This window comes from Roseibacillus ishigakijimensis (assembly GCF_016595415.1).
Classification (GTDB): domain Bacteria; phylum Verrucomicrobiota; class Verrucomicrobiia; order Verrucomicrobiales; family Akkermansiaceae; genus Roseibacillus; species Roseibacillus ishigakijimensis.
Genome location: NZ_JAENIO010000021.1, coordinates 1 through 55,601 on the forward strand (window position 1 = coordinate 1; position 55,601 = coordinate 55,601).

Consider the following 55,601-nt stretch of genomic DNA (forward strand, 5'->3'; position numbering starts at 1 on the left):
GAGTTTTTTGAGAAAGGAAGAACTCTGTGAATCTCTGGGTCTCAGCGGCTCTGCGACGGAAGAAGGGCGGAGGGCGTCTTATTTTTGACGCAGAGGCGCAAAGACAGGGAGGAACGTGGAGTTTTTTGAGAAAGGAAGAACTCTGTGAATCTCTGGGTCCCAGCGGCTCTGCGACGGAAGAAGGTCGGAGGAGTGGTAACGGAGGTGCTCAATTCGGTCGTGACCCGCCGGGACCAAGCCGTTATAGCACTGGGCCAACGAAATGAAGTTATTTGGCACCGACGGCATCCGAGGCACGGCAAACGAATTCCCCATTACTCCCGAGCTCGCTTTGCGGGTGGGCCGGGCCATCGCACGCGCCTTGGAGGCGCAGAAACCCGGCCGACACAAGGTTGTTATCGGCAAGGACACGCGCATTTCCGGCTACATGCTGGAGACGGCGCTGACCTCGGGCTTGGTGAGCGAAGGGGCGCGGGTGTTGTTGACGGGACCTTTGCCGACGCCAGCAGTGGCGCATCTGACCAAATCGATGGCTTGTGATGCCGGGATTATGCTCACTGCTTCTCATAATCCGTTCATGGATAATGGAATCAAGATTTTCGGACCCGATGGTTTCAAGCTCAATGACGAGCTGGAGGAGACCATCGAGTCGCTGGTGGCGGGAGAGAGCCTGCAGCAGCCCATTCCGGGCACGGAGGTGGGGAAGGCGTTCCGCATCGACGACGCTCCGGGGCGCTACATCGAGTTCGCCAAAAGTGCGATTGGCACCACCACCTTGGAAGGGCTCAAGATTGTGGTCGATTGTGCTCATGGGGCGGGCTATTTCGTGGGCCCCTTGATTTTCGATGAACTGGGCGCGGAGGTGATTCCTCTGGGTGTTCATCCCGACGGGCGCAATATCAATGCCAATTGCGGGGCACTGCATCCGGAGCACGCCGCTCAGCGGGTGCGCGAGACGGGAGCGGATCTGGGGGTGTGTCTCGATGGCGACGCCGATCGGCTCGTGCTCATCGATGGCCAGGGCAAGGTGGTCCACGGCGATCGTCTGCTTTGTCTGGCAGCCCTCTCGCTCAAACGCCGGGGACAGTTGGCGGGAAATACCTTGGTCGCCACGGTGATGTCCAATCTCGGGCTCAAGGAGGCTCTCGCGCAGGAGGGCATTGCTTTGGAAACCACTTCGGTGGGTGATCGCAATGTCCTGGAGCGGATGCGCGAGAAAGGGTTCTGCCTCGGTGGCGAGAATTCCGGGCACCTTATCTTTGCCGATCATGCCACCACTGGCGATGGCATCATGGGGGCCTTGCAAGTTCTCGCCGAGATGAAGGCGACGGGCAAGACCCTGGCCGAGCTGGCCGATTGCATGTCGATCTTTCCTCAAAAATTGGTTAATGTCGCGGTCACCGACAAGCCGCCGGTGGCAGAGATTCGTGGCCTGGGAGAGCTCATTGCCGAGGCGGAGGCCGAGATGGCGGACAGCGGGCGCGTGCTGGTGCGCTACTCGGGCACCGAAAAGCTGATGCGGGTGATGGTGGAGGCGCGCGAAAAAGAAGTGGTGGACCAGTGGTGCGAGAAGTTGGTGACTTTGGTGAAAAACGAAATAGGAGCCTGATTAAAAGCGATGAAAGAAACTCTGTGGCCGCTGTGTGATGCGTTGGAGAATCTGCCCGTGGCGGGCAAGACCCTCTCCCAATGGGTGGATGAAGGGGTGGTGAACGAGGCCGAGCTCGCCGGGATTCAGTATCCCTGGCAGTTGCTGGATTGGCATGAGAAATTGCTGCGCCAGCAGTGGGAAAGCCGGAAGAAGGGAGAAGAATTCACTTCGGCCCAGCTGGCGGTGGGGGCCCAGCTCCTTGTCGGCGAGGGCACCAAAGTGTTGCCCGGAGTCTATGTGGAAGGATTGGTCATCATTGGCAAGAACTGTAAGATTGGTCCCAATTGCTACCTGCGGGGCCCGATTTCCATCGGCGATGGTTGTCACATTGGCCAAGCGGTGGAGCTGAAAAACACCATCGTGGGCCACGGGAGTAACGCCGGTCACCTGAGCTATCTGGGCGATAGTGTTCTGGGCAATGAGGTCAATCTGGGAGCGGGAACGATCACCTCCAATCTCCGGCATGATGGCGCGAACCATCGTTCGCTGGTGGCGGGCGAGTTGGTGGAGACCGGACGGCGAAAGTTCGGGGCCATCTTTGGGGACGGCGTTCATACCGGGATTCACACCAGCCTCTACCCCGGCCGCAAATTGGGTCCCGGGGTCGCCACCTTGCCAGGAGAAGTGGTCTCTCGGGATAAATGAAGAAACCTACTCGTTTTCAATGTGTAATTGAGGTGGAAATATTGGTTTTATTCTCTAGCTTGACTTGTTGATTGAAACTTGGGATTTCTTGAAATGATCGATCGGAAAGTCGATCCGAAAACCATGAGAAAAAACCCAAAATCCAAGTGCAGCTCTGCCTTGCCCTCCTGGGAGGCAGAGACTTTTGAACGAAAAGAGTTTCCCAGCGGGCCGGGAGGAGGCCCGTCCCGCAGTCTGGCGTGTTGTTTGGCCGCTCTTCTTTCCATCAGTGGGCCCTTGTCGGCGGAATTGATCTGGTCGTCGAATCTGGATGGCGATGCGGTCGCCAGTTTCGGAGCTGATGGGGTCATTGCTGGCGATCCTGTTCCGGTGGAGGACCTCAACGGGAATGCGAAGGGAGCTCTCCAGTTCGACGGGGTCGATGATTGGATCTCGATCGTGCCGACCCAGACTGTCTTCACCGCTGGTTCCATTTCCATCTGGGTCAAGGCTACGAATTTCACCAACACTGAAGCGGGAGTGGTTGGGATGGGGGAATCCGGCAGCGGAACGGCGGAGTATTTCACCATCCACAAAGGCTGGCGCACGGACTTGGACGATGGCGATGATGGGGTGGGCGCGGCGCGACTGGATGCTGCGAGTGATGCGGGCGCTCCCACCGGGACGTGGCAGCACCTGGTGACCACCTTCACCGCACAGGGTGAGCTTAGGCTTTATGTGAATGGGGTTTTGCAGGCTGATGTGCAGAGTCTGGCGACGGCAGAGGATTCGTATACCTTCAGCAACGACTGGATTGTGGGCGCGGAGCAGAAGGTGGCCAACCGGACCTTTGCCGGCGCGGTCGATGATGTTCGTTTTTATAACCATCAGCTGGAGCAAGCTGATGTTGATGCGCTGTATGCAGACGGTCCTGCTTTCGATTTTTCCCGTGACCTCGACGGAGACGGCATTAGCAATGCCGACGAGACGAGCGGAGCGCTGAATCCTTGGGCGAGCGGTTCTCCGACCGGTCCTCCTGGAGATGCCACCGACCCGGAGAATGCGGATAGTGACTTTGATACCATTCCGGACGGGGAAGAGATTGTGGCCGGGGCGGACGGCTTCATCACTGACCCCAATAACGAGGATACCGATGGTGATGGCCTCTTTGATGACGAGGAGCTTGCGGCTGACTACCTGGCTGCTGGTTACGACCCGACGGTGGACAATGCCGGGGCTGATTTCGACGATGATGGCCTGACTACTAGCGAGGAATTGTTCGAGGGAACGGATCCCCTCCTGGCCGACACTGATGGCGATGGTCTCACCGACGGGGAGGAGGTCAACGGCGTGGCCGGCACCGATCCTTTGCTTGCCGATACCGATGGCGATTTGGTGACGGATAGTGAGGAACTCACTGCGGGGACCTCGCCAACTGATGAAAGTGACTTCCCCCAGGTGCCCAATCTGCAGGTCGATTTTTCACTTGTCAGTAATGAGCCTTCTTCCGTGCACGAGCCACTCTATCAGCCTTATTTTGCCCGCCATGAGGTGAACTCGCAGGATTCCGATCCCGAGTTGGGTTCTCTTGATGGGGTGGATCGCTTGGGGGAAACTTACTCCGCGACCTTTTACGGAAATGAGGTTGAGATTGCGCTCTCGGTGAGTTTCCCGGACCTGGTGGACCCCTTGGTGGCGACTGCCAAGCAGTTGATCGATCGGAGCGCCAATCTGGGGAACTACGCGGGGAGCAAGCCGGATTTGATGAGGGACTACCTCGGGGCCGATACCCGCATTGAGAACGGAGGCAATGGAGGCTTTGCTCCGACTACGTTGCGCTTGGCCTTGGAGGGAATTCCCGCCGGAGATTACCTCTTGCGGACTTATCATCATGATATTCTGGATGAAGCCACTCCTTTCCGGATCGCCGTGACCGATGCTGATTCGACGGGGGAAACACTTCCCGCTATTTTCCGGATGACTTCCGGGCAAGGAACGAATCGGGTGAATCCTCCGGCTGAGAGCGATCCTGCGGAATTGCGCTCGACGGTGGTGCAGCTGATTCGCTCCAATGGCACGGATCCCGTGGTGTTGGACTTCCAGCCTTATCAAGAATCGGGATTCCGCTTTGTGTTTGGAATCAATGGCTTCGAATTGGAAGAAACGGTTGATTCGGACAATGATGGTGTGCCGGATTCGGAAGAGGTGCGCTTCTTTGGCGACATCACGGTCTCGGACTTTTCGCCGGGTGCGGACCAGGATGCCGACGGGGTGTCCGATTTGACCGAGGTTCTCCTGCGTTTGGATCCGAACAGCAATGACACCGATGGCGATGGGCTCACTGATGATTTGGAACCTCTGGTCGCGGAAACCGAGGCGGGGGCTGGTCTGGAAGTGACCTCATTCTCGCATGATGCGGAAGCGGGCTCCATTTCGTTGGATTGGAATCCGGCGGTCGGTGCCAATGTGGTGGGGAGCCTGGACTTGCAAGGCTTTCCGGAGACCCTGGGAACTGATGTCACTCCGCCTTTCGAGCAGGTGCTGGCGGGGAATTTAGCTGGCGCTAGCAAAGCCTTTTTCCGCGTGCAGCGGGGATTGACCGTGCCGGGTCCGAGCCCCTTCGTGGCCGACACTGATGGCGACGGCCTCACTGATGGCGAGGAAGTCAACACTTATGGCTCGAATCCGACCGTGACGGATAGCGACGGCGATGGCTTCTCCGACGGGCACGAGGCCCAAGGGGGCTCTTCCTTGGTCGATGCCGATTCCGGTCCCGATCCTGATGGCGATGGTTTTTCCAATTCGGTGGAAGTGGCCGCCGGCTCGGATCCGGACGATGCCGCGTCCTTCCCGCAGGCCGATGCGGCCATGGCGCTTTGGATTGATTTCAACTCCAATCAAGCCGGTGGGGGAGATGCGAGCCCCGGGGATCTCTTTCCTGAAACTGCTCCCGCGACGCACAACCAGCCGGGCTTCTCCTCCTACATGGCGAATCATGAGACGGACAGCACTCTGGTCACCGGCCAATACACGGCCTTTGGTCCTGAGAATCTGGTGGAGATCACACCCTTCTGGCCGGACACCACAGATGTCCGGGTGAAGCAAATGATTGGGCGCTCCGATGACCAAGCGAATACTTGGCGGGGGGATACCAGGCTGCTCTTGCGGGACTTCCTGGGCATCGACACCCGGGTTGAAAATGGTGGGAACGGTGTCTACGACGGCACCACGGGCACCCCCACCCGCATGGAGCTGGTCATTGAGGGGCTTCCTGCGGGCACTTACCAATGGCAGTCTTTCCACCATGATGTGGAGAATGCATGGACTGATTTTCAGGTCGAAATTTCTGCAGACGGGGGAACGACTTTCGGTTCATTGAGTGAGGTTGTCACCATGACTGATGGCTTGAGTGGAGGAACTCCGGCTGCGCCTCAGACTTATGATGGACCGGGTAATCCCGGTAGCATCGATCCGGCGGATTTGCCTTCGACCTACACGACCACCTTCGTGGCCAGTGGTTCGGACGAGGTGGTGATTCGCTTCGTGCCCTTAAGCACGGACCAAGTGCATCGCGCTATCTTCGGTATCAATGGCTTCAAACTGACCAAACAGCCTTAGGGTGGTCAGTGGAGTCCGTTTGACTCTAGAAACGAGCACGCTCTGTCGATTGGATTCGGCAGAGCGTTTTTTCTGCCTTGAGGTCTTTGGGAAAGAGGGCTCAAAGGGGAAAAAACGGGCCCTCGGCCGAAATGGGGGTGGTGAAAAAGAGAAAGTGGTCGGGATGACAGGATTCGAACCTGCGGCCTCTTCACCCCCAGCGAAGCGCGCTACCAAACTGCGCCACATCCCGACTGGTGGACGGCGGATTTACCCCAGCACCCGCTCCTTTGGCAAGCAGGGAATGCAACTTTTTTGAGAAAAAAGTCGGAGGAATTGCGGCGAGAGGGGCAAGCGATTGACTGTGGGAGGTTTGCGAGAAGGTAGGCAAAGAGGGTCGCTCGTTGGCTTTTTCGGGGCGAAAGGGGTGGGGCGATTTAGGGGCTACTTTTCACAAGTCTTGGCTGACAAGGAGGGCGGGCTCTGGCAGGCTGAGGGCTCTTTCGACAGCCTCTTGCTATGGAAAAAATCAAAACTGCGGTCCTCGGGGCCTCTGGCTACACTGGTATTGAACTCTTGCGCCTGCTGCTCGCTCATCCGGCGGTGGAGCTGACCGCGATCACCTCCCGTAGCAACGCGGGCCAGCCTCTTTCTTCCGTTTTGCCCCGCTTCACTGGGCTCCCCGGCGCGGATTTGCCCTTTATCGAGCCGGATATGGACGCGGTGGTGGCCTCGGGGGCTCAGACGGCGTTTCTCGCTCTTCCCCATGGCAAGGCGGCCGATTACGCCCTTCCTCTTTTGGAGAAAGGACTGCGGGTCATTGATTTGTCGGCGGACTTTCGCTTGAACGAACTTTCCGTTTATGAGGAATTCTATGGTCCTCACCCCGCGCCTCAATTGCTGCCCAAGGCGGTCTATGGGATGCCGGAACTTTATCGCGAGGAGATCAAAGCCGCGCAGTTGGTTGCTTCGCCGGGCTGCTATCCCACCTCCATCATTCTTCCCCTGGTTCCTCTTTTGCGGGCGGGTTTGATTGCCCCGGACTCGATTGTGGTTTCCTCGCTCAGCGGGGTTTCCGGGGCTGGTCGTAAGGCGGCGTTGCCTTTGATTTTTGCCGAAGTGAACGAGTCTCTACGGGCTTACGGGCTCCCCAAGCACCGGCATTTGTCTGAGATTGAGCAAGAGCTTTCCTTGGCTGCGGGCGAAAGGGTGACCATCACTTTCACACCTCATCTCGTTCCGGTGACGCGGGGGATTCACTCCACCATCACGGCGACCTTGCGGGCTGATTTCAGCGAACTCAGCGCGGTCTACGAGTCGGCCTACGGTGAGGAAGCCTTTGTCCGCCTGCTGGGTGAAGGGGGAGCGGCCGATACGGCCCATGTGACCCGGACTAATTTTGTCGACTTTGGCTGGCACCACGATGCCCGCACCAACCGGGTGGTGGTGACTTCGGCGGAAGACAATCTGACCAAAGGAGCCTCTGGCCAAGCCCTGCAGGCATTCAATCTGCTGCATGGCTTGCCCGCTACGGCCGGTCTCCTCAATCTCTAACCCCCCCTTGAATTCAATTATCCCCATGCCTTACGATACAGTGAACGGTGGAGTGTGTGCTCCTACTGGATTTCTCGCCAGTGCGGTTTCCGCTGGCATCAAGAACCCCGATGCCAAGCGGCTCGATTTGACCCTGGTCTACTCTGAACGGCCCTGCACTTCTGCCGGAACCTTTACCATCAACCGGGTGAAAGCGGCACCGGTGAGGGTCTCGCAAGCCCACCTCCGCAACAACGAGATCCGCGCCATTATCGCTAACTCTGGCAACGCCAATGCTTGCACGGGGGTAAAAGGGGTGGAGGACGCCCGGGCGATGGCCAAGAGCGTGGCCAAGCCGCTCCATATCCGGCGTCGCGAGGTCGGGGTCTGCTCGACTGGAGTGATAGGCTTGCCCTTGCCCATGGAGCGCATTTTGCCCCACGGGGAGGACTTGGTGAAAACTCTTTCTGCGAATCGCGGCACGGATGTTGCGAAGGCCATAATGACCTCCGACACCCGCCACAAAGAGCTGGCCGTCACGACCGAAATCGGAGGCAAGACCATCACCATTGGCGCTTGTGTGAAGGGGGCGGGCATGATCTGCCCCTCCATGGCGACGATGTTGTGCTTTGTGACCACCGATGCGGCCATCAGCCGCGATTGCCTGGACCGTTCTCTCCTGGAGGCCGTGGAAGCATCCTTCAATCGCATCACCATCGATGGCGATATGTCGACCAATGATACCGTGCTCGTGCTGGCCAATGGGGCGGCGGGCAACAAGTGCATCGAACGCGAGTCCAAGGCCAGCCGGCAGTTCACTGATGCCCTGGAGTATGTATTGACCAATCTGGCCAAGGAAATTGTGCGCGATGGCGAGCGGGTGACCAAGTTTGTCACGGTGGAAGTCAAGAACGCGCGCACCTATCTGGATGCCAAGAAGGTGGCCGAAGCGGTGGCCAAGTCGCAGTTGGTGAAGGCCTCCTGGAACGGGGAGGACCCGAACTGGGGACGGGTCATTCATGCCGTGGGTTACTCCCGCGCGCCCATTCGCGAGGAGTTGATCGATATTTATTACGAGGATTTGCCGGCCTGCATTGGCGGTCTGGTGGCAGAGACTTCGCTGGATCAGATCCGGGCCATTGCCAAGCGGGACCGCTTCAAGATCACCATTGACCTGAACCTCGGGCAGTCGGAATACACCATCTACACCTCCGATCTCTCTCCGGAATATATCGACTTTAACCGCAACGAATACGCCTACTGGAACCAAGCCCGCAAAGAGGGGCTGGTCGAGTAGGTTCAGGGAGCAAAGGCGACCCCGCTCACGATCTTTTCGAGAAGTCGGGCGAAGGGAGGGCTCGTGGCCGGGGCGGGAGGAGGCCGGGCCCTAGAGTTCCGCGAGCTTGCCGCTGACTTCCGGGTAGACAAACTTCTTGCCCTCGTAGTTGCGCAGGACGACCTCCTCCGGGCTACGGGAGACCACGTAGTTCGGGTTGAGAGGGATCTTGCCACCGCCACCGGGGGCATCGAGAACATATTGGGGCAGGGCGTAGCCGGTGGTGTGGCCACGCAATTTCTCGATGAGGTCCAGACCGGTCTGCACCGAGGTGCGCAGGTGGGACGAGCCCTGGATGAGGTCGCATTGGTAGAGGTAGTAGGGCTTCACGCGGCACATGAGCAACTTGTGGAGGAGGGCGGCGTGCACCGGGAGGCTGTCATTCACGCCCTTGAGGAGCACGGACTGGTTGCCGAGCTGGATGCCAGCCTTACTCAGGCGGGCTAAGCCATCGCGGACCTCACTGGTGAGCTCGCGGGGGTGGTTACAGTGGATGGAGATGAAAAGGGGGTGGTGTTTCTCCAGCATGGCGCAGAGCTCCGGGGTGATGCGTTGGGGGAGGAAGACGGGGATGCGGGAGCCGATGCGCACAAACTGGATGTGCGGAATCTGGCGCAGGCGGGTGAGAATTTTGTCCAGTCGGTTGTCGGAGAGGAGGAGGGGATCTCCGCCGGAGAGGAGCACGTCGCGCACCTGGGGGGTGCGTTCCAGATACTGGAAGGCCGCTTCCCACTGGGTCTCTAGCTTTTGGTCGGAGACGCCCGAGACCACCCGCGAGCGGGTGCAGTAGCGGCAGTAGGAGGCACAGCGGTCGGTGACGAGGAAAAGGACGCGGTCCGGGTAGCGGTGCACCAGCCCAGGCACCGGCATGTGGGAGTCTTCACCGCAGGGGTCCGACATCTCGCTGGGATCGGTGAGAGATTCTTCGATGCGCGGGACGACTTGGCGACGAATGGGATCGTCGGGGTCGCTTTCGTGGACGAGATTGAAAAAGTGCGGAGTGATGGAAGTCGCGAGCTTGGTCCCGGTGAGCAGCATGCCCGCGCGTTCTTCTTCCGCCAAGGTGAGGTGCTTTTCCAACTGTGGCAGGGTCTTGATGGAATTTTTCAACTGCCAGAGGTGGGAGTTCCAGTCGTCGGGCGAAACCTCCGGAAAACGGCCGGGTGCTGGACTGCGGAATTGGATTTCGCGCTGGTAAATCGGGTCGTGGGTCATGTGCGAGTTGGTCTATTCTAGGTCGTCGCGCGGTGATGTCAAAGAACGGAGCAGGAGATGACCCGAAGGGCTTTTGGTTCTCGTCCCGTCCCGGAGTAGATTCTGGCCATGTTTTCGCAAGCCGTGCGTGATATTGCCCGCCCTACCCGGGTGGAAATCCTAGAGGCGCTCAAGAAGTCCGAGGGGTTGCCGATCTCGGATTTGGCCCGCCAATTGGGCAAAAGCTACATGGGGGTCAAGCAGCATTGCGACGAGCTGGAAGGGCAGGGCTATCTGAAATGCTGGCGGGTGCCGCGTTCACAAGTGGGAGTCGGGCGTCCGGAAAAACTCTATCGTCTCACTGCGGCAGCGGAACCTCTATTTCCGCAGGCGGGAGTCGAGCTCACATTGGAGTTTATGAACGCTGTGGGTGAGCAGTTTGGGGATAATGCTCCGGAGAAGCTGCTCTTTCGTTTTTTTCAAAAGCGGGCCGAGGAATGGCATCCACGCATCGCGGTGGGCAAGTCTCTCGTCGAACGCTGCACCCGTTACGTGGATTTGTGGGAGAGCCATGGGGCCTCGGCCCGGATTCATTATCAACCGGGGGAAGGTTTGCGCGTGGAAGAGTTTCACAATCCTCTCAGCGCCCTCTTTGCCGAGTATCCCCGGGCTCGGGCCTACGAGGTGCGCTTGATGGAGGAACTCCTCGCCACCAGGGTCTCCGCTGAAAAGCGGCAACTGGGCAAGGCCGGTGAGCGGGTGATCTATCTCCTCACCAGCTTGTGAGGGCGCTCCCTGCTTGTAATTCAGACTTCCGCTTGCTCTTTTTCTTTGCCACACCCCGCCCATGAATTTCCGCATTCTCCTCTACTATTTCTACACCGAAATCGAGGACGTCGAGGGCTACCGCCAATGGCAATACGACCTCTGCCAAACCTTGGGACTGCGCGGGCGCATCCTGGTGGCTCGCGAGGGCATCAACGGCACGGTCTCCGGTCCGGAGGAGGCGACGAAGGAATATCAACGGGTTATGGACGAGCATCCCTTGACCGCTGGGATGGAATGGAAAGTCGATCCGGCGGAGGACCATGTCTTTCCCCGCCTCTCGGTTAAGGCTCGCTCGGAGGTGGTGACCTTGGGCTTGGGAGAGGAGGATTTTTCGCCCCGCGAGGTCACCGGGGACTATCTCAACCCGGGGGAGTGGAAGAAGATGATGAAGCGGGATGACGTCGTCCTCATCGATGCCCGCAATGATTACGAATGGGAAATGGGCCGCTTCGAAGGGGCCCTTTTGCCCGATGTGCCGAGCTTCCGTGACCTCCCCGGCTGGGTGCGTGAACACCGTGAGGAGTTGGCGGGGAAGAAGATCATGACCTACTGCACGGGGGGGATTCGCTGTGAAAAGTTCAGCGGCTTCCTCAAGCGGGAGGGCTTCGACCAAGTCTATCAACTCCACGGCGGCATTGTCACTTACGGCAAGGATGAAGAAGCGCGTGGAGAAGGCTTCGAGGGCAAATGCTACGTCTTTGATGAGCGCATCGGGGTCGAGGTCAACCGCACTGCGGGGGCCAAGGTGATCGCCCGGTGCCATTGGTGTGGCGAGCCTTGCGATATTCAGATCAACTGCACCTATAGCCGTTGCAACGAGCGCCACTTTTGCTGTCCGGATTGTGAAAGAGAGCACGAGGGCTATTGTGATCCGGTCTGCAAAGAAGCGGTGATCTCCACCCATCTGGCGGTCACGGGAGAGTGATTTTTATCAATCTCTCCTTGCGGAAACGAGGAATGGGTTCAGTTTGCTACCATGCCAGCAACCACAACTGTAAATACTGAAAAGGGAGCAGAGATCGTGACTGCTCTCGAGACTTTGATTGCCGATACCTATGCCTTGATGGCGCAGACTCACTTGGCCCATTGGAATGTGGAAGGACCTGATTTCTTTCAGCTTCACGTCGCCTTCCAAGGACAATATGAAGAACTCTTCACCGCCGTGGACGACATCGCCGAGCATTTGCGCACCCTCGAAGCTTATGCCCCGGGCGGACTCGATATGTTGGCCAAGATGAGCAAAGTGGGCGCGATGGAGCGTCGCCTCCCGGCCAAAGACTATGTGGCAAATCTCGTGGAATATCACGAATTGCTCGTAGCCAATGCCAAAAAGGGCCGTGAGATTTCCGGCGAGGCGGGTGATGCGGAGACCGAAGACCTCTTCATCGAGCGCATCCGGGTTCACGAAAAGACCCTCTGGATGCTGAGGTCCTATCTCAAGTAGGCCTTTTTAATCAAAATTCCACACCCGTCTGGCTTCGGCATCCTGAGCCAGGCGGGTCGCTCCGTCCTTCAACACCAACTGGTGATGAAGGGCGTTTTTTTGTTCCTGCAAGTGGGTGGCGAGGGCTTCGGAGTGGGTGATGACGAGGACCTGGGAGGCCTCGTTGGCCCATTCGATCAACTGTTCCAAGGCGGGAAAGAGGGAAGGATTGAGACTGTTCTCCGGTTCATTGAGCACGAGCAAGCTCGGGGGCTGGGGCGCGAGCAAGGCTGCGGTGAGGGCCAGGAAGCGTAGCGTGCCATCGGAGAGCTCGTGCGCCGCCAGAGGACGCTTGAGGTCGGGATGGGACCAGCGAATGCCCAGCTGGGAAGCGTTTTCGCCATCGATCTCCAGTTTGTGTTCGGGAAAGGCTCGCGCGATGATTTCCTCCAGCCGATAGGGGAAGGAGGACTCGCGGATGGTCTGCAGGGCGGCGGCCAGATTGGAGCCATCGGGATGCAGCACGGGGGACCAATAGCGGGCGCTGGGCTGGCGGAGAGGAGAATGGTCGTCGCTGCGGAACCCTTCGTAGAATCGCCAGGAGAGGATGTCTTCCCGGGCCTGGGCTAGCTCGGGGTAGTTCGCGGAATCGCGGATGTAGGAGAGAAGGGACTCGGTGTGGGAAATCTCGCGGCTCCAGGCCGCCCGGCTGTGGGTGGCGGTCTCGCTGCGCAGCGTCTCCTTTTTCACATCCGGATCGGTGCGGAAAAAGGTGGGATCGCCCGGTGTGGTGGGCACGAGGCCGAACTTGACCTGCCAGTCGAAGGCGGCGGTGCGGGCGTTCAGCGAGATGGTCTTGGGGCCCTGGGGGCCAGGCGTGGGGGCGGCCCAGAAGCAGCTCGGCGTGCCCCCTTCCGCAGCCATCGCTTGTGGGAAGGTTCCCTCCGCGAGTGCGGAGAAGAGGCGCAGGGCCTTGTAGAGATTAGATTTGCCCGCTCCATTGGCCCCCTGCACCACGGTGAGGGGAGCCAGCTTGAGCGAGACGTCGAGCAGCGAACGATAGCCTTGGATGGACAAGCTGTGCAACATCGTCCGCGCCCGGGGGTGAGGTTAGCGAATGCGCTTCAGGAGGTAAGGCAGCACCTCGGCGATGGGGAGGCGGGTCTGCTCCATGGAATCGCGCTCGCGGATGGTGACGGTATCCTTGAGTTCTTCGCCTTCTTCCCCGAGGGTCTCGAAGTCGACGGTGATGCAGAAGGGCGTGCCGATCTCGTCTTGGCGGCGGTAGCGGCGACCCACCGCACCCCCATCGTCGTAGTCCACGTTCATCCACTGGCGGAGTTCCTGCTGAATCTCTTTCGCGATGCGGACCTGCTCCTCGTTTTTCTTGAGAAGGGGGAAGACGGCGGCTTTGACCGGTGCCACCTTGGGCGAGAAGCGCATCACGGTGCGGATGTCGGGCTTGCCGCCTTCTTTGGTGAGGTCTTCTTCGTCAAAGGCTTCGCAAATGAGGGCCAGCACGGTGCGGTCGCAACCGGCGGAGGGCTCCACCACGTGGGGAATGAACTTTTCCTTGGTCTCGGGGTCGAAGTATTCGAGCGGCTTGCCGGAGGCTTCCTTGTGCTTGCCGAGGTCGTAATCGCCCCGGTAGGCCACCCCTTCGAGCTCCTGCACGCCGAAGGGGAACTCATACTCGATGTCGTAGGTCTTCTGCGAGTAGTGGGCGCGCTCGCCATCGGGAATGTCGAGGATGTGGAGCTTCTCGCGGGGAATGCCCACTTCCTCATACCATTGCAGGCGGGCTTCCAGCCACTCGTCGGTCAGGCGCAGGCCGTCCTCGGGACGACAGAAGAACTCGATCTCCATCTGTTCGAACTCGCGGCTGCGGAAGATGAAGTTGCGGGGATTGATCTCGTTGCGGAAGGACTTGCCGATTTGGGCGATGCCGAAGGGCAGCTTCACCCGGCTGGAGTCCATCACGTTTTTATATTGCACGAAGATGGACTGCGCGGTCTCGGGGCGCAGGTAGGCGACCGAGCTGGGGTCATTGTCCTCGGCGGACGCTCCCATATGGGTCTTGAACATCAGTTCAAAGGCCCGGGGCTCGGTGAGGAGGGAGCCGTTTTCAGGATTGTAGTTGGTGACGTCCTTCTCCTCGGTGGTGGTTTCGCCTAGAAGCTCGATCTTCTTGGGGGAAATTTGCTTGTCCTTAAGAAACTGGGAGTAGTATTCGCGAGCAGTCTTGCGCGCCTTGTTCTCGTCCTGATTGGGTTGATTCAAAAGCACCGAGTAGGGGCGCTCTACCGACCAGCCACTTTCCTCGTGCTTGGCTCCGGTGAAGTGATACGCGGTGCCGGATTGGGGCTCGATTTGGTCAGCCCGAAGGCGGGCTTTGGATAAAAGGCAATCGGCCATCGGATCGGCAAAACCGCCTACGTGACCGGAAGCTGTGAGAACGGCTTGGTGGGTCAAAATCGAGCCATCCATACCCACGACATCATCGCGCTCCTGCACGTTGCGACGCCACCAGATCTCTTTGACGTTTTTCTTCAGCTCCGCGCCGAGCGGACCCATGTCCCAGCAACCGTTCAGGCCCCCGTAGAGTTCGCCGGATTGGAAGATGAAGCCCTTGCGTTTGCAAAGGGAAACGATTTTTTCCATACGGACGGGATCAGTTTGGTCTTTGTTTGCCATAAAGTTGCTTGGTTTTGAGGGCGGGAGTGAAGCAGGGCCATCCCGAGAAAGCAAGGACGGGAAAGGGCCGAAGCGCTCTTTCCCGTCTTGCAAAGGACTCAGTGGGGAAGCTGTTTATTCCGCTTCCTCTTCTTCCGGTTTGCGGGCGCCCAGTTTGTCATTGAGATAGAGCAATCCTGAAATGTCGGAACCGACTCGCTCCAAGAGGGCAATCACGTCTTCCACGCTCTTTTCCTCCTCCACTTGCTCATCCAGGAACCACTGGAGGTGGCTCTTGGTAGCGTGGTCGTTGAGATCGGTGGCCAGTTCGTAGAGCTTGTTGATGGAGGTGGTGTTGGCCTGCTCTTGTGCGAGGGACTCTTGAAATGCCTGCAGTGGAGAGTCGAAGCTGTGGCGGGGGCTGGGGATGGCGGCGAGCTTCACCTGTCCACCGCGATCCTGTAAATAATGGAGCAGGCGCATGGCGTGGGATTGCTCTTCCTCATACTGCAGGTGCATCCATTTGGCGAAGCCGTCGAGGCTTTCGGCGTCGAAGAAGGCGGACATGCCGAGGTAGTTGTAGGCGGCAGTGAATTCCTGGTTGATTTGCTCGTTAAGAGCCTGTTGGAGGTCAGCGTGGATCATGACCTCCACTCTTTCTACTCGCGGGGCCAAGTCAAGGACGGGGCGCGGAATCAGAAGGAATGGCTGTGAGGACGTTGTGGGAGGAAGCCTGCTGAAAATACCGCCGGCGGGACTCGAACCCGCACGACCAAAGGTCAATGGATTTTAAATCCACAGCGTCTACCATTCCGCCACGGCGGCATTTTTTGCGTGGGCGGGGGACTTTGGCGGATGAGGAGGGTTTCGTCGAGCCCTCAATCTGCCTGATTGCTATTCCAAGACCTCGGGGCCTTGGTTTTTGGGCGAGTTGACGAGGGTGCTGGCCAGTTTGCGGCTCTGTAGGGTTCCGGCTGGGCTGGGGAGAGTGAGTTTTTGCCCGGATTCTCGTTCTCCCTGCAGCCATTTGCCCCAATCCTTCGGTGGAATGAGGACGGGTTGGCGGTGATGCACCGGGGCGACGTCGGGACCGGCCTCGGTGGTGATGATGACAAAAGCACCCAAGCGACAGCTGTAGAGACCTCCGAAAAAAAGGGGGCCCTCGTCGACGGTAGTCAGAAGGTAAGGCCACCGGGTGGAGTTCTCCGCTCTCCACTCATACCAGCCGGTGGCCGGGATTAGGCAGCGGCCATTGGGGCTGGAGGCCGCGGACCGCCAGAGGGGTGAGGTCCACAGGCTCTCCGCGCGGGCGTTGATTACGAAGCGTTCCTGGCCCCGCACTTTGACTTTCGTCCCCCATGGCCGGAGGGAGCCTTGGGGCTCGGGGCCGAGAATGAGGGGAAGGGCTTGCGAAGGGGGCAGGTTGTAGTGGGATTGGCGGCAGAAATGAGCGAAGTCTTCACTGTCTGGCCCGGCTCCCAAGAGAGGGGCGAGAGCTTTCTCAAAGTCGAGTTTCTGGCTTTCCAGAGTGTAGCGGCCACACATGGTCACTTAACATGGCTGCTCTGGGGTGGAGGGCAAGTTTGAGAAGAAGGCCTGCGAGCATCTTTTTCCCATTTCGCCCCCGCCGGTCTTGTGATAAGACCGTGTCCATGCGAGTGGCTCAGGTTTTGGGGGTGATGACGGCTCTAGGGTTGGTTCAGATGGTTTCCTGCAGTGGAGACAAGAGCGAACCTCCTACTGCGGGGGAGGGGGCCAGTCGGGTTCTCGCCCTGGATGAAGGGTCCGGGCAATCGGCCCTTAGTGAGCGCTTTGCTGATTATAGCAAAGATGTCGTGCTGGATGAGGACGGGAAAATTACCGGGGATTCCAAACGCAGTAGTTTCGAGGGCAAAGAGTTGGCGACAATCGGCGGAGGCTGGGAGGGCAAAGAGTTTGCCGCCAGCCGTTATTCCAAGAAAGAGTGGCAAGGGAGCCGGGCCTTCGAGCACAAGAGCTTTGCCGATGGCCAGCGGAGCCGCTGGGACGACGAGGAGTGGTTTCTCCAGAAGCAGGCTCGGGAGGCGGATGGTTCTTCCTATTCCCAGGGGCAGACTTACGGGACGGAGGCTTATCGCACCGGCTCCGCCCGGGAGGGCGCGGGGCGGCGCTTGGCTCGACCTGGCGATGTGGAGACCGAGGTTCGCCGCCGGGTGCAGGCCGAGCCTTTGATCATCGATCAAGAGGACTATAACCAGATGTCCATGGGCGAGGTGAAGAGCAAGTTGGGCCGGGATTGACGATGAAAGAGTGGGAGCCGGATGCCGGCCAAAGCGGGCTCAAGCAGCGGTTGTGGGAGATCATTTTCGAGGCCGAGACTCCTTCCGGCAAGGCTTTTGATGTTGCTCTTCTCTGGATCATCGCGGCCTCGGTGCTGGTGGTGATGCTGGAGAGTGTGGATTCCCTGCGAGCTGACTACGGGGGCCTTTTCTATACCCTGGAGTGGATTTTCACGGTGCTCTTCACGCTGGAGTATGGCTTGCGGCTGTGGCTCGTGCGCCGACCGCGCCGCTACGCCTTCAGCTTTTTTGGCATCGTCGATTTCCTTTCCTGTCTCCCGACTTATCTCGCTCTTTTTCTGCCCGGGGTGCAGTCACTCCTCGTCATCCGCATTCTACGTTTGCTCCGGATGTTTCGCGTTCTCAAGATGGTGAGCCATGTGCAGGGAGCGAATCTCTTGACTCGGTCCATCTACGCCAGTCGGGCCAAGATCACGGTCTTTCTCACTGCGATGGCCACTTTCGCCGCCATCATGGGAACGCTGGCGTATCTCTTCGAGCATGAAGAGGGGGGGGGATTTGCGAGTATTCCGGATGGCATTTACTGGGCGGTCGTGACGATGACCACGCTGGGGTATGGTGACATCACCCCAGTGACGGTGATGGGGAAGGTGCTCACTGTGATAGTCTCGCTCTCGGGCTTTGCCGTCATTGCGGTGCCTACCGGCATCTTTGTCACCGAAGTGGCGCGAGCGATGGAGAAGGAAGAGGATTTCACCGAGGCTTGCCCGGGATGCGGCACGAGTGGCCATTTGCCCGATGCCAATTTCTGCCGGAAGTGTGGTGAGAAGCTCGATTTCTGAAGCGAGCGAAAGAACCGGAGACACAAAAAAAGACGACCCGCGGGTCGTCTCTTGGAAAATTGCTGGCCAAGGACCGGGTTTAGATAAGGCCAGCCTTCTTCAAAGTCACGTAAGCACCGTTTTTGTTCACGGTGCGGAGGGCTTTGGCGGTCAATTTGACTTTCACGAACTTATCAAGCTCGGGAACCCAAATGCGCTTGGTTTGCAAATTGGGAGTGACCAGACGCTTGTTCACCTGGGTGACGTGACGTCCGATACCGCCCTTTTTCTTTGCCAAACCAGAACGGTGGATGCGGCGGCCCACGCGGACTTTGGAACCTCGGATGCTACAAACTCTAGACATAAAATTTCCCCCGTGTTGCGGGGCGGGGAGAAAAGGGCTTTTCGCGCCTCTGGTCAAGAAGATTCGACCATTTCCTGCCAAAAAAGTGCGGCTCGAGGGAGGCTCCTTCAGGATTTCCAGCTTAGAGCCCCTTTCTTGAGGGCGTAAAGGTAGGCGATGGCCAGCACGCTGAGAAAGGTCATCATGGACCAAAGGACCATGGTGTTGCCCTCCGCAATGAGGTCGCGGAAGATGACCGCCCAGACGTAGCTAAAGACGGCCTCGATATCGAAAATCACAAAAAGCATGGCCACGAGGTAGAACTTGACCGAGAAGCGGGGAGCGCCGTCGCCCACGGGGAGCATGCCGCATTCGTAAGCCTCATTTTTTACTCCCTCGGCTTTTCCCCGCTTGCCCAGAAAGAGACTCATCACCAGAGCGATGGCGGCGAATCCGACAGCGAGAAGAACCTGCAGAAAAACGGGGAAGTAATCGGTAAGCATGGCGTGAAAAACAAAAAACCCGCGTTGGGTAACGCGGGTTTTGTAACGGATTGCGGGCAGAGTGCCAGCACGAAAGTGGTGAACTTAGGCTTGATTGGCGGTGTTGTCGCTATGCGCATCCATCACCTTGTCGAGCCCTTTGTATTCTTTGCCGTCCTTTTCAACGAGGCCGCGAGTGACGAGGTTTTGCAACTTTTCGTAAGCGCGTAAACGCAGCATTTCCTCGCCGCCACTCACCGCGTTGCGAGCTTTCAAGCGGTCGAAGACCTTCTCAAAAAGTTCGTTGAATCCGAAAAATTTCTTTTCTGCTGAGAGGACGGTGACAAGTTCGTCGGTAACGTGGTCAGGAAGTCGACGTGAGAACCGGGTTCGTTTCGTAGTTGCCATAGTGGGGGGGAAGTATAGAACAATTTTGTGGCAAAAGCGACTCAAAAAATGTCCCCAGCCTAATTTTTGTAGAATGAGAGGCAAACCCAGAATCGCGATTTTTGTTTTGCTGACGCGAAAAATCGGGCTTAGCGCTTCTTGTCGCTTGGTCTCGCCCGAGGGCTGAGCCTAAATTTTTTTATGATTTCCGCACTCAAGGGAGAGGTTTGGGATGCCCTGCCCAATCGGCTGACGGTGGGTTGTGCCGGGGTGGGCTATCTGGTGCACATTCCGATTTCGACCTTCGATCGACTGAATCCAGTGATTGGGAAGGAGATTTTCCTGAAAACCCATCTCTACGTGCGGGAAAATGCGCACAATCTCTACGGCTTCGCCAGTGATGAGGAGCGCGATTTGTTTCTTCTCCTTATCGAGCGGGTCAGTGGCATTGGTCCTTCCATTGCAATGGCGATTTTGTCAGGGATGCCGGTGGAGGAATTCCAACGTCATGTAGTGGAGGCGGACGTGGCAGCTCTTTCCCGCATCAAGGGGCTGGGGAAGAAGACTGCGGAACGGATTATCCTCGAGCTCAAAGACAAAGTGGGCGTGGTGGAGAATTGGCATGCGGCGGAGGCCGCGGGTGGCAATGCCGCCCGCGATGCTGAATTGGCTCTCATTGCGCTCGGCTACAAGCAGGCAGAAGCTCGCAAAGCGGTGGCGGCGGTGGCGAAGGCCCGGGCGGGGGCGGGGGTGGACGAATTGATCCGCGAGGCCTTGCGCGGCCTCAGTTAGGGTGCAATGTCTGGCCCTGCCCACGATTCATGCTTTCAGTTTCACAAATTCAAGATGCTTGGCCCGAGCAGGGGCTGTTCTCCGGCAAGAACTGGCTGTTGTCACCGGAACCCCTTCGTTTGCCCGCGCGGGAGATTCGCGACCTGGAGCGCATGGGCCCGATTCTGGCGGCTTTTCAGCAAGCCCAGGACCGGCTCTACCGCCGCAGTGCAAAAGGGCGCGTGGCTCCCTGGCTGGCGGAATTGCTGGATGCGGGGAAGCCGGACTGGTTGGTGGCCTGGCAGCGGAACGGGGCGCAGGCCGAGGTTGTGCCGCAGGTAATTCGGCCCGACCTGATGCTGACCGATGAGGGCTTTGCCATTTCCGAGCTGGATTCCGTGCCCGGTGGGATGGGGGTGACGGCCTGGTTGGCTTCTCTTTATCCGGAGGCCTTGGGAGGTCCGGAGGGCATGAGCAGTGGCTTGCAATCGATTCTCTCCCCCGAGGGACGGCGAATTTTTGTCTCCGAGGAGGCTGCCGATTACCGGCCTGAGATGGAGTGGCTGGCGGAGCGCATGGAGGGAGTCACAGTCCACCGGGCTGAGGATTGGCGAGGGGAGGCTGGCTACCGCTTTTTTGAACTCTTCGATTGGGAGAATATTCCTGCCTTGGCGGGAGGGGAGGGGAGGACTGGTTTGACGCCGCCTTTGAAGCCTCATTTCGAGGAAAAGCTCTGGCTCGCTCTGCTGCACACTCCCGGCTTGCAGGCGCTCTGGCGACAGGAGCTGCGTGGCAAGCATCTCAGCTTGCTGCAAAAGTGGGTTCCTCGGGGCTGGGTTCCCGATCCTACCCCGCTGCCTCCCTTCGCCGCTCTTCCCGGCTTGGAGGTTCCCTCTTGGGATGAGGTGGGGGCCCTTAGCCAGAAGGAGCGGCGCCTGGTGTTGAAAGTCTCGGGTTTCAGTGCGCAAGCCTGGGGCAGCCGTGGGGTCCACATCGGGCACGACGAACCCGGCGAACGCTGGGCGGGATTGGTGAAAAAGGCGGTGGCCGAGCGCGACTCCCAGCCGTGGATGATGCAGGAGTTCAAGGAAGCGAAGCTTATCGAGCATCCCTACTTTGATCCCGAAAGCGGAGCGGTCGAGGTGATGTCCGGCCGGGCCCGGCTGTGTCCCTACTATTTTGTGACGGCGGAAGGAGTGACCCTGGGAGGATGCCTCGCTACCATTGTGCCTGCGGATAAGAAGAAAATCCACGGCATGGAGGACGCTATTCTGGTGCCCGTGGCACCGGAGCAGGAGGCGTAGGGCTGGTTGAACGGAACACTTTCCCGCCGGGCTTGCCAGAAGAGAAAGTTGCCGATCCGGGAGGCGCAAAAAAAGCAGCCCGGTGAGGGGCTGCGGCTGAGGAAAAGGAGTTGAGTGGCGGGTTTAGTCCTCTTTGCGCTTTTTCTTGCCCTCGTCTTCGTCACTGGCTTCTGCCGGGCTGGGAAGAGCGATGACTTTGCGGACGAGCTTGCGCAGGCCACTGGTGGCTTCGTCGTATTCGTTTTCAGCCTGCCGGAGGGCGACTTCCCAGGCAGAGGCGAAGCCGGGGGCTTGTTCGCGCATCAGGCGCACGGCGGTCTCCATGGTGTGGAGCGCGCGCAGTTCACTGCGGCCGGGCTTGTTTTGCAGCGCAGCCAGATTCACCCGCAGGGTCTCGTTCTGCTCCTTGAGCTGGTCCACTTTATCCTGGACCGAAGAGTTGCCTGAGGCATTGATTTTCAGCTGGGTATTGAGGTGGCGCTCGAGATCGCGCATTTCATCGACCACGCGCTTGTTCTCTTTCTTGAGAGTGCGCTTGGCCGCCAGGGAAGACTTCCAGTTGAAGAAAAGGAGAGTGAGGCCGATGGCCAGACCAACGGTCAAGCCTCCTCCGAATGGGCTGGTGACAAAATTCCAAACTGCGTCCATGGGGCCAGTCTACGCCGGGTCGGCCCCTTGCCAAATGCAAAAGTGTGTTCGCGAGAATTACCCGCTGGGGGGTTGAGTCCGTTCTTTTCCCGGGTGTAGACTGCTTTTCGGATGAAGTTGGCGGTCTTGGGAAGCGGAAGCGGCGGTAATGCCACCTTGCTCGATACGGGAGCGGGCGTCTTGCTGGTGGATGCGGGTCTGAGTGCCAAGCAGTTGGTCCTCCGAATGCAACAGCTGGGGGTCGAGCCCGGGGACTTGGCAGGCCTGCTCATCACCCATGAGCACGGCGATCACGTCAAGGGGCTGCAGGTTTTTGCCCGCAAGTTCGACGTCCCCGTCTATGCCACGGCGCTGACTCAAGAAGTTCTCGCTCGCAAGGTGACTTCGGTGCGGCAGTGGAAACTCTTTTCCGCCGGGCAGGGCTTTGAGTGCGCGGGCATTGAGGTGGAGAGTTTCGCCATTCCCCATGACGCCGTCGATCCGGTGGGTTTTCTCTTTTCCGGTCCCAGCCATCGCGCCAGTGTGCTCACCGATCTGGGGCACGTGAGCACGGGCTTGCGGCAACGGCTGGGGGGGGTCAGCGCCATGGTTCTGGAGGCCAACTACTGCGACCGGATGTTGGCCGAGGATGAAAAGCGCCCTTGGTCCTTGAAGCAGCGCATCGCTTCCCGCCACGGGCACTTGTCCAATGAGCAGGCCTGCGAGCTGGCCCGCGAGCTGCAGGGCTGCGGACTGGAGCGTGTCGTGCTGGGCCACCTGAGCAAAGATTGCAACACTGCCGCGGTGGCGGGCCAAGCCTTCGCCGGTCTCGGGCTGCGCGAAGTCCGGGTGGCTTCCCAGGACGAAGTGACAGGCTGGATGCCGGTCTTTGACCCCCCGCCTGTGCCGCTCGCAGTGGAGGAAGGCACGGGGCAAGTGGTGATGGAGTTGTTCTAGCGGGATTGCTCCAGCATGCGAACGAGTGATTTTTCCGCTTCGACTCGCACTTTCTCTGGGATTTCCACTCGTGGCTCAAGATTGTCCAAGCAAGCGTGCAGCTTTTCCAGGGTGTTCATCTTCATGTAGCGGCAGTCCGCACAGGCACAGTGGTCGGTGGGACCGGCGATGAGGTTCTTATCCGGGCATTCCTTGCGCAGACGGTGCAGCATGCCGGACTCGGTGACGACGACGATGTTTTTGCTGGGGGCGGTCTTGCAAAAGTGAATCATTTTCTCCGTGGAGCAGACTTCATCGGCCAGCAATCTCACGGCTTGGGTGCATTCGGGATGGGCCACCACGAGGGCGTCGGGATACTCGTCTTTGATTTGATGAATGGAGTCCCGGGTGAATTCGACGTGGACGTAGCAAGAGCCCTGCCAAAGGTCCATCTTGCGGCCCGTTTGCTCCATCACCCACTGGCCGAGGTTGGCATCGGGGACGAAGAGGATGGGTCGATCGAGAGGGGCCTTCTCCACAATGAGAGGGGCGTTGCCCGAGGTGCAGATGACGTCGCAGAGAGCCTTGACCCCTGCCGAGCAGTTGATGTAGGCGATAACGTAGTAGTTTTTTTCCGCATTCTCTTTGAGAAAGGCGGCGAGCTGGTCTGCGGGGCAGGCTTGCTCCAATGAGCAGCCGGCGTCCTTGTCGGGTAGCACCACCGTTTTCTCGGGGTTGAGAATCTTCGCTGTTTCCGCCATGAAGTGGACGCCACAAAAGGCAATGACATCGGCGTCGGTTTCGCGGGCCTGGTAGGCCAGGCCCAGGGAGTCGCCCACGTAATCGGCGATATCTTGAATCGGCCCTACTTGATAGTTGTGGGCGAGGATGACGGCGTTCTTCTCCTTCTTGAGACGCAGAATGTCTTCGACGAGGTCCAGTGCGACGGGCATGGGAAATGCTAAGCTGCAAGTTGGCAGGAAAACAGGGATTTTTTAGGCCCTCTTTGGCAGCACCCCCAACAGGCTCGCAAGCGATGTGAATAACTTTGTGAAAAGTCTCTCAAAAACCCGAATCATGAGGGTCGCGCCCTTCCAAGTCTTCTTTGGTGGAACATGAAACGGCCGTTGTTATCGGCGTTCCATGCCGTAGGGGAAAAACTTATGAGCAGAGAATTTCAAGATGTGAACAGTCTTAACTGGCCTTTTTTAAGCTGCTTGTGGGTTTTCTGGATCGGGTCGTGAACAGTGATTCACAACTTATTCACATTCGCTTTGGCACGGAATCGGCTCTTTCCGGCTTCCGGGTCCGGTTTTTCCCATTGAGGTCCCGCCATTGTGAATAACTTGGGAAAAACTTGTGAAAGAGCGCGCTCGTGACGGGCCAAAGGTCAGCTCCGGAGGGCTTTGATGCGCTCGAGGATGGGCGGGTGGGAGTGGTGCAGGAAGACCTCCAGGGGATGGGGGGTGAGGTTGGCGAGATTGTTGCGGGAGAGTTTCTTCAGAGCGGTGACCAGAGGCTCGGGGCTGCCTTGCGCGGTCGCGGCGTAGTGATCGGCTTCGAATTCGTGTTTGCGGGAGAGGAGGCTGAGGCCAATATTGATCAGGCGGGACACGGGCTTGAAGAGGATGAAGAAGATGACCAGTCCGACGTGATAGGAAATCTGGTCCACCCGGAAGGCCTCGAAGAGAGTGCGGGTGAAGGGGGAATCAGGGCTGGTCACCAGCCCGAGAAGGAAGAAAATGAGGGCGGTCTGCACCACGGAGAGAAGGATGCGCTGGATGATGTGCTTTTTCTTAAAATGGCCAATCTCGTGCGCGAGCACGCCGACCAATTCCTCGGTGCTTTGGCTCTCGATGAGGGTGTCGTAGAGGGCGATTTTCTTGGTTTTGCCAAAGCCGGTGAAGTAGGCGTTGGATTTGGTCGAGCGCTTGGAGCCGTCAATGACGTAAAGCCCGGCCAGGGGAAAATCGCATTTCTCGGCCATGGCGTTGATCGCGCTCTTCAGTTCGCCATCTTCCATGGGGGTGAATTTGTTGAAAAGGGGGAGAATGAGGCTGGGGGCGAGAAAGGTGAGCAGCAGGGAGAGGGCGGTGACAGCGATCCAGGCGTAAACCCAGGCGTAGTCGAGGGTGAGAAAGAGCCAAAGGATGAGGGCGAGGAGGGGAAGTCCGAGAAGCGCGGTGAGGAGGAGGCTTTTGAGTTGATCGCTGGCAAAGGTAGCGGGGGTGGTCTTGTTGAAACCGAATTTTTCCTCCAGAACGAAGGTGTGGTAGATGTCGAAAGGCAGTGACAAGAGGGTGCTCAGCAGAAAGAGGCTCCCCATGAAGAGGAGACCAGTGGCGATGGCTCCGAAGCCGAAGGAGCGGGCCCAATCATCCAGCGCGCCGAATCCGCCCGCGAACCAGAAGGCGAGGAGGGCGGTGAGGGAAACGACGGAGGAGACGATGCTGAACTTGGCTCCTGCTCGTTCATAGGCCTGCGATTGGGCATACTTTTCCTCATCCCAGACATCGGCGAATTCCCCCGGCAATTCCGGTTTAAGATTCTTGAGGGTGAGCAGCGTGGCGACAAAATCGAGTTTCCAGAGCAGGAAAAGAGCGATGACGATGAGAAGGGCGAGGGTGTCGGGAGTCATGGACGGGAAGAGTCATTCCACAGATTGAGGACGGGCGCAATGCCGGGTAGGCCCGAGTTGAGACCGGTAGCGGGAAAGGAATGCCCCGGGCATGTGGGTAAAAAAAAATCGACCCGCTGCAGGGTCGATTTGAAGGGGCCTATTCCTCAGAAAACCTGAGGAGAGGCCGAAAATAATTGGAGAGGAGAGGGTGCTTAGGAATTCGCTTTGGCCGCTTTGCGCGCCTTGCGAATGATGCTGTTCACCGTCTCAGAGGGCTGGGCGCCGTTGGAGAGCCATTTTTCAGCCTTCTCGAGATCGAGAGTGTAGTTCACTCCCTCTTCCATGGGATTGTAAGTGCCCACTTGCTCAATGGGGCGTCCATCACGACGAGTGCGGCTGTCGACAGCCACGATCTTGTAGTAGGGACGGTCCTTTGTGCCTTTGCGGGTCAGTCTCAGTGCTACCATAAAGTTTGCTTTCGTTTAAGGGGTTCAGGTTGGAGGAAAGGTCCTCAGGCGGCTTTCTGTGCTTTCTGCTCCAGGCCTTGCTTGGCCGCTTCGCAGAAGGTGTTGAAGGCTTCGATGTCGTTGACGGCGAGGTCAGCGAGGACTTTCCGGTCCACCGCGATTTCGGCGGCGTTCAATCCCTCAATGAAGCGGGAATAGGTCAAGCCCTGGGCCCGGGAGCCGGCGTTGATACGCTGAATCCAGAGGCGGCGGAATTGGCCCTTACGTTTCTTACGGTCGCGATACTCATACTGACGGGCCTTGTAGACGGCGTCTTTGGCGTAGCGATACAGTTTGGAGCGGAAGCCGCGAAAACCCTTGGCGCGCAATAATACGCGTTTCCGGCGTTTCCGGGAGGCTGGTCCGTTGGTTGCTCTTGGCATGTTTTAGTCTCTACTTTGAATAAACGGTTTTTGTCGTTCGTCCCCGGCCGTCTCGTTTATTCAGGTTTCCAGCGGAAACAGGCGGCGCGGGGGATTCTGTCTATGGTTACCCGAAGGGCATGTTCTCGCGGATGGCCTTGACGTTGGTTTCGTCGGCCAACACTGCCTTGCCGAGTGAACGCTTCCGCTTACGAGATTTCTTCGTAAGAATGTGGCGCTTACCCTGCTTGCGGCGCAAGATCTTGCCCGTGCCAGTCACTTTGAATCGTTTCGCGACGGCTTTGCGGGTTTTGGCTTTGCCAGATGTTCTTGCCATGGGGCGGCGGAGGCTAGGGAGCTGCAACCAAAAATCAAGCCGATTCTTTTTCAATCGCTTCTTTTTTTCCGTTCGCACTGGGCATAAAAGCCTTTCCGTCACCCGGTTTGATGTTTTTGGGAAAAATTTCTGATAGAAAATACCTTCCGGGGACGATTTTCCTTGTCCTCAGTGAGAACAACGGGTTGAAAATTTCCCGGCAACAGCCGCTTGTTCCCTTTTTACTGAAAAGAACAGGGCTGTTGTTCTCCCCCTAAAATACTTCCTCCTCTCATGCGTTTATCCCAATGCCCTTCCCGTCGGCTTGTTCTGTTCGGGAGATTAACCCCTTTGTCTCGAACTATTCCTCCCCATTCTCTTCTGCCGAATCGGGAACGTGGGTTTTGCTCGGCCCCAACCGACCAGTTGTCATGAGTCGCTCAGCGAATGACGGCCGCAGCCGTCAAAAGAATGTGGTATCGCGTGGCCGCTTTGCCTTGGGGGCTCTTTGCTTCCTCTTGATGCGTCTGTCTCTGGTGACGACCTTGGGTCTGGTGGTGTGGTTGCTGTTTTTTCATCTCAATCCTGACAAGAAGCTGGCCCTCTGGGTGGGGGTGTCGCTGGGGGTGCTGATTTTCAGTGCTCTCAACGTTCTGGCCAATGCCCGTCGTATCACCTGCCCCCTCTGTCGCGCTTCCTTGTTCATGTCTCCCAAGAAGCTGACCAAGCCCCGGGTGCCCACTTGGCTAGGGAGTCGCCGCATTCCCATGGCCGTGTCGTTGCTCTTTTTCCCGAAGGTTCTTCGCTGTTGCTATTGCTCCGAGCGGGTGCGCCTGACCCGGAGCAATAATAAAGACCCGAAGTGACCTCCCGGAAGGGGAGGGGTTCGGGCCTTGGAGGACGTGGTCGTTTTCCTTGCCGCTCACCACTTGGCGACGGCGTCGGAGATGACCTCCAGGGTCTCGTCGATATCGGCGAGGGTGTGGGCCATGGAGATAAAGCCCGTTTCGTAGGGGCTGGGGGCGAGATAAACGCCCTCTTCCAAGCAGTTCCAGAAGAGCTTCTTGAAGAGAGTGAAATCCTGCTTTTGCACGGTCTCGACGTTGATGATTTCTTCGTCGAGAAAGTAGAGGCAGAACATGGAGCCGACTTGATTGACGCGATGAGGAATGCCTTTTTCGCTGAGAATTTGGCGAAGACCGGAGGCGAAGCGGCCGCCGAGCTCGGCCAAGCGCTGGTAGCCATTGTTGTCCGCCAGCTCGCGCAGTTGGGTGAGGCCCGCAACCATGGCAAGCGGATTGCCGGAAAGGGTGCCCGCCTGGTAGACTGCACCAACGGGGGCAAGGTGGTCCATGATGTCGGCGCGACCCCCGAATGCTCCCACCGGCAGGCCGCCGCCGATGACTTTGCCCATCGCGACGAGGTCGGCGGTGTAGTCCTCCAGCTCCTGCACTCCGCCTTTCGCGAGGCGGAAGCCGGTCATGACCTCGTCAAAGATGAGAAGGGCCCCGTGTTTCGCGGTGATGTCACGGAGAAGGGTCAGATAGCCGGGGCGGGGAAAGACCAGCCCGGCGTTGGCGGGGTAGGACTCGGTGATGATGGCGGCAATTTGGTCTCCGTGCTGGGCAAAGGCCGCTTCGAGGGCCGCCGGGTCATTGTATGGCAGAACGATGGTCTCACCCGCGAAAGATGCTGGCACTCCCGCCGAGTCAGGCTCTCCCAGGGTCAGGGCGCCGGAGCCCGCAGCCACCAGCAGGGAATCGGCATGGCCATGGTAGTGGCCTTCGAACTTGATGATTTTATCGCGCCCGGTGTAACCGCGGGCCAGGCGGATGGCCGACATGGTGGCTTCCGTGCCCGAGTTCGTCATGCGCACTTTTTCCACTGATGGCACCCAATCGATGATCTTTTGGGCCATCTCCACTTCATAGAGATTGGGAATGCCGTAGGAGACGCCGTCTTTGGAGGCTTCATGGATGGCATTGGTCACCGGGATGGGGGCGTGGCCGAGAATGTTCGGGCCCCAGGAGCCCACGTAGTCGATGTAGTGCTTGCCATCGATATCTTCGATGCGGGCACCTTTGCCGCGCCGCACGAAGAAGGGATCGCCATCGACGTTCTTGAAGGCTCTCACCGGGGAGTTGACTCCTCCGGGAATCAAGGTTTGGGCGCGGGCGAATACTTTTTGAGAAAGAGGTCCGACTGACATTGACGGGACTGTGCGCGATTGCTGCGGGAAGGTCCACCCGGGATTTTTGCGATCTTGGTCACGAATGGCGCTTTCCAGCTGGCACTCTCTTTCTTATACCGTGTCTCCGTGATTGGGGTGATGGATTCGGGAGTGGGCGGCCTGTCCGTGGTGCGGGAATTGCGTTCGTTGATGCCGGGCGAAGATCTCGTCTATGTGGGGGACTCCGCTTTTTGCCCGTATGGGAACAAGAGCACGGAGGTCTTGCGCGAACGGGTGGGGGCCATTGTAGAGTTTCTTCATCAATCCGGGGCGGAGGTGATCGTGCTCGCTTGTAACTCCGCCACCATCCAGGCCATCCGTTGGTGCCGCGAGCGGTGGCCCCGCTTGTCCTTTGTGGGAATGGAGCCGGGGGTCAAGCCCGCGGTGGCTCTGAGTGCGGCGGGCATCATCGGGGTGCTGGCCACCGAGGCCAGTCTGACCGGGCAAATGTTTGCTGATTTGGTGGCCCGCTGTGGTGGGGGGCGCGAAGTGCTGACCCAGGCCTGCCCACGCTTTGTGGAGCTGGTGGAGGCCGGCATTCTGACGGGACCGGAGGTCGAGGAGGCCGTGGCGGAGTATGCTGGCGGCCTGGTCGCGGCCGGGGCCGATGTTCTCGTTCTGGGTTGCACCCACTACCCGTTTTTGAAGCCCGTTATTGCGCGGCGTTTTCCCCAAGTGGCTTTGGTCGATACCGGACCGGCGGTGGCGCGCCGGGTGCGAGAGGTTTTGCCCCGTCCGGTGAAGGAGGGGAGAGGTGGTCTTCAGCTGGTCACTAGTGGAGAAGTGGCGACGATGGAGAGACTGTTGCCTCTCCTGCTTCCCGCGCTTCCCCGGCCCACTGTCTCCTCCTGGGAGAGGGTGCGGGGCGCTTCACTCAACCCATGCCCGGAATCTTGAAGTTGGCTGCCATTTCCTTGGCGGCCTGATCGCGGGCTTCCTTGAGGGCAGTGTTGCAGGTGGTGAGAATCAGATTCTGCAAAAATTCCGCATCGTCGGAGGAAATGATGGCGGGGTCGATGGTGAGCGATTGCAGTTCGCCCGCTCCGGTGGCGACCGCGGTCACCTTCCCGGAGGGATCGCTCGCTTGCGCAGTCTTGTTGGAGAGATCGGCTTGCGCTTCCTGCAGCTTCTTGGCTTGTTCCATCAGTTTGGCTATATTCATAGTGAGTCAGATTGAGTTTAAGCGCGGAGTTTCCCTTTGAAAATCTCGATGGCGTCTTGGATGAGAGGGTCCTTGTGGAAGTCGTCGGCCGGAGGAGATGGGGGGGCTTTTTCGGCGGGGGTGGCGGGCGCAGCTTCTTTCTTGGTGGCCGGGGCCTTGGGCTCAGGTTCCGGTTCGTCCTCGCGCTCTTCCACCGCCTCTTCCATCAGGCGATCAAGGGCTCCCAGTGCTCCGGCTGTGGATTTCGACTGGGTTTTGGGGGTGGCAGGTTTCGGCTCGGTTTCTTCTTGTGGAGCCTGCACGGAGGGTTCTTCCGGCGGGGCAGGGGGGGCAGAGTCCGTCGCTCTCGCAGGCTCGGGGGCGGGTGAGGGCTCCGGGGTGGCGGCCGGTTCCCCGGTCTCGGGTTCCTGCTCGATTTTTTCTGCCGGCTCTGGCTCGTTCTTCGCTTCCGGCACGGGTTCTGGCTCTGGCTCGGGGGAGGGGGCCGGTGCGGAGGGGGCTTTTTGGGCTGGCGGGGAAAGGAAGGGGGCAGGCTCGTCGGTCAGCCCGCCTTTTTCCAATGCGGTGATCACATCGGTGATGCGGATTTCGTCCAAGGCTTGCACGGAGCGAATCAAGGCCAGTTCGAGATGCAGCTGCTTGTTGGCCGCCCACCGCATACCGGCTTCCGCCGAGGAAAGGAGATCGATAATCGCCAGCAGGCGGTCGGTGGGCGTGGGGGCCGTCAAGGCAGTAAGCTGATCCCAAATTTCCCGGGAGAGTCCTTCTCGGTCGGCCTGGGCATCGATTTTTTGAATGAGCAAGGCCCGCAGGGTGCCGATGAGCTCCTGCAGCAGCTGGGATAAATTTTTCCCGGCCGCCGAGAGCTCGTTGAGAAGGTTGAGGAGGAGCGAGGGATCTTTCTTGAAGAGAGCGGTGACGAGTCTGGCGATGGTTTCTCCGGACGTGAAGCCGAAGATGTGTTGCACGTCTTCCTCGCTGATTGTCTCGCCGCAAAAGGCCACCAGCTGATCGAGCATGGACTGGGCGTCGCGCATGCCTCCGTCCGCGCCCTTGGCGATGGCCCAAGCGGCGGGCTCCGCCAGGGACACGTTTTCTTCCCGCGCGATGTGGAGAAGCTGCTCCGCAATGATGGGAGTGGGAATGGGGCGCAGGTCGAAGCGTTGGCAGCGCGAAATGATGGTGGGCAGAATCTTGTTCGGCTCGGTGGTGGCGAAGATGAACTTTACGTGAGCCGGGGGCTCTTCCAAGGTCTTCAGCAGGGCATTGAAAGCCGCGTTGGAGAGCATGTGGACCTCATCGATGTAGTAAATCTTGAAGCGGGATTTGGCCGGCGCATATTGCACCGTGTCGCGCAGTTGGCGCACCTGTTCGACGCCGTTGTTGGACGCTCCATCAATCTCGAGCACATCCAGGGAGCGGCCTTCCGCAATCTCGACGAGCTCGGGATGGTCGGGATCAAAATCGATGGCGGGTCCGCCGGGATTATTGAGAGCCTTGGCGAAAATTCGCGCGGTGGACGTCTTCCCGGTGCCTCGGGGTCCGACGAAAAGATAGGCGTGCGCCAACCGCCCTTGCTCAATGGCATTGCGGAGGGTGCGAACAACGTGATCCTGTCCCAACACATCGGCAAAGGTGCGGGGGCGATATTTGCGGGCAAAAACCTGGTAACTCAAAACGCGGCCCCAGCTTAGGCGGGGGGAAGTCGGTTAGACAACGCCCAATCGCAAAATGCGCTAAAATCAACCCGCGTCCTCTTCCTCCTTCCCGTCTCCTTTCCTTTGGCTGTTGATAATCAGGGTTGGTTAATTACTGTCACCATTTCTACCAGTAATTGTGACTTTTTGCTCTTCTTTGCCGGAAAGAATGCGGTCACCATCCGCTCGCTCGCTTGACATTTGGGGAAAAGTGACGCAAACGGGCCCCTCGCAGGAGGCTCAGCGGCTCCCTCGTCTTTTATTATGGAAGCGATCAATTGGTTCTGGTTTGTCAGCTATGTGCTCGTGCTCGTGGGATTGAGCGCTTATAGCTTGCACCGCTTAGGCATTATTTTTCTCTACCTCAAGCACTCGCGCAAGAAGCCGATCGCAAAGAGTTCGTTTGCAGAGCTTCCCGTGGTGACGGTGCAATTGCCGGTATTCAATGAGCGCCACGTGGTGAAGCGACTTCTCAAGGCCGTCGCGGATTTGGATTATCCCACTGCCAAACTTCACATCCAGTTTCTTGACGATTCGACCGACGACACCACTGAAATCGCTCGCGAGGCTTGCCAGGAATTGTCCGCGAAGGGCTTTGATGTCGAATTCATCCACCGCACCGACCGCTCGGGTTTCAAGGCTGGGGCTTTGGAAAACGGGATGAAGACGGCGAAGGGGGAGTTCATTTTCATCCTGGATGCAGATTTTGTGCCGAACAAAAACGTGCTCATGGAAATGGTCCACCACTTCACGGATGAACGGGTGGGCTTGATTCAAACCCGTTGGGGGCACCTCAATCGCTCCTTCAATCTGCTCACCCGGGTGCAGGCCATGTTTCTGGATGGTCACCTTGAGCTGGAGCAGACCGCCCGCAACCGCAGCGGACGATTTTTCACCTTCAATGGCACGGCCGGAATCTGGCGCAAAAGCTGCATCGTCGACGCCGGTGGTTGGGAGCACGACACTCTCACCGAGGATATGGACCTGAGCTATCGGGCCCAGCTGAAAGGCTGGAAATTCATTTTCCTCAATGAGGTCGAAACCCCCGCTGAATTGCCGGTGGATATGAATGGGTTCAAGAATCAGCAGCACCGCTGGACCAAGGGGTCCATCCAAGTCTGCAAGAAGGTGCTTCCTGCCATTTGGAAAAGCCGTTTCCCGCTTTACGTCAAGTTGGAGGCCACGGCCCACCTGACCGCGAACTTTGCCTACCTGCTTCTCTTCCTTCTGCTTTTCCTGATTTTCCCGAATCAGAAGGTGCAGCCCGATATGCCGGGTTGGGCCCAGCAGGTGATTTACTTGCCCATCATGTTTTTCGGGATGTCTTCCATCCTGTTCTTTTACGTCACTTCCCAGAAAGCTCTCCGGCCCGATTGCTGGTTCCGCGAGCTGAAGTATCTCCCGCTTCTCATCGCGCTGGGGATTGGCATGTCGGTGAATAATGCCAAAGCCGTGCTGGAGGCCATTTTCAACCGTCAGTCCGGATTCGTGCGCACGCCGAAATATGGTGAAGCCGCCCAAAGTGGGGGAACGATCCAGAAGCGCACCGGCACTTACAAGGCTGGCAAATCCATCACTCCGCTCGTGGAGTTCATCTTTGGCCTTTTCTTCCTTTTCGTGGTGGGAGATGCTCTTATGACAGGAAATTTGGTTTCCTTTATATTTCTTCTTCCTTTCCCAATCGGATTTCTGTATACATCGCTTGCATCGTTGGCCGGCATTCTGCTAGAGAGCGGTGTCGCGCGGAAAAAGTCACCGCAGAAAGTGTCATCCAAGAACTAGAACCCCTTTTTCTGAGAGAACCGTGAATTTGACTCGAACTTTTCTGAAATTTCTCACTTTTGGTGCGGCCATGGGCGCACTCATCGCTTTGTCCAGTTGCTCGGCTCCCGTGCAGGTGGACGATCGGAACGAAATGATTGTGAGTGTCCGTGACCAGAGCATGTTGCTGGTCAAGGATGGCAAGGCGAGCAAGCTTTACCCGATTTCTACATCCAAGTTCGGCATTGGCAGCCAGCCCGGCAGCAATCGCACTCCTCTGGGCCGCCTGGAGATTGCACAAAAGATTGGTGAGAATGCCCGTCCCGGCACCGTCTTCAAGGGGCGTCGTCCCACCGGGGAAGTCCTGCGGCCCAATACTCCGGGACGTGACCCCATCGTGACCCGTATCATGTGGTTGCGGGGAACCGAAAGTGGCAACGCCAATACGTTCCGGCGTCTCATTTACATCCATGGCACCCCCGAGGAAAAAAATATCGGGCGGCCCGCCAGCTACGGCTGCATCCGCATGACTTCTGATGATGTGGTTGATCTCTACAATCGGGTGGGTGTGGGAGCGGATGTTAAAATCATCCGCGGCTCCTTGGACCGCACTCCGGAAGGCCGGGCTTACTATGCCAAATATGGCCGTCCCGCCCACACCCGCTACCTCAGCTTGAAATACAATTGATCCTTTTCTTGACACTGGGCGGAAGTTCCCTAGAGTCCCGCCCCCTTTCCGACTAAAACATCATGGCAAACAATCCTTCCGCCCTCAAGCGTGTCCGTCAGATCCAGACCCGCACCGCTCGCAATCGTGTGATCAAAACCAAAGTCAAGAACCTCCGCAAAGGTCTTGATACCGCTGCCGAGTCCGGTGACGAGAAAGCCATCTCCGAAGCTTTCGCCCGTTACTCCTCTGCCGTTGACCGCGCTGTTAAGAACAACATCTTCCACCGGAACAAGGGCGCCAACCTGAAGAGCAAAGCCTCCGCTTCGATCAAGGCTGCCGCTGCCCAGTAAATTTTCATTTTCGTATGGCTCAAACCGTCAATTCGGACCGGGCTGCCAAGGCGCGCGAAATCGCGGCTAGCCCGAAGGAATATCAGGTTTGTGAGGGTTGCGACTCCATTGTGGGAGCCCGCGTGGCCCTTTGTCCGAACTGTCACAGTTATCGCTTCGATGCCTCTGCCCAGCGGGTGGTCGAACAAGCTCTTTTGCTGGGCTCGCGCCAACAGCAGTCGGTGACGGCCGCCGACCTCCACTGAGTGAGAGGTCCACAGGGCATCCTTTGAAAGGGAGAGGTCGACAACCCCTCCCTTTTTCGATCCGACACACATTCAATTGGCAATCCGCTCCCTACGGGCTAGACTGCCGGCTCATGAAACCGGTGAGCAAAGGTTGGCCACGGGCAAAGTCCGCCCCTAAGGAGATGGCATGCCCCTTTTGCGACACGCTACAGGAAATCATGCCGTTGGCGGAAGGGGAGACCGCTCATTGCCGGGTTTGTGGCACCGAGCTTTACCAAAACCGCCCCCGCAGCCTCCAGCACACCGTCGCCTACTGCCTGGCAGGGCTCTTTCTTATGGTGTTGGTCCTCCTCTTCCCTTTTCTCAGCATGAACAATAGCGGGCTGAAGAGCTCGATGACGGTGTGGAGTGCGGCCGGAGTCCTCTGGCAGGAGGGGAGCTATGCCATCGCGATCGCCACCGCCGCCTTCATCGTGATCTTCCCCATCGCCCTGCTGGCGGGGCTGCTCTATGTCGTATTCCCGCTCATCATGGGCTGGCACGCTCCCGGCGCCCAATGGGTTTTTCGGCAAGTGACCCAGCTGCAAACCTGGGTCATGGTCGAGGTTTTTTTTCTCGCCGCCATCGTGAGCCTGCTCAAATTGGTGAAACTGGCCGATATTACCTTGGGTCAGGGATTTTGGGCCTTCGCGCTCCTCGTTGTGATGTTGGTAGGTGCATTGAGCAGTATCGACCAAATGGAGTTTTGGGACCGCCTGGAAGCCGCTGCCGAGAAAGGAGGAGAAGGGTGAGAGGAGGCAAGCGGGGAGAAACTGCCCTCTCGCGGGGCCTGGCCAGCTGCCACACCTGTGGTCGCTTGCAGCCCCTAGCCGAGCATCATTGCCAACGTTGCGGGAGTGCGGTGCATGCTCGCAAGCCCGATAGCTTGCAACGCTGCCTCGCTCTCTCGATTGCTTCCCTCATCGCTTATATCCCGGCTAACGTGATGCCCATCATGGTGGTGACCCAGCTCGGGGTGGATGATGCTTCCACCATCATGTCCGGGGTCGTGACCTTTTGGCAAATGCATGCCTACCCGGTGGCGATCACGATTTTTGTGGCGAGTGTCCTCATCCCCGGGCTCAAGCTGATCGCTCTCGCCGTGCTCTGTGCCGCTGCGGCCGGCAAATGGAAGCTCAAGCCGCAGAAGGCCAACCGGATTTATTGGCTGACCGAACTGGTGGGGCGTTGGTCCATGGTGGATGTTTTTGTCGTGGCAATTTTGGTCGGCCTCGTCAAGTTTACCGGACTGATGACCATTGCCGCCGGTCCGGCCGCCATCGCCTTCGGGCTGATGGTCATCCTAACGATGTTTGCCGCCCATGCCTTCGACCCCAAATTGATTTGGGATCGGGTTCGCGCGACCGATCACCCTCCCACTCCATGAGCCCTTCGACCCATTCCCCCGAATCCTCCGAGTCCGACCTTCATCCCGAGATTCGCCCCGCCAGGCGTATCAGCTGGATTTGGCTGCTGCCACTCATCGCTGCCATCCTCGGTCTTTGGCTCATCAAGCGCCACTTCGATGATGTCGGCGAGTTGGTCAAAGTCAGTTTGCCCAGTGCGGAGGGGCTGACCGTCGGCAAGACTGAAGTCCGGTGCCGGGCAGTGAAAATTGGCGAGCTGGAGAGTATCACGCTGACGGATGACCTGGAGGTCGAGCTCGACCTGCGCATCAAGTCCAAGCACGTCCATTTGCTACGCGAGCATTCCCAATTCTGGGTGGTGACCGCGCGCATCAGCGGGGGCAGTGTTTCCGGTCTAGGCACGGTTCTCAGCGGAGCTTACATCGAGCTGGACCCCGGCACCGGGGAGCCTGGCCGCCGCGTCTTCGAAGGCTTGGAAACTCCGCCGCCGACTCCGGCTTCGGTGCCCGGGCTGCGCCTCGAGCTGGTGACCGAGGACCCCGGGGTGGTCGATGTCGGTAGTGGTGTCTTTTTCAACAACAACCTGGTCGGAAAAATCGAAAGCCGCACCTTTGACCCGGAATTCAAGGAAGTTCGCTTTGGCGTCTTTATTGAGGAAAAATACAATCAACTGGTGGGCTCCAACACCGTCTTTTGGGGCTCCAGCGGACTCAGTGTCTCGGTCGGCGCGGAGGGAGTGGATGTGCAGCTGCCGTCTCTGGATGCCTTGTTGAAGGGGCAGGTCTCCTTCGGGCTCATCAATGACGAGATCTCGCTCGGCAGGGAAGTGGTCGATGGCTTTGTCTACCGCCTCTATGCCGATAAGAAGTCGGCGGAGGCCGCTAGCTTCGAGTCCGATGGCGAATTCCTCCTCTTCTTTGACCAATCGATTCGGGGGCTCACCGAAGGATCTCCCGTCGAATTTCGCGGGCTCAAGGTGGGCCGGGTGAGTGAAATTTCCTACAATTTGGTCGAGAATGCAATGGATTCGCAGACGCCGGTGCTCATCGAGCTCAACAAGCGGCTGCTCGAAAAGCACTTTCCTCCCGAGCTCATGGACGAGGGCGGGGCCGGGATTGCCCAAGCCTTGCAGCGTGGCTTGCGGGCCAGTCTCAAGTCCAGCAGCCTCATCACAGGCCAGCTCTATGTCGACATGGATTATTACCCGGATGAGGGCGAGGCCTTTCTCGCCAATCGCGGGGGCTATCTCGTGCTGCCCACCGTAAAAACCGGTTTGGGGCAATTGGAGGAGCGAGTGACCGCTGTCATCGAGAAAGTCAATGCTCTTCCTTTGGACTCCTTGGTGCGCCAATTGGAAGCCACCACTCTGGCTGCCCAGAATACATTGCATACGATGAACGACAAGTTGGAGAGCACCGGTCCGCTGTTGGCTGAATCCCAAGCGACCATGAGGGAGATGAAGGAGAGTCTGACCGCGCTCAAAGCGATTCTGGAAAGCGACTCCACCCAAGCTATTCCCGACGATGTCCGTCAGACTCTGGCCCAAATCAACAGCAGTCTGAAGCCGCTCTCTGCCGATGGGGCGGTCTATGGCGATCTGCGCCGCACCATGGATGAGCTGCGTTCCGCGACCCGGTCCATCGAACGCTTGACCGAGACTATCAGCGACAAGCCCAATTCCCTTATCTTCGGGAAACCCTCCTCTTCGAACAACATTCCCCGCGCCAAACGATGAAATTCCCTTTCGCCTCCGGGCTTCTTTCCCTCGCCTGTCTTTTTCTATCGGCCTGTTCTTCCTCGAACGTCCGTTCCTATTACGTGCTTTCCGCCTCCGAGCCCGCGCCCGCACGCGGTGGGGTCGGCATCGGGGTGGGGCCGGTCGACCTGGCTCCTTATCTCACCGAGCGGCAAAATCTGATATTCCAGAGTTCGCCCAATCAGCTCGAGTTCTCTGAGGATCACCTCTGGGCCGGGGATTTGGAAGACGACTTTACCCGCGTGCTGGCCAGCAATCTCGCTCACCACGAAGGCACCGCCAACGTGAAGGTCTATCCCTGGCAACGGGAAAGTGACCTCGATTACCAAGTGACCCTCGATGTGGTTCGCTTTCAGGGCACCCCGGATGGTGAAACGGTTCTGGAGGCCAACTGGCGGGTCTACCGTCTGGTTGACGGGGTGATGGTGGCCAATGAAAACACGACGGTGCGGGATGACTTGCGCCAGGATGGCTTCGAGGAGATGGCTGCTTCTCTCAGCCGGTTGGTGGATCGATTGGCGGCTCGCATTGCCACCGCTTTTTAGAGCACCCCTTCCTTTTCCGCTCACCCCGTCCGGGAAAAGAGCTTCGTTTTTGGCAAATTTTGCCATTTTGAGCGGTTATTTGGCCATGCCGATTTTCCGGCTTGTCGCTGGGGCGGGGAAAGGACAGCCTGTCGTCATGTTTCGTAACGGAATCCTTACCTTTCTCCTGCTGATTCTTTCGATGGTTTCGGCTTCCGCGCAATCTGTCAGTGAAAAGATGGATAGCTTTCTGGAGCCCATAGCCACCACGGCGGATACTGTCGTTTTCTATAGTGTTCCGGTGGGGAACGGCCATTCCGTGCCAGTGGTTCTGGTGTTGTTGGCCGCAACCGCTCTATTCCTGACTATTTACTTCAAGTTTCTCAACCTCCGGTCCCTTGGCTTGGCGGTGCGCACCGTGCGGGGGAAATACTCCAAAGACGATGACCCCGGCCAGATCACGCACTTCCAGGCTTTGGCCACCGCCTTGTCGGCCACCGTCGGGCTGGGCAATATCGCGGGGGTGGCCGTGGCCATCGGCATCGGTGGTCCCGGGGCCGTTTTCTGGATGGTGGTGATGGGTTTCCTTGGTATGAGCTCGAAGTTCACCGAGTGCACCCTGGGGGTCCGCTACCGCAAAATTGATCCCGATGGCACGGTGCACGGGGGAGGGATGCGCTATCTCCAGCAGGGGCTCGCCGAGCGTGGTTTTTCCGGCTTGGGTAAAGTGCTCGCCATTCTCTTCGCGGTGGCCTGTGTGGGCGGTGCCCTCGGGGCGGGCAACATGTTCCAGATGAATCAATCCGCCCAGCAGGTGGTGGAGACCTTCGGGATCTTTGGCGGGGGACAGGAGTGGATTCTAGGCATTCTGGTCGCAGTGGCGGTGGGCGCGGTCATTCTGGGCGGCATAGTCTCCATCGCGCGGGTGACGGCCTTTCTCGTGCCGTTCATGACCATCATTTACGTCATTGCCTGCATTGTGGTGCTGGTGGGTTATATGGGGGAAATTCCCGCCGCCTTGGGCACCATTTTTGGCGAAGCCTTTTCTCCGGAAGCTGGTCTCGGCGGCTTCATCGGCGGTCTCATTCAGGGCATCAAGCGGGGGGTCTTCTCCAATGAAGCGGGTCTCGGTTCCGCCGCTATCGCCCATGCTCCGGTGAAAACCCGCAAGCCCGCCTCGGAGGGGGTGGTCGCCCTGCTGGAGCCCTTCATCGACACCGTCATCATCTGCCTCATGACCGCGCTGGTCATCGTGGTGACCGGGGTGTGGAAGGCCGACGCCAGCCTGGCCACCGCCGCGCCCATTTATCAGCAAGCCGACGCCCAGTCGGAAGTGCTTACCACTTTGACCGCAGGGGAATTGGTGAAGGTCGAGAAGAGTATCGCCGAGGTGGACAAAGCGGGAGATAGCTGGGTGCCGGTGCACACGCCCGACGGCGACGCCTCTGGCTTTATCGCGCGCGAGGCCGTGGTCGACCGCACCGGCTGGTCGGGGGGGATTTGGCTCACCTCGCGCTCCTTCGGGTCCGTCATCTCCTGGTTCCCCTATGTCCTGACCGTGGCGGTGGTGCTCTTTGCTTTCTCCACCATGATCTCCTGGTCCTACTATGGCGAGCAGGCTATTGGCTACCTGACGGGTTACAATCAGCGCGCGGTCCTGGTTTATAAGGTGGTCTTCTGTCTCTGCGTGGTCCTCGGCGCGGGCGCGTCCCTGCAAAACGTGCTCAAGCTCTCCGATGCCATGTATTTCGCGATGGTTGCTCCCAATCTCATCGGGCTCTATTTCCTCCTGCCCATCGTGAAAAAGGAGCTCGCCGATTTCCAGGATTTCGCGAAGCGGGTGGATGCGGGCGCTAGCCTGGATGAAGCGGAGGACGCGCAGTAATGGCTCGCAATTATCAACTCAATCAGCCGGAGCGAAAGGGGACCTCCGGCATCGACTACCGGGCCGCCCTCAATGACGAGCAATACGCGGCGGTCACCTCTCCCCCGGGCGCGGCGCTGGTCATTGCCGGCGCGGGCTCGGGCAAGACGCGCACTTTGACCTATCGGGTGGCCTTCCTTCTCGACCAAGGGGTCGACCCCAAGGACATCCTCCTCCTGACTTTCACCAACAAGGCCTCGCGCGAGATGTTGGAGCGGGTCAAGGAGCTGGTCCCACGCGATCTGTCCACTCTCTGGGGAGGGACTTTCCACTCCATTGGCAATCGCATTCTGCGCCGTCATGCCGACGAGCTGGGTTTCACCCGCTCCTTCTCCATCCTCGACCGCGACGACCAGAAGTCCCTGCTCAATACCGTCGTCGCGGAGTGCGAGATCGATACCAAAGTCCGTCGTTTTCCCAAGGCCGACGTCCTCGCCACCATCTTCTCCATCATGCAGAATACCGGCGAGACGCTGGAAGAGGTGCTGGAGAGTCGCTACTCCTACTTCGGGGAATGGGGGGAAGAGATTGCCCGCATCGCCGAGCGTTACACCAGCAAGAAACAGGAGGTCAACTCCATGGACTTCGACGATCTGCTGGTCCTCACCTTGCGCCTGCTGCAGGAGAATGAAGAGTTGCGCCATCTCTATCAGAAGCGCTTCCGCTACGTGCTGGTGGACGAATTTCAGGACACCAACCACGTCCAGAGCGAGCTCATCGCCCTCCTCGTGGAGCGGCACAAGAGCCTGATGGTGGTGGGGGATGATGCCCAGTCCATCTATTCCTGGCGGGGGGCGGACATGGAGAATATCCTCGGCTTTCCCGACCGTTTCGAGGGGGCCAAGGTCTTCAAGATCGAGACCAATTACCGCAGCGTGCCCGAGATCCTCAATCTCTCCAACGAGGCTATCCGCGCCAATACCCGCCAGTTTGCCAAGACCCTGCGCTCCTCCCGCGCGGCCGGCTCGGCGCCGCCCGCCCTCGTGCCGGTGGAAGACCCCACCATGCAGGCTCACTTCGTGGCCCAGCGCATCCTTGAGCTGCGTGATGAGGGCGTCGAGTTGGAGGAAATGGCCATTCTTTATCGCGCCCACCACCAGAGTATGGAGGTGCAGCTGGAGCTGACCAACCGCGGCATTCCCTTCCAGGTCACCAGCGGTCTGCGCTTCTTCGAGCAAGCCCACATCAAGGACGTGGCCGCCTTCATCCGGCTGGTGGTCAATCGTCGGGACGAAGTCAGTTTCAAGCGCCTCGTCATGCTTTTGCCCGGCATCGGCGCCAAGGGCGCGGAAAAGCTCTGGGCCGCTTGGCAGAAAACGGGCTGGGGCACGCAGGACAAACCACCGGCCAAGTTTTCCGAAAAATTGCTCGAGTTCTCCGTGGCCAAGAAAGCCCGCCCGCATTGGGAGCAGCTCGCTTACGTGTTGGACGAACTCGTCACCGGCGAGGACTTCGCCCGGCCTTCTGCCATGATTTATTCCATCCTCGAGGGACTCTACGATGGCATCATGCAGAGCAATTTCGAAAATTACGAGCAGCGGCGCGCGGATGTCGAACAGCTCATGACCTATGGGGAGGGCTTCGACGACGTGGAGGAATTCCTCGCCCAGCTCAGCTTGATGAGTTCGGTCGATGGCGAGCCCACCGGCAAAAGGGACGAGATCGATGGCGAGCAGGTCACTTTGAGCTCCATCCACCAGGCCAAGGGACTGGAGTATAAAGTCGTCTTCGTCATCTGGCTTACCGAAGGCATGTTTCCCAACGGTCGCATTATCGACTCCGGCGACGAGGCCCAGATGGAAGAGGAGCGGCGCCTCTTCTACGTGGCTATCACCCGGGCCAAGGACGAGCTCTACCTGCTCTATCCCCAGCTCAATCCCCGCAGCTACTCCGGCGAGATTCTGCAACAGCCCTCCCGTTTTCTTGAGGATTGCCCCGCCGAGCTCATGGAGGAATGGCGTATCGGGGGCAGCAGCCCTTGGTAATCGGGGGAGCGGGAAACCGGGGGGGGGGAATAAGTTTTGCCAGAGAGAACTCCTACCCAGTGAACGCCGGCTCTTCTCGGGAGGGCCGTCGTTCACAACCCCAACGATTATGACAAGACTAGGAGCCTTCGGGGCTGAACAACTGGTGAAAGAGGACGGCAAAGTGGCTGCGACCGCTTTGCCCTTCGACAAAGTGAATTCCGAGGTCGCCTTCGAGACCGCGACCTTTGGCATGGGATGATTCTGGGGACCGGATTCCGAGTTCGGAAGCCTCCCAGGAGTGTTGCGCACGCGGGTCGGTTACGCGGGCGGAACGAAAGAAAAGCCGACCTACCGTTCCATGGGTGATCACACCGAGGCCGTGTCCATCGACTACGACCCGGCGGTGACCAGCTACGAGGACCTGCTTGGCGAGTTTTGGCTCGGTCACCGTTGCGACTCCCTCAATCACAGTCGGCAATACATGAAAGCGGTGTTCTATCGCGATGAGCAGCAGCGCCAGGCGGCCCTCGAGTCGCGTGACCGCGAGGCCCACCGTCTCGGCCTGGGCACCGAAGAGGTCCGCACCGAAGTGCTGCCGGTGAACGCCTTCACCTACGCGGAGGGCTACCATCAGAAGTATGTTCTCTCGCGCAAGGGCGAGATCCGGCTCTTTCTGGAGCAACTCTATCCGACGGCCAAGGCCTTGGCGGATTCCACCGTCGCCACCCGCCTCAATGCCTATCTGGGCTCGGGGCTGAAGCTCGACTGGGCTGCCTTTGCCGAGGAGCTGCCGGAATACAAGTTACCGGAATTTGTGGCCGGACGTCTCCAAGTCATGGCCGAAAGCCGTCGCTGAGTAAAGAAGGAGCCTATTTCCTCAATGGGAGCGTCGCCAAGTGCGGCGCTTCCATTCTTTTTCGGTGAGGCCGGCGATAGGAGTCGTCATCCAAACAAGATCGCCTTGGTCCATTTTTGCGGGGGTGCCGCCATCGTCTTTACCATCAGGTCCGATCGACCACAGCCAAGGCGAGCCATCGGCTTTCCGTTGGTAGTGGAAGGGCTTCCCTGTGTAGGGATCCAGCAGGGTAGGAAAATCCAGCTCCGCAAGGGTGGCGGGATAATGTCCCTGTTTATGGCGATGGATTTCCAAGGCGATGCCCAGTCGGGCGAGGCGGAGAAGAACTTCCGCTTTCATGAGTTTTGTGGCCGCTTTTAGAAAGGGGGAGTTGTAGCTTGGCGCAAAGAAGTCGCCGGGGAACCGGGCCTTTGACCGTGGGTATTGGTAGGAACGCAAGTGATGAAGTGGCTCGGTGGCTACGGTTTCTGCGAGGTCGTGGGTTTGAAAGAAGACACTCGCTTTACCTAGGTCATTCCAACCTGGCATATAGGGCACAATGATTTGTTCGCTTTCGGGATGGGCGAGGAAAAAAGCGAGCTCTCCCTTGAGGCTGTTTGCGAAGTTATTGGGTAGTGAGATTTTCGACAACTCCGCGTTAAGCACTTCGAGTTGGTCTAAATCGAGTTGTTGGCTGATGACTGCTTCCCAGAGGCTGATTTCCAAAAATTGAATGCAACTAAATTGGTAAAGAACTGAAAGTAAGGTCGGAAAATGAGCCGAATTGATGATCGAAATCTGCCAGCGTAAATTGGCGAAAGCTCGCTCAGCATCGTTATGGGCGAGAGCAAGGGCTGTGTCGTCGGAAAGAACCTCACCGAGTCCGTGTAGGCTGGAGAAATACTTGAGGTATTGATTCATCTGGCCAAGTAGCTCTCTTTCGGGATCTTCTAAGGAGAAAACGAGCGGCTGGCTGGGATCGTGACTGCGGAGTTTGGCCAAGGTGGTTCCGAATTCGCTGGTGAGAATTTTGTCGAGTTCGGTCGCGGCCTCTTGCGGGTCCGAGATTCCCTTCGCGGGGTCAAGCCATTGCACGATGTCGCGGGGCTGCGCTTGCCAACGATTGTGGTCTCGCCGCGCGGCTTCCCGGCCAGTCGAGGTGTGATTCAGTCCGGCGTGCCTTTGGTAAATGAGAAGTTTGAGGCTTTTTGTCCGGGTCCCATCCAGACCGGGCAAGGTAGTTGGGTCGATGGCTCCGGGTGGGCGTTCCGGGACGTAGCTCTGGAGGTCCAAGCTCACTCTCGCCGCACGCAGATCTTGCTGCGCCTGGTCCCAAGCCCGCTGTCCCCGCCAGTTTTCAACGAAATAAAAGGCGGCAACGAGAACGAGAACCACCCACGGCCCCCAGATGAGTAGGGGCTTCCAAGGAATTTTGTGCACGAAAAGCCAGAGAGCCTTATTGAGCGAGCGGCGCATGATGGCAGTCAAAGGGAGAGAGCTTGCGGCGACGAGGATTTTTTCTTCTGAGCTCGGAAAGGCACCTCAGTTCTTCGGATTTCTCAACCTGCTCTTTTATCAGAATAGGCTCCTGGCTTTGGATGGAAGATATAGCTATTTCGTTCCGATGCTGGCGGGGTCGCCGAAGAGATAACCTTTTGCCAAGTTGGTAAAAGTGGTGACTTGCTCGTCGATCCATGAGTCGTCTTGGCCCAATTCTTCGGCCATGATTCGCGCCACGGTGGGGGCGGCGGCGATGCTGGCGCGGGCATTGAGCAGGAGACTGCGGCTGCGACGGGCGAGGACGTCCTCGACGGTGCGGGCCATCTCCTCGCGCACATGCCAACGCACTTCGCCCCGGGTGAGAGTGAGATCGTCATGGACGCGATCGGGTTCGCCGAGGGCGCGGATGGCCTGGGCGTCTGCCCCGTAGGGCCGCAGGTGGGGCTCGGGGATGTCGCCACGGGTCCAGCCATGGATTTGCAAGGACTCGGTTTCGCAACGCTTGTGGTCGGTTCCGGCGACCATCTCGGCCTGGTCGATGACGTCCTCGGCCATTTTGCGGTAGGTGGTCCACTTGCCCCCGGTGACGGTGAGGAGTCCGCTGTTGCTGACCACGATGGTGTGGTCGCGCGAGATGGCGGCGGTGTCGGAATCATCGCCCTCGCTCACCAGCGGGCGCAGTCCGGCAAAGACGCTCAGCACGTCTTCCGGGGTGGGGTCCTTGGTGAGGTATTGCGCGGCGTGCTCCATCACGAAGTCGATTTCCTCCGCCAAGGCCCGGGGCTCCAGCGACTTTTCCTCCAGGGGGGTATCCGTGGTGCCGACGACGACGCAATCGTGCCAGGGGACGGCAAAGAGAACGCGTCCGTCGGCGGTTTTGGGAATCATGATCGCGGAGTTCCCGGGGAGAAATTCCTTGGGCAAGACGAGGTGGATGCCTTGGCTGACGGTGACCATGGCCTTGGCGGAGGCGTCATCGGCAGCGCGTAGTTCGTCGACGAAGATGCCGGTGGCGTTGATCACGCAGCGGGCGGGAATGGTGAACTCCTCGTCGCTCTCAAGGTCGGTGGCCTTCACTCCAGAGACGAGGCCGTCTTCTTTCTCCAAACCCGTGCAGCGGGCGTAGTTGACGACGCGGGCACCCAGTCCGGCGGCGGTTTGGGCGAGGTTGACCGCGAGGCGGGAGTCATCGAACTGGCCGTCGTGGTATTTCACCCCGCCCGAGAGATTTTCCGTTTCCACGGTGGGGATAGCGGCGATCGTTTCTTCCTTGGAAAGCCAGCGGCTGGGACCGAGGCCGAGTTTGCCGGCCAGTTGATCGTAGACCTTCATCCCGATGCCGTAGAAAGGGCCTTCCCACCAGCTGTAGTTGGGGATGACGAAGGAGAGATCGTGCACGAGGTGGGGCGCATTGCGGGTCAGGCGACCGCGCTCACGTAGGGCTTCCAGCACCAGTGAGACATTGCCCTGTTGCAGGTAGCGGACCCCGCCGTGGACCAGTTTGGTGGAGCGGGAGGAGGTGCCCTTGGCGAAGTCGGCTTGTTCCAGCAAGACCACCGAGTGGCCCCGGGAGGCGGCGTCGACAGCGGCACCCAGGCCGGTGGCTCCGCCGCCGATGATGCAGAAGTCGTAGGGTTCGCGGGCGGTTCGAATGTGGTTGAGGGCGGTTTCTCGGTTCATGCTTTTTCGTTTTCTTCCTCTAAGAGTTCCCAGTCTTTGGCGCGTTCCACCGCGCGCTTCCAGCCGGAGATCAATTTGTCCATTTCTTCACGGGGTCGTTGGGCGGTGAAGCGCGCTCCTTCTTTCTGGCGCGACTTGATATCCTCCTTGCTTTCCCAAAAGCCGACCGCGAGCCCGGCGAGATAGGCGGCCCCCATCGCGGTGGTTTCGACGTTTTCCGGGCGCACGACATCGACCCCGAGGAGATCCGCTTGGAATTGCATGAGGGGTTCGCTGCGGGAGGCCCCGCCATCGACGCGCAATTCGGTGAGTTCAATGCCGCTGTCGCGGCTCATGGCCACCGCGAGGTCGCCGCTCTGGAAGGCCACCGACTCGAGGGCGGCCCGGCAGAAATGCTGGCGGTTTGAGCCCCGGGTCATGCCCACGCAGGTGCCGCGGGCGTGGGGGTCCCAGTGGGGCGCGCCCAGCCCGGCGAAGGCGGGGACGAGATACATCCCGTTGGCGTCAGGCACTTGCGCGGCCAGCTCGCTGCATTCCTCGGCGGAGGAGACGAGCTGGAGTTCGTCGCGCAGCCATTGCACCACCGCGCCGCCGATGAAGACCGAGCCCTCGAGGGCGTATTCGGTCTTGTCGCCGATGCGCCAGGCGATGGTGGTGACGAGATTGTTCTGCGAGCGGATGGCTTCCTCGCCGGTATTCATCAGGAAAAAGCAGCCGGTGCCGTAGGTGTTTTTGCCCATCCCGCGCTCGAAGCAGGCCTGCCCGAAGAGAGCGGCGTGCTGGTCGCCCGCGATGCCCGCGATGGGCACGTTTTTGGTGGATTTTCCGTAAACTTCGCTGCTGCCTTTGACCTCCGGCAGCAGGGCGGCGGGGATGTCGAGAATCTGCAGAAGCTCTTCGTCCCATTTGTTGTCGTGAATGTTGTAGAGGAGGGTGCGGGAGGCATTGGTGGCGTCGGTGATGTGGACTTCGCCGCCGGTCAGCTTCCAGACCAGCCAGCTATCGATGGTGCCAAAGAGGAGATCGCCGGCCTCGGCTTGTTCGCGCGCGCCCTCCACGTTTTCCAAAATCCAGTGCAGCTTGGTGCCGGAGAAATAGGGATCGAGGAGGAGCCCGGTCTTGTCGCGGAAAGTTTGTTCGTGGCCGGCTTTTTTCAGTCTGGCGCAAATGTTGGCGGTGCGGCGGTCTTGCCACACGATGGCGTTGTAGACGGGCTTGCTGGTGTGGCGGTTCCAGACCACGGTGGTCTCGCGTTGATTGGTGATGCCGATGGCCGCGAGGTCGCGGTGGCGCAGGTCGGCCTTGCTGAGGGCCTCGGCTTCGGTGGCGGATTGGGTGGACCAGATTTCCATCGGGTCGTGCTCCACCCAGCCCGGTTTGGGGTAAATTTGCTGGAATTCCGACTGGCTGACGGCGACCACTTCGCCCGCGTGGTTGACCACGAGGGCTCGCGAGCTGGTGGTGCCCTGATCGAGGGCGAGGATGAATTGTTCGGTTTTCATGGTTTTGGCAAAAGGGGGAAGGAGAGCAATTACTGGGGAAAGAGGGCGCGAAAGAGGAGGGCTCCCAGTGGCCCGCCGACGAGAGGGGCAACGACTGGAAGCCAGGCGTATCCCCAGTCCGAGGAGCCTTTTCCGGCGATGGGGAGGAGCTGGTGGGCCAGGCGGGGACCGAGGTCGCGGGCGGGATTGATGGCATAGCCAGTGGGTCCGCCGAGGGAGAGACCGACGGCGAGGACCAATAGACCGACGAGGAAGGGGCTCCACCAGGTAGCCACCACTCCGGCCAGAGAAGTGGGAATGGCGGTGGCCTCGGGCAACTCGGCGGCGGGAATTCCGGCCCCGATTTGGCCCACTGACAGAACGCCAAAAACGAGCATGGCGGTGCCGATGACTTCATTGAGGAAAGCCGGGCCGAGGCGGGGAATGGCAGGAGTGGTGCAGAAACAGGCCCGCTTCCCCTCGGCATCATCGGTCTCTTCCCAATGGGCCAGATAGCTGAGCCAGACGAGGCTGGCCCCGGTTGCGGCTCCGGCAACTTGGGCGAGGACATACCCCGGCACCTGGAACCAGGCGAAGTCGCCAATCACGGCCAAGGCCAGGGTCACGGCGGGATTGATGTGTGCTCCCGAGATGTGACCGACGGCGATGATGGCAAAGGCGACCGCCAGGCCCCAACCCGAGGTGATGACCAGCCAACCGCTGTTCTGGCCTTTGCTTTTGTTGAGCACCACATTGGCCACCACTCCATTGCCCAGGAGGATGAGAATGGCGGTGCCTACGAATTCGGCGAGGTAGGGGTTCATGGGTTGGGAAGACGGCGAAAGAGTTGCACGAGACGAAAAACCCCAAAAACGGGATCAGGGATTTTCTTATCATGGCTCTGGAATGCGCTTCGTCTATCATTTTCTTTTCCGGAAACGGGGGGCGAAAGGGAGGTTTCCACAGAGGCAAGGAATGGAAACCTCGGGAGAACCCGAATCACTCGTCCCACGGGGACACAACAAAGGAACGGCGCTGACCCCGTTCCTCAGTGGACGGCAACCGGTTCGAAAAACGGTTTGCGAGAGAGGGGCGTTCCTCTGGAACGCGGGCTTGCGGCCGACTTCAGCGTTTGCCGCTAGCGATGTCTTTTTTCCAATCGGCGGCGAGTTCGGTCAGACTTTTCCCGGTCCATTCTTCCCAGAGTTTTTCTTCATAGCGGCCTTCGCGGGCGGCAGCATTGAGTTTTTGAAGAAGGTTTTCATCCCGTTCTTTGATGACCCAGTCGAGGAAGTTGGCGGAAGTTCGGTAGCTGTCGTTGTGGTTGACGGTGGCGCCTTCCCGAAGTCGGGCACCTCGGCTTTCGGGTTCGTAGAGGAACCAGCGGAGGTAGTCGCAGACCCCTTCCGTGATCCAGCCGGGGGTGGGCTTGGGATCGGGATTGTTTCTCCGTGCCATCCAGTAGTTTTGCACCACGTGACCCATTTCATGGACCACACAGCCTTTAGCTTCCTTGTTGATTTGACCAGGAAACCAGTTGGCGTTGAGAGCGATGCGGTTTCCGGCGGCGTAAGCGGGCGTGCCTCCCATGTCGGTGCGGTATTCGAAGAAAACTTCACTCGGAGCTTCGTATCCCTCGCTGGGCAAAAGCTCGATGAGCTTGGGATACCACTCGATAATCACGGGGAGGAGTTCGTTTTCACTCCATTCCGTCAGGCGGGGAGCGGCGGTGGTGTCGAGGTGATATTGGTAGTTTCCGTCGGGAGAGGGAAAAGTTTTGGTGATTTTTTTAGGTCCTTCGAGGCGCTCCAATTCTTTCTGACCCTGGGAGACAATGTCGATTTCACTCAGGAAGGTGTTTCCATGGGGATCTTCGGGGTCGGGGCGCTGGAAGTCAAAGAGCAGGTAGCGGAAGCGTCCCAAGGGCAGTTCGTCTCGGTTGCTGATGAGGGCCGCGTGTTGGCCGTTGGCGGCCCGGCGGCGTGACCGGGTATCGACTTGGGCCACTTCGATCCAATCTGACTGAGTGGGGTCGTCTTCCCGGGCCGGTTCGAGCTTGAATTTCTCGGTGCCTCCAGTCGCGCCATAGACGGTGTAGACTTGGGGAGCGCGTCCGCCACGATGCCAGGAGTAGGTGGCGATGCTCGCGAGGGTAGTCTCTGCACCCAAGTCGAGGACCAGACGTCCGCCGTCGCTCCCGGTGGTGAAGAAAAAGTTGGCGTCGGGCTGATCGTCAGCAGTGGGCACTTTTCCATCGGTGAGCACTGCCAAATCGGCACTCATGCGGTCGGCTTCTCCGGCGATGATTCGGAAGCTTTTCTCTTGAGCCAAATCGTTCACCGCGGGTGCGGGAACACGCTGAAATTGAAAAGAGCCATCGCCCCGGTTGCGGTCCAGACGGACAGTGGGAGCAGCAGACAGGGTCTCCGCTAAAGTGAGTAAAGCAAGAATAGACAAGAGGAGTTTCATAGAGATCGGGATCGATGGAAAAGCCGCATGCTTTAGCCACTACGCGCCATTCCCCCTTTCTCTTTGGCTGAAGTGCATCTCTGATAAGAGCGCGTGGTTTTGACTGGATTTCAGCGTGAGAGCCGGTGACTGGCACTGGGGTGGTGAACTTGGCAAGATGAGGTGTTACCTCGAAAATATAAAGGGTTGGAATTGACTATTCCTGAGACGTATTTTCCTTAGGCGAACAGTCTTCTCCGACGAGCTCCACCTCGATAGTGACATGGGTGAAGCCTTCGGCGGGGAGGAGGGCGCGCAGTCCTTGCTTGGCCCGCACGATGTCGGCCCGCTCGGAGTCTGCGGTCATGACGAGATGGATACTCAGGACGTGATTTTCTCCATCCAAGGACCAGACGTGGGCGTGGTGGGTGGATTGCACTTTGGGAAAGGAGCAAGCCTCTCGGTCGAAGCGTTCGAGGTCGAAGGATTCCGGCACGGACTGGAGGAAAACCCGGCCAATCTGGCGGAGATTGCGTGCGACATTCCAGAGCACGAAGAGAGAAATTCCAATGGAGAGGAGTGGGTCGATGAGGGGGAGGTGCCAGATTTTCATGGCAATCGCACCCAGCAGCACGGCGACCCAGCCGAGGACGTCCTCCAGCAGATGCCAGCTCACCACTTTTTCGGTGAGGGAAGTGCCGCCACGCACCTTGAGGACGGCGAGGCCATTGAGGGCGATTCCGAGAAGAGCCAGTAAGATCATGCCCGTGGTGTGCACCGGTTCGGGATTGAGGAGGCGCTGGGAGGCTTGCCAGAGGACGATGCTGAGGCCGATGACGAGGACGAGTCCGGTGATCAGCCCTCCCAAGAGGCGATAGCGGGCCGCTCCGTAGCTCTGCCGGGCGTTCGGTCCCTGCCGGGATCGCTTCTCGAAATACCAAGCCAGGGCAAGGGAGAGGGAGTCGCCGAAGTCGTGAATGGCATCGGAGAGAATGGCCACGCTATTGGTGAGGAGTCCGCCGATGACTTCGATGATGGTGAACACGAAGTTCAGGAGAAAGGCGGTGCCCAGGTTCTGGGAAGAATGGTGGTGGTGGTGATGGGACATGGCCGGGAAAATTCCTTCGCTCCCTAACAAAGAGGAGCGAAGGAGGAGGGGCAAGAAGAGACTTCAGTGGTCGTGGCCTTCGTGGTCACCATGGTCGTGACCGTGTTCGCCGTGATCGCAGGAGCAGGCGTATTCGAGGTAATCACAAGTGGGGCAATCGGCGAGATTGAGATTGAAGCGGATGAGGGTGGTCTTGGCATTCGCTTGCATCTTGATTTGTGCAATGACGGGGAGGTTGTCTCCCTCCGGCACCGAGTCCTTCGAAAGAAAACTTTTCCCGTCTTTCTCAAAAGTCAGCCGGGTGGGATTGCTGCGCGTGCCGGTGATGACTGTAATGGCTTGATCGCCGGGGGCGACGACGGTGCCGTCATCTTTGAGGAAGGTGATGCGCACCTTGCGATCCTCGGTCAGGAAGAATTCCGCGTGGGGCTCCACTTCGGTCAGGATGCGGCCGCCATTGGGAGGGGTGAGCCCGGAGTGATCGTGCTCGGCGTGTTCGTGTCCCTCGTGATCGCCGTGTTCGTGACCTTCTTCCGCCGAAGCGAAAGGAGTGAAGGAGAGCGCGAGGCTGGCTACTAGGATAGTGGTTGTTTTTTTCATGGTTGATTTCTTTGTTTTGGTTTTGCCGCAACTCATTGCGAGGCGGGAGAATGGTTGGCGAGCGAGCGCTCGGCGGCCTTGCGGCCAAAGGTCAGGAAGAAAGCGGGGGTCAGAGCCAGACCGAGAAGGGTGGAGCTGACCAGTCCTCCCACGATGACGATGGCCACCGGATTGAGGATTTCCTTACCGGGTTCATCGGCCGCGATGACGAGGGGCAAGAGGGCGATACCGGCGGAAAGAGCGGTCATGAGCACCGGCACAAGCCGTTCCTCGGTGCCCCGCACCACCATCGTGAGGTTGAACCCTTCCCCTTCATGCCGCATGAGGTGCAGATAGTGGGAGATCATCATGATGGAATTGCGCGCTGCAATGCCCGAAATGGCGATGAAACCCACCAGGGTGGCGATGCTGATGTTATCGAGGGTGTAGCGGGTCAGCCAGACGCCTCCGATCAACGAGATGGGGATATTAGTCAGCACGAGCAGAACAAAGGTGACGCTGCGAAAGTAGCTGAGCAGGAGGAATGAAATGGCCGCCAGAATGATGAGGGACATGAGCATAATGGTGCGCCGGGCCTCCTGTTGGGCCTGGTATTCGCCCTCAAACGAGATCGAGTATCCGGTGGGAAGGGTGAGTTTTTCGGAAAGAGTGGCTTGCAGTTCCTCCACGGCGGCATTGAGGTCCGAGGTAGTAGGATTGATGGACACCACGAAACGGCGACGGGTGTTTTCCCGAAGGATGGTGTTGGGGCCACTGGCCTGGCGAATGTCAGCCACCCAGCCGAGTGGAATTCGTCGTCCGCTGAGGGTGTCGATGTAGAGCTTGGCCAGCTGGTCCGGATTTTCCCGCCATTCCAAGGGGAGGCGGACGACGAGGTCGTAGACGCGTTGGTTTTCGTAGATTTCTCCCAGATAGCCGCCGCCCAGAAGCTCGGCCAATTCGTTGTTCAGTTCGCCGGGGGTCACTCCGTAGGCTGCCGCGCGGTCGCGATCGATTTCGATACGCAGTTGGGGCACCGAGCCCTGTTGCTCGGGCCGGGCTTCGTCCAGACCAGGGATGTCGCGCGCGAGGGTAACCACTTCATCCCCGAGGCGGCGCAATTCGTCGAGGTCGGGGCCGAAGATTTTGACCGCGACTTTGGCTGAGACTCCGCTGAGCATGTGTCCGATGCGGTCGGCCAAGGGAGTGCTCATCGCGCTGAAGGTGCCGGGAATGTCGGCCATCGTTTCGCGGATGGCGGTGGAGACTTCGTCGCGGTGTTCACGTCCGTAGTCATCGAATTCAATGTCGAACTCAATGGTGGAGACAGGAACGACGTGGTCGCCGCGTTCGGCCCGGCCCACGCGATAGCCTACGGTCTCAACTCCCTTGGTGGAGAGCAGCTGGCCTTGTGCGGTTTGGGCCGTGGAGACGGTGGTTTTGAGCGAGGTTCCCGGAGCCATGGTGGTCGCAACCAGCATGGTGGGCTCACGAAAGGCGGGCAGGAAGTTGCCTCCCATCTGGCGGGCGACGGAGCCGGTCATCACGAGCAGGAGCGCGATGAGGGCGAAGAGGAGGAGGGGTTGGGCGAGCGCAAAGCGCAGCCAAGTCGTCCGGAAGAGCCATTTGCAAAAGCGCACCATCCAGACCTCGTGGTGTTCTTTCCCGGCTTTAGGATTGAGCAGGTAGGAGGAAAGGACTGGAATGACGGTCAGTGAGACGACAAAGGAGGCGGCCATACTAATCATGGTCGCTATGGCAATGGGGGCGAAGAGTCGGCCTTCCACGCCACTGAGGGCCAGGAGCGGGACGAAGACGAGAATGATGAGAATCGTCGCATAGAGAATGGAGGAACGCACTTCGGCGGAGGCTCTCGCGATGACTTCGATCTTGGGCAAAGGCTCCACCAGTCCCGCATTCTCTCGCAGGCGGCGGAAGACGTTTTCCACATCCACAATGGCATCATCGACCACCATCCCGATGGCGACGGCGAGTCCCCCCAAGGTCATGGAATTGACCGAGAGATTCATGAGGTCGAAAATGAGAATGGTGATTCCCAGCGAAAGGGGAATGGCGGTGAGGGTGATGAGGGTGACGCGGAGATTGAGGAGGAAAAGGAGAAGGATGAGGGAGACCATGATGGCTCCATCGCGCAGAGCTTCCTCCAGATTGCCGATCGAGAGATCGATGAATTCGCGCTGGCGGTAGAGGGTGCGCAATTCCGCTCCCGGGGGAAGGGTGGACTGCAGCTCAGCCAAGGCGACTTCCACTTTTTCGGTCAAGTCGATGGTGTCAAAGCCCGGGGATTTACGCACGGTGAGGATCACTCCGGGGTCGCCCCGGCGCCCGTCTTCGCCCGGTTCATCGCCTTTCACGCCAAAGCCGGCATCGCCCCGCATGGGTTCCAGATCCCAGGTCACTTCCGCAACATCGCTGAGCAGAATGGCGCGGTCTTCCTCATGCTTGACCACCGTTTTGGCAATTTTTGAGAGGTCGGTGGTCATGGCGAGATTGCGCACCATGATTTCGGTGGCGCGTTCGGTGAGAAAGCCGCCCGTGGTGTTGCTCACCGCGTTTTCGGCTGCCCTCCGGAGCTCCTCGTAACTGACATCCAGAGCGCGCATTTTTTCGGGCTGAGGCTGCACTTGGATTTGCTTGACCCCGCCACCCATGTTGAGGACTTCCGCGATGCCAGGGATGGATTGTAGCCGGCGGGCGATGACCCAGTCGGCGAGTTCGCGGAGCTCGCGAGGACTGGTTTTACCGGTGGGATCGCGCAGACCAATCAGGCCGATGTCGCCCATGAGGGAGGAAACCGGGGTCATGTAGGGAGTGACGCCCTCAGGGAGGAAGTCCGCTGCCCCCGAAAGCCGTTCGGTGACGAATTGACGGGCGTCGTAGATGTCCGTTCCCCACTCAAATTCAACGAAGATGAGGGAGAGGGAGATGTCATTGACCGAGCGCAGGCGGGTCACGCCGGTGACTCCCATCAGGGCGGATTCCATGGGGACGGTGATGAGGGTTTCCACTTCCTCAGGCGCATAGCCGGGGGCTTCCACCAAAATGGTGACGGTGGGTTTGGTGAGGTCGGGGAGGACTTCCACTGGCAGCTGGCGAGCCTTTTGGATGCCCAGGAGTAAGAGAATCCCGGCCACCGCGAGCACCAGGGCCCGCTGGTGGAGGGAGAAACGGATGAGGTGATTGAGCATGGTCGTCTCAGGGAAAAGGCTTAGGCTTGGCGGCGTTTGAGGAGGCTCTGCACCCAGAGGAAGGTGCCCACGGTTCCGGCGAGGGCCCAGATGAGGAGGAGAGGGGAATGGGAGGTAGTCTCCGCGGCGTGATCGTCCCCACCTTCCTCGTGCTCGTGATCGTGTTCGTCGTCACTTTCTGTCATCTCCGAGCCATCCTCGTTGTGTTCGTGCCCGTGGGCGGCATCGAGGGCTTCCTTGAGAGATGGGCCATCGCCTCCTCCGGCAAAGCCCAGGCTGTAGGAGCCGGTGGTGACCACTTCATCACCGGGAAAGAGACCGCTCACGATTTCAGCGGACTGGTCGTTCCATTGGCCGACGACCACCGGAGCCTTCAGGAAGGCATGAGCCAGCTCGAAATCCTTCACGAAAACATGGCGGTTCTCGGGAGGGCCCTGAATCGCCGAGCGGGGGATGCTGAGCACGTTTTCGCGC

The 55,601-nt window shown here is 59.0% G+C and carries 52 protein-coding genes, 2 tRNA genes and 1 pseudogene (1 of these 55 running past the window's edge); 27 read left to right on the forward strand and 28 right to left on the reverse strand.

Annotation, left to right across the window (positions count from 1 at the left end; all coding sequences use genetic code 11):
- The first annotated feature begins 262 nt into the window (after positions 1-262).
- The 3 genes from glmM (at position 263) to JIN78_RS09415 (ending at position 5,893) form a co-directional block, all read left to right on the forward strand.
- Complete coding sequence (gene glmM, locus JIN78_RS09405; RefSeq protein ID WP_200391709.1) at positions 263-1,609, forward strand: phosphoglucosamine mutase; 1,347 nt, start codon at positions 263-265, stop codon at positions 1,607-1,609.
- 9 nt (positions 1,610-1,618) lie between these two features.
- Positions 1,619-2,296, forward strand: a complete 678-nt coding sequence (locus tag JIN78_RS09410; protein WP_200391710.1) for a DapH/DapD/GlmU-related protein — start codon at positions 1,619-1,621, stop codon at positions 2,294-2,296.
- A gap of 276 nt (positions 2,297-2,572) precedes the next feature.
- Positions 2,573-5,893, forward strand: coding sequence for a LamG domain-containing protein (locus JIN78_RS09415; protein ID WP_200391711.1), 3,321 nt, complete (start codon positions 2,573-2,575; stop codon positions 5,891-5,893).
- 155 nt (positions 5,894-6,048) lie between these two features.
- Here JIN78_RS09415 and JIN78_RS09420 read toward each other — a convergent pair.
- Positions 6,049-6,125 (reverse strand) — tRNA-Pro (locus tag JIN78_RS09420).
- Between the two features lie 266 nt (positions 6,126-6,391).
- On the opposite strand from JIN78_RS09420, the gene argC reads away from it, so the two are divergent.
- Together argC and argJ are read left to right on the forward strand one after the other, a co-directional pair.
- Positions 6,392-7,426, forward strand: a complete 1,035-nt coding sequence (argC, locus tag JIN78_RS09425) for an N-acetyl-gamma-glutamyl-phosphate reductase (RefSeq protein WP_200391712.1) — start codon at positions 6,392-6,394, stop codon at positions 7,424-7,426.
- 25 nt (positions 7,427-7,451) lie between these two features.
- Positions 7,452-8,702: a bifunctional glutamate N-acetyltransferase/amino-acid acetyltransferase ArgJ gene (gene argJ, locus JIN78_RS09430; RefSeq protein WP_200391713.1), complete on the forward strand. Its 1,251-nt coding sequence runs from the start codon at positions 7,452-7,454 to the stop codon at positions 8,700-8,702.
- A gap of 90 nt (positions 8,703-8,792) precedes the next feature.
- Here argJ and JIN78_RS09435 read toward each other — a convergent pair whose 3' ends face one another.
- Complete coding sequence (locus JIN78_RS09435) at positions 8,793-9,956, reverse strand: KamA family radical SAM protein (protein WP_200391714.1); 1,164 nt, start codon at positions 9,954-9,956, stop codon at positions 8,793-8,795.
- Positions 9,957-10,064: 108 nt separating this feature from the next.
- Here JIN78_RS09435 and JIN78_RS09440 point away from each other — a divergent pair, with 108 nt between their 5' ends.
- From JIN78_RS09440 to JIN78_RS09450, 3 genes are all read left to right on the forward strand, one after another.
- On the forward strand, positions 10,065-10,721 hold the full coding sequence (locus JIN78_RS09440; protein WP_200391715.1) for a helix-turn-helix transcriptional regulator: 657 nt from the start codon (positions 10,065-10,067) through the stop codon (positions 10,719-10,721).
- Positions 10,722-10,782: 61 nt separating this feature from the next.
- Positions 10,783-11,688 carry an oxygen-dependent tRNA uridine(34) hydroxylase TrhO gene (gene trhO, locus JIN78_RS09445; protein ID WP_200391716.1) on the forward strand — a complete coding sequence of 302 codons (906 nt, stop codon included), beginning with the start codon at positions 10,783-10,785 and terminating at the stop codon, positions 11,686-11,688.
- Positions 11,689-11,739: 51 nt separating this feature from the next.
- A complete protein-coding gene (locus tag JIN78_RS09450; protein WP_200391717.1) occupies positions 11,740-12,207 on the forward strand; it encodes a Dps family protein in 468 nt (155 codons plus the stop codon).
- A gap of 6 nt (positions 12,208-12,213) precedes the next feature.
- Here JIN78_RS09450 and JIN78_RS09455 read toward each other — a convergent pair whose 3' ends face one another.
- The 5 genes from JIN78_RS09455 to JIN78_RS09475 all read right to left on the reverse strand — a co-directional run bounded on the left by JIN78_RS09455 (position 12,214) and on the right by JIN78_RS09475 (position 16,404).
- Positions 12,214-13,275 (reverse strand): AAA family ATPase, encoded by a 1,062-nt coding sequence (locus JIN78_RS09455; RefSeq protein WP_200391718.1) that lies wholly within the window; start codon positions 13,273-13,275, stop codon positions 12,214-12,216.
- Between the two features lie 21 nt (positions 13,276-13,296).
- The gene (locus tag JIN78_RS09460) at positions 13,297-14,880 is read right to left on the reverse strand and encodes a glycine--tRNA ligase (protein ID WP_200391719.1); all 1,584 of its coding nucleotides are present in this window, start codon (positions 14,878-14,880) and stop codon (positions 13,297-13,299) included.
- A gap of 114 nt (positions 14,881-14,994) precedes the next feature.
- Positions 14,995-15,504: a ferritin gene (locus JIN78_RS09465; protein ID WP_200391720.1), complete on the reverse strand. Its 510-nt coding sequence runs from the start codon at positions 15,502-15,504 to the stop codon at positions 14,995-14,997.
- 98 nt (positions 15,505-15,602) lie between these two features.
- A tRNA-Leu gene (locus JIN78_RS09470) sits at positions 15,603-15,684 on the reverse strand.
- Between the two features lie 69 nt (positions 15,685-15,753).
- Complete coding sequence (locus JIN78_RS09475) at positions 15,754-16,404, reverse strand: SOS response-associated peptidase (protein WP_200391721.1); 651 nt, start codon at positions 16,402-16,404, stop codon at positions 15,754-15,756.
- Between the two features lie 107 nt (positions 16,405-16,511).
- On the opposite strand from JIN78_RS09475, the gene JIN78_RS09480 reads away from it, so the two are divergent.
- Positions 16,512-17,138, forward strand: coding sequence for a hypothetical protein (locus JIN78_RS09480; RefSeq protein ID WP_200391722.1), 627 nt, complete (start codon positions 16,512-16,514; stop codon positions 17,136-17,138).
- A gap of 2 nt (positions 17,139-17,140) precedes the next feature.
- Positions 17,141-17,980, forward strand: a complete 840-nt coding sequence (locus JIN78_RS09485; RefSeq protein ID WP_200391723.1) for an ion transporter — start codon at positions 17,141-17,143, stop codon at positions 17,978-17,980.
- A gap of 79 nt (positions 17,981-18,059) precedes the next feature.
- On the opposite strand, the gene rpmB is transcribed toward JIN78_RS09485, so the two are convergent.
- The 3 genes from rpmB to JIN78_RS09500 all read right to left on the reverse strand — a co-directional run bounded on the left by rpmB (position 18,060) and on the right by JIN78_RS09500 (position 19,192).
- Positions 18,060-18,323 (reverse strand): 50S ribosomal protein L28, encoded by a 264-nt coding sequence (rpmB, locus tag JIN78_RS09490; protein ID WP_200391724.1) that lies wholly within the window; start codon positions 18,321-18,323, stop codon positions 18,060-18,062.
- A 107-nt stretch (positions 18,324-18,430) separates the two neighbouring features.
- The gene (locus JIN78_RS09495; protein WP_200391725.1) at positions 18,431-18,805 is read right to left on the reverse strand and encodes an NADH-quinone oxidoreductase subunit A; all 375 of its coding nucleotides are present in this window, start codon (positions 18,803-18,805) and stop codon (positions 18,431-18,433) included.
- Positions 18,806-18,889: 84 nt separating this feature from the next.
- A complete protein-coding gene (locus tag JIN78_RS09500) occupies positions 18,890-19,192 on the reverse strand; it encodes a hypothetical protein (RefSeq protein ID WP_200391726.1) in 303 nt (100 codons plus the stop codon).
- Between the two features lie 180 nt (positions 19,193-19,372).
- On the opposite strand from JIN78_RS09500, the gene ruvA reads away from it, so the two are divergent.
- On the forward strand, positions 19,373-19,963 hold the full coding sequence (gene ruvA / locus JIN78_RS09505) for a Holliday junction branch migration protein RuvA (protein ID WP_200391727.1): 591 nt from the start codon (positions 19,373-19,375) through the stop codon (positions 19,961-19,963).
- 29 nt (positions 19,964-19,992) lie between these two features.
- Entirely contained in the window at positions 19,993-21,246 is a 1,254-nt protein-coding gene (locus tag JIN78_RS09510) for a hypothetical protein (RefSeq protein ID WP_200391728.1), read from the forward strand.
- Between the two features lie 123 nt (positions 21,247-21,369).
- Here JIN78_RS09510 and JIN78_RS09515 read toward each other — a convergent pair whose 3' ends face one another.
- Positions 21,370-21,894 carry a hypothetical protein gene (locus JIN78_RS09515; protein WP_200391729.1) on the reverse strand — a complete coding sequence of 175 codons (525 nt, stop codon included), beginning with the start codon at positions 21,892-21,894 and terminating at the stop codon, positions 21,370-21,372.
- 111 nt (positions 21,895-22,005) lie between these two features.
- Here JIN78_RS09515 and JIN78_RS09520 point away from each other — a divergent pair, with 111 nt between their 5' ends.
- Positions 22,006-22,830: an MBL fold metallo-hydrolase gene (locus JIN78_RS09520; RefSeq protein ID WP_200391730.1), complete on the forward strand. Its 825-nt coding sequence runs from the start codon at positions 22,006-22,008 to the stop codon at positions 22,828-22,830.
- Here JIN78_RS09520 and nadA read toward each other — a convergent pair.
- The 5 genes from nadA to rpmI all read right to left on the reverse strand — a co-directional run bounded on the left by nadA (position 22,827) and on the right by rpmI (position 26,634).
- Positions 22,827-23,762, reverse strand: a complete 936-nt coding sequence (nadA, locus tag JIN78_RS09525; protein ID WP_200391731.1) for a quinolinate synthase NadA — start codon at positions 23,760-23,762, stop codon at positions 22,827-22,829. The two genes, JIN78_RS09520 and nadA, sit on opposite strands and share 4 nt — an antisense overlap.
- 437 nt (positions 23,763-24,199) lie before the next feature.
- The gene (locus JIN78_RS09530; RefSeq protein ID WP_200391732.1) at positions 24,200-25,447 is read right to left on the reverse strand and encodes a M48 family metallopeptidase; all 1,248 of its coding nucleotides are present in this window, start codon (positions 25,445-25,447) and stop codon (positions 24,200-24,202) included.
- 194 nt (positions 25,448-25,641) lie between these two features.
- Positions 25,642-25,896, reverse strand: a complete 255-nt coding sequence (gene rpsP, locus JIN78_RS09535; protein ID WP_200391733.1) for a 30S ribosomal protein S16 — start codon at positions 25,894-25,896, stop codon at positions 25,642-25,644.
- A 44-nt stretch (positions 25,897-25,940) separates the two neighbouring features.
- Positions 25,941-26,318 (reverse strand): 50S ribosomal protein L20, encoded by a 378-nt coding sequence (gene rplT / locus JIN78_RS09540; protein ID WP_200391734.1) that lies wholly within the window; start codon positions 26,316-26,318, stop codon positions 25,941-25,943.
- A 106-nt stretch (positions 26,319-26,424) separates the two neighbouring features.
- Positions 26,425-26,634, reverse strand: a complete 210-nt coding sequence (rpmI, locus tag JIN78_RS09545) for a 50S ribosomal protein L35 (RefSeq protein ID WP_200391735.1) — start codon at positions 26,632-26,634, stop codon at positions 26,425-26,427.
- A 410-nt stretch (positions 26,635-27,044) separates the two neighbouring features.
- Here rpmI and JIN78_RS09550 point away from each other — a divergent pair, with 410 nt between their 5' ends.
- Complete coding sequence (locus JIN78_RS09550; protein WP_200391736.1) at positions 27,045-27,479, forward strand: hypothetical protein; 435 nt, start codon at positions 27,045-27,047, stop codon at positions 27,477-27,479.
- Between the two features lie 56 nt (positions 27,480-27,535).
- Here the strand turns inward: JIN78_RS09550 and hemL are convergent, their stop codons facing one another.
- Entirely contained in the window at positions 27,536-28,822 is a 1,287-nt protein-coding gene (gene hemL, locus JIN78_RS09555) for a glutamate-1-semialdehyde 2,1-aminomutase (RefSeq protein ID WP_200391737.1), read from the reverse strand.
- Between the two features lie 120 nt (positions 28,823-28,942).
- Between hemL and murI the strand changes: the two genes are divergently transcribed.
- Positions 28,943-29,740, forward strand: a complete 798-nt coding sequence (murI, locus tag JIN78_RS09560) for a glutamate racemase (RefSeq protein WP_200391738.1) — start codon at positions 28,943-28,945, stop codon at positions 29,738-29,740.
- Here the strand turns inward: murI and JIN78_RS09565 are convergent.
- Together JIN78_RS09565 and dnaX are read right to left on the reverse strand one after the other, a co-directional pair.
- On the reverse strand, positions 29,718-30,005 hold the full coding sequence (locus JIN78_RS09565) for a YbaB/EbfC family nucleoid-associated protein (RefSeq protein ID WP_200391739.1): 288 nt from the start codon (positions 30,003-30,005) through the stop codon (positions 29,718-29,720). The genes murI and JIN78_RS09565 overlap by 23 nt on opposite strands.
- 17 nt (positions 30,006-30,022) lie before the next feature.
- Positions 30,023-31,681, reverse strand: coding sequence for a DNA polymerase III subunit gamma/tau (gene dnaX, locus JIN78_RS09570; RefSeq protein WP_200391740.1), 1,659 nt, complete (start codon positions 31,679-31,681; stop codon positions 30,023-30,025).
- Between the two features lie 285 nt (positions 31,682-31,966).
- On the opposite strand from dnaX, the gene JIN78_RS09575 reads away from it, so the two are divergent.
- The 12 genes and pseudogenes from JIN78_RS09575 to JIN78_RS09625 all read left to right on the forward strand — a co-directional run.
- On the forward strand, positions 31,967-33,484 hold the full coding sequence (locus tag JIN78_RS09575) for a cellulose synthase family protein (RefSeq protein WP_200391741.1): 1,518 nt from the start codon (positions 31,967-31,969) through the stop codon (positions 33,482-33,484).
- Positions 33,485-33,554: 70 nt separating this feature from the next.
- Positions 33,555-34,151, forward strand: a complete 597-nt coding sequence (locus JIN78_RS09580; RefSeq protein WP_234037905.1) for a L,D-transpeptidase — start codon at positions 33,555-33,557, stop codon at positions 34,149-34,151.
- A gap of 62 nt (positions 34,152-34,213) precedes the next feature.
- On the forward strand, positions 34,214-34,483 hold the full coding sequence (rpsT, locus tag JIN78_RS09585; RefSeq protein WP_200391742.1) for a 30S ribosomal protein S20: 270 nt from the start codon (positions 34,214-34,216) through the stop codon (positions 34,481-34,483).
- Between the two features lie 14 nt (positions 34,484-34,497).
- Positions 34,498-34,728: a hypothetical protein gene (locus JIN78_RS09590; RefSeq protein ID WP_200391743.1), complete on the forward strand. Its 231-nt coding sequence runs from the start codon at positions 34,498-34,500 to the stop codon at positions 34,726-34,728.
- A gap of 164 nt (positions 34,729-34,892) precedes the next feature.
- The gene (locus tag JIN78_RS09595; protein WP_200391744.1) at positions 34,893-35,501 is read left to right on the forward strand and encodes a paraquat-inducible protein A; all 609 of its coding nucleotides are present in this window, start codon (positions 34,893-34,895) and stop codon (positions 35,499-35,501) included.
- Positions 35,498-36,136 (forward strand): paraquat-inducible protein A, encoded by a 639-nt coding sequence (locus JIN78_RS09600; protein ID WP_200391745.1) that lies wholly within the window; start codon positions 35,498-35,500, stop codon positions 36,134-36,136. The genes JIN78_RS09595 and JIN78_RS09600 overlap by 4 nt, the downstream gene beginning before the upstream one ends.
- Complete coding sequence (locus tag JIN78_RS09605; protein WP_200391746.1) at positions 36,133-37,851, forward strand: PqiB family protein; 1,719 nt, start codon at positions 36,133-36,135, stop codon at positions 37,849-37,851. The genes JIN78_RS09600 and JIN78_RS09605 overlap by 4 nt, the downstream gene beginning before the upstream one ends.
- A complete protein-coding gene (locus tag JIN78_RS09610; RefSeq protein ID WP_200391747.1) occupies positions 37,848-38,417 on the forward strand; it encodes a PqiC family protein in 570 nt (189 codons plus the stop codon). The genes JIN78_RS09605 and JIN78_RS09610 overlap by 4 nt, the downstream gene beginning before the upstream one ends.
- A 217-nt stretch (positions 38,418-38,634) precedes the next feature.
- Positions 38,635-40,281 carry an amino acid carrier protein gene (locus JIN78_RS09615; protein ID WP_200391748.1) on the forward strand — a complete coding sequence of 549 codons (1,647 nt, stop codon included), beginning with the start codon at positions 38,635-38,637 and terminating at the stop codon, positions 40,279-40,281.
- Positions 40,281-42,305 carry an ATP-dependent helicase gene (locus JIN78_RS09620; protein ID WP_200391749.1) on the forward strand — a complete coding sequence of 675 codons (2,025 nt, stop codon included), beginning with the start codon at positions 40,281-40,283 and terminating at the stop codon, positions 42,303-42,305. Before JIN78_RS09615 ends, JIN78_RS09620 begins: the two co-directional genes overlap by 1 nt.
- 109 nt (positions 42,306-42,414) lie before the next feature.
- Positions 42,415-42,546: a hypothetical protein gene (locus tag JIN78_RS17530; RefSeq protein ID WP_267907047.1), complete on the forward strand. Its 132-nt coding sequence runs from the start codon at positions 42,415-42,417 to the stop codon at positions 42,544-42,546.
- Positions 42,547-42,558: 12 nt separating this feature from the next.
- Positions 42,559-43,143: pseudogene (locus JIN78_RS09625) on the forward strand (peptide-methionine (S)-S-oxide reductase); the annotation flags it as partial.
- 21 nt (positions 43,144-43,164) lie between these two features.
- Here JIN78_RS09625 and JIN78_RS09630 read toward each other — a convergent pair.
- The 9 genes from JIN78_RS09630 to JIN78_RS09670 all read right to left on the reverse strand — a co-directional run.
- Positions 43,165-44,598 carry a hypothetical protein gene (locus JIN78_RS09630; RefSeq protein ID WP_200391751.1) on the reverse strand — a complete coding sequence of 478 codons (1,434 nt, stop codon included), beginning with the start codon at positions 44,596-44,598 and terminating at the stop codon, positions 43,165-43,167.
- A gap of 135 nt (positions 44,599-44,733) precedes the next feature.
- Positions 44,734-46,302 carry a glycerol-3-phosphate dehydrogenase/oxidase gene (locus JIN78_RS09635; protein WP_200391752.1) on the reverse strand — a complete coding sequence of 523 codons (1,569 nt, stop codon included), beginning with the start codon at positions 46,300-46,302 and terminating at the stop codon, positions 44,734-44,736.
- Positions 46,299-47,804 (reverse strand): glycerol kinase GlpK, encoded by a 1,506-nt coding sequence (gene glpK / locus JIN78_RS09640; protein ID WP_200391753.1) that lies wholly within the window; start codon positions 47,802-47,804, stop codon positions 46,299-46,301. The genes JIN78_RS09635 and glpK overlap by 4 nt, the downstream gene beginning before the upstream one ends.
- Positions 47,805-47,833: 29 nt before the next feature.
- Positions 47,834-48,607 carry an MIP/aquaporin family protein gene (locus JIN78_RS09645; RefSeq protein WP_200391754.1) on the reverse strand — a complete coding sequence of 258 codons (774 nt, stop codon included), beginning with the start codon at positions 48,605-48,607 and terminating at the stop codon, positions 47,834-47,836.
- A 301-nt stretch (positions 48,608-48,908) separates the two neighbouring features.
- The gene (locus JIN78_RS09650) at positions 48,909-50,252 is read right to left on the reverse strand and encodes a basic secretory protein-like protein (protein WP_200391755.1); all 1,344 of its coding nucleotides are present in this window, start codon (positions 50,250-50,252) and stop codon (positions 48,909-48,911) included.
- 196 nt (positions 50,253-50,448) lie between these two features.
- Positions 50,449-51,339 (reverse strand): cation diffusion facilitator family transporter, encoded by an 891-nt coding sequence (locus JIN78_RS09655; RefSeq protein ID WP_200391756.1) that lies wholly within the window; start codon positions 51,337-51,339, stop codon positions 50,449-50,451.
- A gap of 63 nt (positions 51,340-51,402) precedes the next feature.
- Positions 51,403-51,939, reverse strand: coding sequence for a hypothetical protein (locus JIN78_RS09660; RefSeq protein WP_200391757.1), 537 nt, complete (start codon positions 51,937-51,939; stop codon positions 51,403-51,405).
- A gap of 32 nt (positions 51,940-51,971) precedes the next feature.
- Complete coding sequence (locus JIN78_RS09665) at positions 51,972-55,127, reverse strand: efflux RND transporter permease subunit (protein ID WP_200391758.1); 3,156 nt, start codon at positions 55,125-55,127, stop codon at positions 51,972-51,974.
- 20 nt (positions 55,128-55,147) lie between these two features.
- Positions 55,148-55,601: the 3' end of an efflux RND transporter periplasmic adaptor subunit gene (locus JIN78_RS09670; protein WP_200391759.1), read on the reverse strand. It continues 689 nt past the right edge of the window; the window shows 454 of its 1,143 coding nt (coding positions 690-1,143); its start codon lies beyond the right edge, outside the window — the gene reads right to left on this strand; its stop codon occupies positions 55,148-55,150.

What these genes read in the sequence shown, in the direction of transcription:
- glmM (WP_200391709.1), top strand. Translation starts at nt 263, where the DNA reads ATGAAGTTATTTGGCACCGACGGCATCCGAGGCACGGCAAACGAATTC.
- JIN78_RS09410 (WP_200391710.1), top strand. Translation starts at nt 1,619, where the DNA reads ATGAAAGAAACTCTGTGGCCGCTGTGTGATGCGTTGGAGAATCTGCCC.
- argC (WP_200391712.1), top strand. Translation starts at nt 6,392, where the DNA reads ATGGAAAAAATCAAAACTGCGGTCCTCGGGGCCTCTGGCTACACTGGT.
- argJ (WP_200391713.1), top strand. Translation starts at nt 7,452, where the DNA reads ATGCCTTACGATACAGTGAACGGTGGAGTGTGTGCTCCTACTGGATTT.
- JIN78_RS09435 (WP_200391714.1), bottom strand. Translation starts at nt 9,956, where the DNA reads ATGACCCACGACCCGATTTACCAGCGCGAAATCCAATTCCGCAGTCCA.
- JIN78_RS09440 (WP_200391715.1), top strand. Translation starts at nt 10,065, where the DNA reads ATGTTTTCGCAAGCCGTGCGTGATATTGCCCGCCCTACCCGGGTGGAA.
- trhO (WP_200391716.1), top strand. Translation starts at nt 10,783, where the DNA reads ATGAATTTCCGCATTCTCCTCTACTATTTCTACACCGAAATCGAGGAC.
- JIN78_RS09450 (WP_200391717.1), top strand. Translation starts at nt 11,740, where the DNA reads ATGCCAGCAACCACAACTGTAAATACTGAAAAGGGAGCAGAGATCGTG.
- JIN78_RS09455 (WP_200391718.1), bottom strand. Translation starts at nt 13,275, where the DNA reads ATGTTGCACAGCTTGTCCATCCAAGGCTATCGTTCGCTGCTCGACGTC.
- JIN78_RS09460 (WP_200391719.1), bottom strand. Translation starts at nt 14,880, where the DNA reads ATGGCAAACAAAGACCAAACTGATCCCGTCCGTATGGAAAAAATCGTT.
- JIN78_RS09465 (WP_200391720.1), bottom strand. Translation starts at nt 15,504, where the DNA reads ATGATCCACGCTGACCTCCAACAGGCTCTTAACGAGCAAATCAACCAG.
- JIN78_RS09475 (WP_200391721.1), bottom strand. Translation starts at nt 16,404, where the DNA reads ATGTGTGGCCGCTACACTCTGGAAAGCCAGAAACTCGACTTTGAGAAA.
- JIN78_RS09480 (WP_200391722.1), top strand. Translation starts at nt 16,512, where the DNA reads ATGCGAGTGGCTCAGGTTTTGGGGGTGATGACGGCTCTAGGGTTGGTT.
- JIN78_RS09485 (WP_200391723.1), top strand. Translation starts at nt 17,141, where the DNA reads ATGAAAGAGTGGGAGCCGGATGCCGGCCAAAGCGGGCTCAAGCAGCGG.
- rpmB (WP_200391724.1), bottom strand. Translation starts at nt 18,323, where the DNA reads ATGTCTAGAGTTTGTAGCATCCGAGGTTCCAAAGTCCGCGTGGGCCGC.
- JIN78_RS09495 (WP_200391725.1), bottom strand. Translation starts at nt 18,805, where the DNA reads ATGCTTACCGATTACTTCCCCGTTTTTCTGCAGGTTCTTCTCGCTGTC.
- JIN78_RS09500 (WP_200391726.1), bottom strand. Translation starts at nt 19,192, where the DNA reads ATGGCAACTACGAAACGAACCCGGTTCTCACGTCGACTTCCTGACCAC.
- ruvA (WP_200391727.1), top strand. Translation starts at nt 19,373, where the DNA reads ATGATTTCCGCACTCAAGGGAGAGGTTTGGGATGCCCTGCCCAATCGG.
- JIN78_RS09510 (WP_200391728.1), top strand. Translation starts at nt 19,993, where the DNA reads ATGCTTTCAGTTTCACAAATTCAAGATGCTTGGCCCGAGCAGGGGCTG.
- JIN78_RS09515 (WP_200391729.1), bottom strand. Translation starts at nt 21,894, where the DNA reads ATGGACGCAGTTTGGAATTTTGTCACCAGCCCATTCGGAGGAGGCTTG.
- JIN78_RS09520 (WP_200391730.1), top strand. Translation starts at nt 22,006, where the DNA reads ATGAAGTTGGCGGTCTTGGGAAGCGGAAGCGGCGGTAATGCCACCTTG.
- nadA (WP_200391731.1), bottom strand. Translation starts at nt 23,762, where the DNA reads ATGCCCGTCGCACTGGACCTCGTCGAAGACATTCTGCGTCTCAAGAAG.
- JIN78_RS09530 (WP_200391732.1), bottom strand. Translation starts at nt 25,447, where the DNA reads ATGACTCCCGACACCCTCGCCCTTCTCATCGTCATCGCTCTTTTCCTG.
- rpsP (WP_200391733.1), bottom strand. Translation starts at nt 25,896, where the DNA reads ATGGTAGCACTGAGACTGACCCGCAAAGGCACAAAGGACCGTCCCTAC.
- rplT (WP_200391734.1), bottom strand. Translation starts at nt 26,318, where the DNA reads ATGCCAAGAGCAACCAACGGACCAGCCTCCCGGAAACGCCGGAAACGC.
- rpmI (WP_200391735.1), bottom strand. Translation starts at nt 26,634, where the DNA reads ATGGCAAGAACATCTGGCAAAGCCAAAACCCGCAAAGCCGTCGCGAAA.
- JIN78_RS09550 (WP_200391736.1), top strand. Translation starts at nt 27,045, where the DNA reads ATGAGTCGCTCAGCGAATGACGGCCGCAGCCGTCAAAAGAATGTGGTA.
- hemL (WP_200391737.1), bottom strand. Translation starts at nt 28,822, where the DNA reads ATGTCAGTCGGACCTCTTTCTCAAAAAGTATTCGCCCGCGCCCAAACC.
- murI (WP_200391738.1), top strand. Translation starts at nt 28,943, where the DNA reads ATGGATTCGGGAGTGGGCGGCCTGTCCGTGGTGCGGGAATTGCGTTCG.
- JIN78_RS09565 (WP_200391739.1), bottom strand. Translation starts at nt 30,005, where the DNA reads ATGAATATAGCCAAACTGATGGAACAAGCCAAGAAGCTGCAGGAAGCG.
- JIN78_RS09575 (WP_200391741.1), top strand. Translation starts at nt 31,967, where the DNA reads ATGGAAGCGATCAATTGGTTCTGGTTTGTCAGCTATGTGCTCGTGCTC.
- JIN78_RS09580 (WP_234037905.1), top strand. Translation starts at nt 33,555, where the DNA reads ATGGGCGCACTCATCGCTTTGTCCAGTTGCTCGGCTCCCGTGCAGGTG.
- rpsT (WP_200391742.1), top strand. Translation starts at nt 34,214, where the DNA reads ATGGCAAACAATCCTTCCGCCCTCAAGCGTGTCCGTCAGATCCAGACC.
- JIN78_RS09590 (WP_200391743.1), top strand. Translation starts at nt 34,498, where the DNA reads ATGGCTCAAACCGTCAATTCGGACCGGGCTGCCAAGGCGCGCGAAATC.
- JIN78_RS09595 (WP_200391744.1), top strand. Translation starts at nt 34,893, where the DNA reads ATGGCATGCCCCTTTTGCGACACGCTACAGGAAATCATGCCGTTGGCG.
- JIN78_RS09605 (WP_200391746.1), top strand. Translation starts at nt 36,133, where the DNA reads ATGAGCCCTTCGACCCATTCCCCCGAATCCTCCGAGTCCGACCTTCAT.
- JIN78_RS09610 (WP_200391747.1), top strand. Translation starts at nt 37,848, where the DNA reads ATGAAATTCCCTTTCGCCTCCGGGCTTCTTTCCCTCGCCTGTCTTTTT.
- JIN78_RS09615 (WP_200391748.1), top strand. Translation starts at nt 38,635, where the DNA reads ATGGATAGCTTTCTGGAGCCCATAGCCACCACGGCGGATACTGTCGTT.
- JIN78_RS09620 (WP_200391749.1), top strand. Translation starts at nt 40,281, where the DNA reads ATGGCTCGCAATTATCAACTCAATCAGCCGGAGCGAAAGGGGACCTCC.
- JIN78_RS17530 (WP_267907047.1), top strand. Translation starts at nt 42,415, where the DNA reads ATGACAAGACTAGGAGCCTTCGGGGCTGAACAACTGGTGAAAGAGGAC.
- JIN78_RS09630 (WP_200391751.1), bottom strand. Translation starts at nt 44,598, where the DNA reads ATGCGCCGCTCGCTCAATAAGGCTCTCTGGCTTTTCGTGCACAAAATT.
- JIN78_RS09635 (WP_200391752.1), bottom strand. Translation starts at nt 46,302, where the DNA reads ATGAACCGAGAAACCGCCCTCAACCACATTCGAACCGCCCGCGAACCC.
- glpK (WP_200391753.1), bottom strand. Translation starts at nt 47,804, where the DNA reads ATGAAAACCGAACAATTCATCCTCGCCCTCGATCAGGGCACCACCAGC.
- JIN78_RS09645 (WP_200391754.1), bottom strand. Translation starts at nt 48,607, where the DNA reads ATGAACCCCTACCTCGCCGAATTCGTAGGCACCGCCATTCTCATCCTC.
- JIN78_RS09650 (WP_200391755.1), bottom strand. Translation starts at nt 50,252, where the DNA reads ATGAAACTCCTCTTGTCTATTCTTGCTTTACTCACTTTAGCGGAGACC.
- JIN78_RS09655 (WP_200391756.1), bottom strand. Translation starts at nt 51,339, where the DNA reads ATGTCCCATCACCACCACCACCATTCTTCCCAGAACCTGGGCACCGCC.
- JIN78_RS09660 (WP_200391757.1), bottom strand. Translation starts at nt 51,939, where the DNA reads ATGAAAAAAACAACCACTATCCTAGTAGCCAGCCTCGCGCTCTCCTTC.
- JIN78_RS09665 (WP_200391758.1), bottom strand. Translation starts at nt 55,127, where the DNA reads ATGCTCAATCACCTCATCCGTTTCTCCCTCCACCAGCGGGCCCTGGTG.